We start from the raw sequence: 57,671 nt of genomic DNA on the forward strand, positions 1-57,671 counted from the left end.
GTTGGCGTTCCCTGCTGCCGAAAGTGTCGCGCAGCTAGTGCCGCCTCCGGCAGCTCGCCGAGCGTAGTGACATGGCGGTCGAACTCGGCCTAGGCGACCAGCATTCGACTGCGTTCGACGGAACCCCGGGCCCAGCGATACGGCTGAAGCTATCTGGACACAACACCAGAGGAAGCGCTGGGCGCCAAGGTTCGGCCGGGGCAGTCGGATCGGTCGCCCGCACCCGACGTGGATTCCGGCAGACATGCTGGCCCATGACGGATGGCATAGTGCAGCAATCGGATCGACGAGAGCAGCATGATGTACGAAGCACAGATGGTGGCCAATGATGCCGCCTATTACTACTTGGCCCGCTCGGGGCGGGGCACTGACTGGCCGATGTGGTGGGTATTCGACGACAGCGATGCACCGCTGACCGCTGCCGATATCGCCGACCACTTCGGTGCGCGGGCCGAACTGCTCGAACCGCTGCGCCGTCGGGTCCAGGAGGTGCCCGGCGGGCTCGGGCATCCGCTCTGGGTGGCCGACGACAGCCCGATCGATGCCCACATTGTCACTCATGCCGCGGCGCAACTGGATTGGGCGCAGTGTCAGGACGAGATGGGGCGCATTCTCGAGCAACCGCTGGACGCGCGGGTCAGTGCCTGGCAGCTGCACGTATTTCCGAATGTCACGGGTATCGCGACGCTCAGCGGTGTTGGCACCGTTGTGCTGATCCATGTGAGTCATGCGCTGATCGCGGGTCCGGCGATGACGTCGCTGTCGGAGGCGTTGTTCGCCTCGGTGCCGTTGCGGATCGAGGGGCAGGGCCCCGCCGCGCGGCGTCCGCGCCCGGCGCTCGCCGCCGTGGTCGGCGCGCTGCGCTGGCCGTCGCAGGCCTTGCGTTTCAATGTGCGCGTCCGGCGTGAGATGCGCCGGATCGCCCGCGAAAACGACGACAGCGGGCCGAACACGCCACCGGTCACCGCCACCCGGCTCAATCGCCGGATCGGGCCGGGACGCGCCATGCGGACGATTCCGTTGGAACTGAGCGTCGTGCGCGCGCCGGGGATCACGGTGACGGCCGTCGGGCTGACGGCGATATCCCGCGCCATGCAGCGCTATCTCGAAAAGCGGGATGGGTCGTGCCCTGACGATCTCGCGGTACTGGTGACCGTCGCGGTGCCCGACGCGCCGGTGATGGGTGTCAATTATGTCGGGGCCGCCGCGGTCGAGCTGGCCGCTGCGGAACCCGACCTCGCCGCTCGTGCACGGGCGGTCGACGCCACACTTCGCGTGCGCCGAGATTCGCCGTCGGGTCGCCGGGAACTCAACCGACTCGGACTCATCGACCTGTTGCCCAGTCGCACCTACCGAACGCGATTCGGTACGCTCGCGCCCGCCGACCCGGACGCCCCGGCCTATGCACACACCATCCTCACCAGCATTCGCTGTGAGCCGACCGTCGAATGGTCGCTAGCGGGCAAGCCGTTTCGCTGTGCGGGCATGCTGCCGCCGGTGTATCCGGAAATCGGTTTGGCGCATTCGTTCGTCGGCGCGGGCGACGCCTTCACCGTATCGGTGGCGTGTGATCCCGAGATCGTCCCGGATCTCGACGACTACTGCGACCTCCTCCGGGAGTCGTGCCACGAAGTCGCGGCCGCCCTCGGTAACTAGTGCCGTGTCCAGATAGCTTCTGCCCGGGGTTCCGTCGAACGTAGTCGAATGGTGGTCGCCCACGGCGAATTCGACCGCCATATCACTACGCTCGACGAGCTGCCGGAGGCTATAGCGCAGCAAGCAATCCGGGGCTACCAGGCCACCGGGAGGGCTTTCGGTCCGCGCACCAGCAGACCGGACTTCCACGGCACCTCGTCGACCGGTACGGCGAGGTGCAGGGTCGGGAACCGTTGCAGCAGTGACCTGAGCGCCACTTGCAGCTCAACCCTGGCCAGTTGCGCGCCGAGGCAGTGGTGTGCGCCGTGTCCGAAGGCCATGTGCGGGTTGCGTTCTCGGGTCAGGTCCAAGCCTTCGGGGTCGTCGAAGACGGTCTCGTCACGATTGGCGGCCTGGGTATTGACGAATACCGACTCACCGGACCGGATTCCGACCCCACCCAGCTCGAGGTCCTCGGTGGCGATTCTGGGAAATGAACCGCCCGCACCCAATTGGACGTAGCGCAGTAGTTCCTCCACCGCGCTTGGGACGAGTTCTGGTCTGCCGCAAAGCAATTCCCAGTGTTCGCGCTCGGTCAGCAGCACATAGGTGAAGTTGGCGATCTGATTGGCCGTGGTCTCGTGGCCCGCGATGAGCAAGCCGATACCCAGGTTGACCAACTCCGCCTCGCTGAGCCGGTCCTCGTCATCGCGCGCGGCGACCAAAGCGCCGAGCAGATCGTCGGTCGGCTGCTCGCGGCGCTGGGCCACGAGCTCGGTGAGATACGCCTCCAGGCCCGCGCGTGCGGTACTGATCTGTTCGCGAGTGTATGCGGTGGTGGACAGCACCGTATCGGAGAAATTCCGGAAGCGGTGCTGGTCTTGCGGTGGGACGCCGAGCATTTCGCAGATCACTGTGACCGGCAGCGGCAAGGCGAGCAGTTGCACCAGATCGGCGGGTGGGCCGGATCGCTCGATTTCGTCGAGCCGCTCGTCCACGATCTGCTGGGCGCGCGGGCGCAACGCCTGGACCCGGCGGCCGGTGAACGCCTTGACCACGAGTTTGCGTAGTCGCGTGTGCTCCGGCGGATCCATGGTCAGCAGCGAATTGCGGCGCGCGGGTTCGGGCGTGGTGCGCGGAATATCCTCGCGTTCGACCGCTGCGGCGCGGCTGAATCTCGGGTCGGCGAGTACCTGTTTGACGTCCTCGTAGCGGGTGACCAGCCAGCCTTCGCCGCCGTAGGGGAGTCGCACGCGGCTGATCGGTTCCTCTCGGCGCAACCGCGCGTAGAGCGGATCCATATCCAGGCGGACCGGGGTACCGAAGGGGAAGCTCCGTACCTCGTGGTCGACGGGCCCACCCGTCGCCCGACCGCCACCCCCCATCGAATCGCTGCGCGATGCTGTCCGCATCAGATCTCCCTTCCGCTACGCGACAGTGGGGTGCCCGAGCGATGTAAGCGAGTGCTTACAACTGATGGTAGGAAGGGCACGTCGGCCCGTCAACGGATGAATCCTGTTATGTAGGTGGAAATTTCACATCCACCCGCTCCAGTAGCACCCGCGCGGCGCGCAGCACATGCTCGGCAACCGCGGCCGGATCGGCGCTCGCCAGTGGATCCCGGCGATGTACCGAACGAACCAAACCGATGCCGAGCAACCAGGCGAGCAGGAGATCGGCGCGCAACTCGGCATCGGCTCCATCGGTGAGTGCGGAAAGCGCGCCCACGTACTCGTCGCCCAGTTCTCGCCGCACCGCGGCCGCACCCTCGTCATGTCCGCTGGAGCGCAGTGCGGCCTGCAGCCAATGTGCCTGTGCCGCAGAGCCGGTCGGCTCCAGCGCGCGTGCCAGTAGGCGGCCGAGCAATGCCTCGGCAGGTCCCTCCTCGAGCACGCGCCGACCACGGTCCGCGATCGACGCACGGAACAGTTCGTCCTTATTGCCGAAGTACCGGAACAGCAGCGCCTGATTCACCCCGGCCCGTGCGGCTATCTCGCGCACCGTGGCGCGCTCGTAGCCCCGTTCGGCGAACAGTTGTTGTGCCGCCGCCAAAATGGCGAGTCGCGTTGCGGCCGCATCTCTTTTGCGGCCGACGGGCTCGTACTGATCAGACATGCACCCTCCGGTTGATCCCAGACAGTGCAGCGTAAGTCGCGTTCCCAAAATTGGGAACGAGGATTGTGCGGGCGGCTGCGTTGTGGCGGTACTGTTCTGCCCTGGCACCGCTAAGAATTGGACCTCGATGTGGTGCCGGATGCGTCACGATGCGGAAAGGCGTTGGTCGCGCGGCCCTTCGGGTTCCATTGCTCACCTCTTGTTCCCCCTTGCCGGGAGGTGCCGGGGAAAGCTGCCGCGACCTGCGATGGGTGCCGTTCGTGACCCCACTCCCGATTGCGGAATCTCGAATTCCGCAACGGGAGTGGGACACCACCCGCGCCATCGGAAGGACAATTGATGGATGTCCGCGATCGGCCGTTTCTGGTTTCCGCCGATGCCCATCCGCTCTTATCATTCGGTCAGCTGGAGGCGTGGGCCGAGACCGTCGCACGGAGTTTGAAGAAGAATGGCGTCGGTGTGGGTGACGTGGTGGTCGCCGAACTACCGAATTCGCCTGCCTTCGCCGCCGTAATGTCGGCCGCCTGGAATATCGGTGCGGTATTCGCGCCGGTTGATCCGCGGCTGAGTGCGCGGGAGAAACAGCAGATTTTTACACTGGCCCGCCCCCGAGTGGTGGTCGCGCCGACTCTCGCTTCGATCGAGTCGCCGACGCTACTGTGGCGCAACCCGTTCGAGCCCCCGGCGCAGCTGGAGTGGATCCAGGCTCCGCCTGCGCGCCACGGCGGCTGGATGCCGACGGTGCCCGCACCCACGGTGCACGAGGACGACCGGCTGATCCTGTTCACCTCCGGCTCCACCGGAGCGCCGAAGGCCGTGGCACTGTCGGAGGCCAATATCGCGGCCGGAATCGCCGCTGTCGCAGACCATTTCGCACTCACACCGGACGACCGCACCATCGCCCTGCTGCCGTGGGCACAGAGCCACGGCCTGTTCGCGAACCTGATGGCGACACTGCGCAGCCGGTGCATCATGGTGCTGCCCGCCGCGGGCGAGGCGCGACAAACGCACCGACTGCTGGATGCGGCGGCGCCGACCTGGCTCACGGTGATGCCGATGCAGCTGGCCGGTATCACCGCGGATCTGGTGGCATCGCGAAAGCGCGCACGCGGCATGCGTTTCCTGCGCACTGCCTCGGCCCCACTGTCCCGCCTCGCGGCCGAGCGCGCGGAACGGCTGCTCGACTGCCCGGTCGTGGAGGCACTGGAACTCGCCGAAACCAGCCACCAGGCGGCGGCCGATCCGCCGTCGTGGGAACGGGTGCCCGGGACGGTCGGTACCCCGACCGGTGTCGAATTCCGTTTGGCCGGTGACGAAATCGCGGGCGGGCGCGAACTGGAAGTCCGCGGTACGGCACTGTTCAGCAGGTATGTCGGCAATCCTGCCGCCACTGCTGCCGCCTTCACTGCCGACGGCTGGCTGCGGACGCGTGACGTGGCGCGCCGGGAAGAAGACGGGCGCCTGCGAATCCTGGGTCGGCTCAGCGAAATCGCGCACCGCGGCGACCACGCGGTGGCGCCGGTCGATGTAGAGGCCGCGCTGGACGAACATCCGGACGTCGTCTCATCGCTCGCGACGCGGGTGCCGCATCCGCATCTCGGCGACGACGTCGCGGCCGTCGTCCATTTGCGCGAGGGTTCGCAGACCACCAAGCGCGACATCATGCGCCACTGCCACTCCCACTTGGCCGAGCACCAGATTCCGGGCCAGCTCCGTCTGGTGAACCGGCTCCCGCAACTGGCGAACGGAAAACCCAGCCGTCGCATGGCGGCACAGTTGTTCGAAGTAGGCTGAAAAAACCGACCGGACGGATGAATCACCCTGTCCTGCACGGCTTTACCGCAGCGAATTCCGACTGAAGCATGCCTTCCCGGCAGGTTGGGTCGAGCTCGGAAGCTCGTCGAAGCGGACATCATCTTCGCCATAGCGATGGCCGTCGGTGGGCAGCCCGCACACGGATCGGCTTCCTCGGGCTTCGGGGCGCCGCAGCGCCACATCTACCGGACAGTGGGCCACGATCAAACTGCGGCCGCGGTTATTGCGAGGGGTTAGAACGTTGGTATGGCCTTCGATGGGGTTAGGGTGCTGCTGCCGGTCCAGTATTCGGGCAGTGCCATCTTCTGCAGGATTCCCGATGCCGCCGCGAAGTCTTCCGCCTCGGCGGCCGCCAGGTACTCCCGGCTCAGGTGCACATTGATGAACCTGTTCATGAGCGCGGCGCGCTCCCGGGTTACGGTGCCGGTCAGGGTGGGCAACGTATTCCCGGTGCCCGACACGACATCCCGAATGGCGTGGATGACCGGCTCGGTGGGGTTGTCGAAGTAATCGCGCAGGAACTGCTGCTCCGGCGCTGTGAAGCTGCTGAACTGCAGATCGGGATCGGCGAAGCGCCGCTGCGCGAGCCGGTGCGCGGTCCGCTTGAACAACGCGACATTGGCGGGCGTCTCGCCCAGTTTGAGCACACCGAGTGAGGCGATGGCCTGCCCGATGTGCTTGTCGCCATCCCACATATTCGGCCCCCAACTCGTGCGGTAGTTGTAGGCCTTGATGGCGTTGGTCCGCATCTCCTTGTCTTTGAATCCTGCACTGAACAAGGCCGCTTCGGCATCGCCGAGGCTTGCGCCGCGGTCGATCACCCGGTCCACCGCCACGGCGGCGCCCATGGGGGTGTGGCCATACGTCGCCGCGGCGGATCGCGCGGAGTCGATGATCTGCTCGCGCGTCCGGTAGTAATTGCGGATCCAGCCGAAGCGCCCCGCCTCCGCAGCCTGCACCATATTGGCGACCTCCGCTTCCTGGCGCAGCCGCGAGCGCGAACTCAACGGCGCGCGCCTGCGGCCCATCAGATATTCGGTCACCGGCGAGGCGTTCACCGTGTTGAGCGCCGCGAGTCCGGTTACGAGGCGCTGGGTTCCGGACATGCCGCCCGCTCCCACCATGGATCCACCGCCGACACCGGCCGGGGCAGCATGTCCGGTCGCGAGCACACCACTGATCCGACCAGCTACCCGGGCGGGTGCGGCGGCGAGGCCGCGGCTCATCCGGCGTAGCAAGACGATTCCGATGATCATGAACGATCCACCGATGAAGATCACCGCGATGCCGTGGCCCTGCGCCTGTTTGAATACATCGCCGAGGACCAGGGCGTAGATGCCGAGATATACGGTGAACGCGATCATCTTCCCTGCCGACACAAAGGCATCGACCAGATTACGTAGCAGGAAGGTCTGGCTCGGTCCATAGACGTATCCGCCCGCCGCGAAGCCGAAGATGGCCATGAACGCGTGATAGATCGCCTCCGCCGCGGCTACCACTATTTTTCCGGACAGATACACGCCGAACATCAGCAGGACGGCGGCGAAAACCAGCAGCAGCAGGCCGGTGCAGATCTGGCCCGCATTGGGATTCTGACTCTTGGTGTAGGCGGCGACATCGCCGCAACGTCTCAGACCGCTGGTGACCTTGTCATCGCTACCGGCCAATACCCCGTCCGACCACGCGGCTCGGCACGCCGGTGAGTCGTCGACGACATGGCCGAAGTTCCACACCTGCAAGGGATAACGCACGAAGTTATCGGCGAGCGTGCCCTCTATCGAATCGACGACCACATTCGGGCTCGGGTTCGATTGGCCGTTGAGGCCCGCGGCTACCGCCACACCGACGTCGCGTCCCTGTGCGAGCAATCCGTCCGACGAAAGGACATCGGCCATCGGATGCGCCAGGTAGGGCACGCTGAACAAGGCGACACCGATCATCGTCACAACCTGAAGGGTGGCCTTGGAGAAGTATCCGCGAACGATGAACCAACCCACGGGTACTCCACCGATCGTCACCGCGAGAACAAGGATGAGGGGCGTGCCGACCTGTCCGGCTAGTGTGTCGGCGACCCGGGTCAACGGCTCCGCGATCAGGTCGAGCCAGCGAAAGCTCACCACATAGCGGATCACCCAGATGCCGGTGACCTCGGTGGCCATGAACCCCGCGAATTCCAAATCGAGCGCGGAGGATAACGCGGCATCTCCGGGATGGAGGATGCTGCCGTGATTTGTGGCGAAGACATAATTGGCCAGCGGAACTCCGTGCGAATCCCGGACATTCATCCAGCCGACGCCATCGATCGTCGATGATCCCGCGGTGTCGGTCCCGGTCTGCGCCGTGGCCACCGCGCCGACGGTCATCGGAATAACGAAGAACAAAGTTGTGCCGAGCAACAGCCGCGCCGTTATTCGGCGCAGCCGAGTAGCGCTGACCCACCGTCCGATGCTGCAAATCACCGCACGCGGCCGCCAACGGACCGGATCCCAGAATTCAAAGTCCGACAACGCATTTGGGTGACCTGCATTGCCCGACATGAGCCGTGTGCCAACGAGATTATCTGATCGTCCGACCACGCATCAAACATAACGCGTGGTCGGGCACCGAAAACCCATTGGACTCAGAGTGATTCGTATAGAATTCGTATGGAATACGGCAATAGTTACCGACGACACATCGAATTGTTCTGTGTGGAAATCCGTATCAGCTCGGCGGCAGTTCGGAATGTCTGGCGAAGGCCTGATCGATCAGCTCCGATGTGGCGCGCGTGGCGATCAGCCGAGCGATGGCCAAATCCGATTCGAGTTTGGCGCGGTCCTTCGGTGTGCGCCCGGACTGTTCGTAGGTCTGGCCCGCCAGGAAGTAGAACAGTTGGGTCGCATACTGATCGGCGATCTGATTGCAATCGGCTCTGAGCCGCTCGACCAGTTCGAAGGCGTCGCGCGCGGAAATACCCGCATCGACGAGTCGGGTGGTCAGGTCGCCGCAGCGCGGATTGGTCACCCGGTAGGCCTCGTGCGGATCGCCGCTGGCGGCGAGCGCCTGCTGAACGTACTCCGGAAGTTCCGGGGGCGCCTGTCTGCGCTGCGGCCGGGGAGAGCCCGGCGCGGCGACCGTCGTCGGCTCGGAGACGGGCTGGTCGTTGACGCCGAGCACCTCCGCCAATCCGTCACCGCGATCCCAGGCCTCGAGCAGTTCCCGAATCCCGTTCAACTTCATGCCTCGACTGAGCAGACGACTGATCGTCTGCAGTCTGTTGAGGTGATCCGACCCGTAATAGCCGATGCGCCCCCGGACATCGGGGGATGGGAGGAGTCCTCGTTCGTGGTACACGCGGACGCTTCGCACGGTGGTATCTGCCGCCCGCGCTAGTTCGTCGATCGTGTACTCGGACCCAACAGCCATATCCATAGGAAACCACAATTCGCCCCAAGCGGATGGCCCGCGAACAAATGTACCGTTAACTAACGATACGCCAAGATCACATGTTGGTCAACGTGCCGTTAAGTAGCGGCAGAAGCGATTGCTCGCTGACGAATCGTGAGTTAACGTTCGTGGACCAGCAATCATCGCTGGCCCTTCCGGGGACTGTCGAGCAGCCCTGATGACCGCCCGACCAATGGGCCCGCACAACGGAGTTGGCGCGCCCTCGGCATCCCCGGAGACGGCTATGAGCATCACGCAATCTTCTTCCTTCGTCGTGGAAACCGTTGTGACAGCGAAGGTTTCGACGCTTCCGAGTGGGTCGGCCCATCGGCCGCCCTGTGCGGACGGTCCCGACGACTGGGATCTGGACGTCGGCACTCCGGACTCGTGGCGCGCGGCGATGCGAATCTGCGAGAGCTGCCCGGTCTTCGCGAAATGTGAACAGTTGGCGCAGACGCTCATCGAGCGCGGCACCGGCCCCCGCGCGATGATCTGGGCCGGAGTTCCCTATGACAGCGCAGGCAAGGTCGTCTCTGACCTGGACCGCCATCGCATCACCCCGATCGACCACAAGCGGCCGCTGCGGATCATCCGAACAGGTTCGCGTCCGGCACCCGCAGAGCTCGCTCCGGCGGCGCCGCGCCGTCACATCGTGCTCGGTCGCAGACTCGAACCGACCGGAACCGGCGCACACTGACCTATGCTTCGTCCACTGTTCACTACGGACTTCATTCTGGCGGTGTGTAACTCATGACGATGTTGGCTCTGGAGATCGGGCCGGGCGGTTTCGCGGCGAGTCGGGTGGCCGACAATGTCGGTGAGGACGAGATCCGACGCGTCCCCATCCCGGCCCGCGCGGCCTGGGATGGCTGCCGTGACCTGTTGCTCGAGGCCGCCGGTGGCGAAGATGTCACCGGCGTCGGAATCGGCTCCGTCGGCCCGCTCGATATGGCCGCCGGTGTGGTCGCACCGCCCGGTATCGCCGAGTGGGGGACGGGTTTCGGGATTGTGGCGGCAGTGGAAAAGCTGTTTCCGAACGCCATCGTCCAGTTGGCGCTCGACGGCGTCTGCCTCGGCCTGGCCGAGCGTAACTTCGGCGCGACGAACGACGTACTAGACGCCCTCGCGGTCATGGTCTCGGACCGGATCGGCGCCGGCGTCATGGTCGGTGGCTTCGTGGTGGTCGGCCGGACCGGAAATGCGGGAAACCTCGGCCATGTGCTGGTGCCGGGCTTCGATGAGCTCTGCGAATGCGGCGGCCGTGGCTGTGTGGAGGCGGTCGCCGGTGGAATCTCCGCGGTGAAATGGGCACGCGCGCAAGGGTGGCAGGGCACCTCGGTCGACGACCTGGTCGGTCAGGCGCGTGCGGGTGACGAACTCGCCGATGCAGCGCTCACCCGCGCCGGGACGGCATTGGGCTGTGCGATCGCCTCGGTGGCCGCACTGCTCGACCTGGACCGGGTGGTCATCGGCGGCACGCTGGCGGTGCCGGGTACCTCGCTGTGGAAAGCGCTCGGCGCTGCGATCGCGACGCATGCCCGGCTCGGTTACCTGACCGGATTGCGAGTCGTGCCATCGGAACTCGGCGCGGTGGGCGTGCTGGCGGGTGCCGGTGTACTGGCCTTGACGGCGGGAGAGGGCTAGCCCGTCGCGGTTGCGGGCGGGGATTTACGGCCTGGGACCACTGCGTTCGCCGCTGGTCCCAGGCCTTGTGCTGCGATTTGCCGCATTCTCGCGCGAACTGTGCTGAGCTGCGGTAATTCTGACGTCTATACACGCGTTCTTAAGCGGACGTTAAGAAAAGACCGCTCGGTGAACGTCGAGTGGCCACGTGTTGCAGACTGCATCTGATGTCGACATCTGTAAACCCGTTGAACGAGCCGTTATATAGCGGTACATTATCCGTGTCACACACAGGTGGCGGCTTCCGACGAACGGTTGGTACGGGCAGTGCGATGACAAGTGGCGCAGTAAATCCTTGGATAACGATCGAGACGTTGACGCCCGAGGCGATGTCGGTGGCGTCGGTGGGGGACGCACCGCGTGGATTCGCCGACTGGCAGCGAGTACTGCAGCGGCTGATGGCGCGGACCCCGGCGCTCTACGACAGCCTCAAAACCCGGAGCCTGATCGATGCGATCCGGGCGGCGCGCGACGAGGCCGAGGACGTGGATCTGACGCTCGGGACCGGTTCGGGTCCGCACGCGCTGCGGATACGACCGGTATTCGGGCCAGGTGGCGATGTGCACGCTGTGCGTTTGTGGATGGGTTCCGCCGCGGCGACCTGTCCGGAACTACCGCCCGCGGTGGGGGCGATCTGGGACCTCGATACGCAGACCATTCAGCAGCCGATCGGTGCGACCCGGCTGACCGGGAACTCGGCCGAGCAACATGTGCCGGTGATGTCGATCGCCGAGTTGTTCCATCGGATCTCGGCCTTCAATCGACATGCCGAGGTCCTGGATCTGCTCTACAGTCCGAAGGCCGGTGACAAGCTCCAGTTCGAGGTCACGGTGACCGATGGGCCCGAGCGGCCGGGACGGTGGCGTATCAGTATCCGGGCCCGCGACGACGCTCGCACGCACGGCGCGTGGTTGTTGATCGAGGATGTCACCTCGGACAATGAGCTGTCGGAGTGGCCGACCCTGGAGCGGGTCGGATTGCGCGAGGCCCACCGCCGGGCCGGAACCCATCTCGCGATCGTCCAGACCGAGCGCGCCAGCATCTCGCACTGGCTCACGGATCCGGCGCCCTGGATTCGATGGGACTATCTGTTCCGGCCGGTGGATGTCTTCCATCCGGATGACCGCGTCCGATTGATGGCGCTCAGCGATCGGCTGCAGTCCGGTGATACGGCGGGTGTCACGGTGCGAGCGCTCAACTACGGCGGCGGTTACACGCCGACGTCGCTGCTGCTTTATCCGTATCCGGGCTATCCGAGTCGGCAACTCGCGATCGCCCAGTTGGTGCGTGTCGCCGATGACATGCCGATGCTGGAATCCGGGCGCAACGCGCTGGAAACCCCGCAGGGGCAGGCGCCGATCGGGTACGACGATCAGCTGCAGTATCGGCTCGCACATCGCTTGAAACGTAGCCCTGTGTACTGACCTGCTGTCCCCAATGTTGGGAACGATGGCGGCGGCTGGAAATGATGGTGCTCTCTACCATTTCGGGAGTGCGGACAATGGTTGGCAGATCGACGGATTCGGGCGATGAATTACTTCGCCGAATGGTCGCACGCCGCCGCCGCGACAATGTGATCGTCGCGGTGCTCGCGGTGCTGGCAGTACTCGGTGGCGGGCACGCGATCCTCGATTTCTTCGCCTCGGACCCGCCGCCCCCATCCGACAGTGCGACGCCCGCGACCATCGGCCGCGCGCAATTGGCCGGCTCCTTCGCCCAGCAGTTCATTGTGACCTACTTGAGTTCTGTTGCCGGACAACAGGATCGGCTCGGTGAATATGTCGGAGCCAGTGCGCAGCAGATCACCTTGCCCTCGACGGCCCGGCAGGTATCCGATCCTGCCGTGGTGTACGTATCGCGCGTGGGGAGCTTCGACACACTCGAGGTCTGGTCGGTGACCGTATCGGTCAAAGTCGGCAAATCCGCTCCGACCGCCAGCAGTGCTTCCGGCACCGCCACCGCCAACAACAGCACCGGCGCTGACACCCGCCAGTTCTATCGGGTCGGGGTATCGGTTCTCAACGGTCGACTGCGGGCGCTCGCGCTGCCAGCCTTGGTCGAGCCGCCCAGCCGAGGTGCCGACCTGGCGCAGGCATACTCCTCGCCGTGTACGGCGGATACGCCGCTCGCGCAAGTGGCTTCGGGCTTTCTGGCCACCTATCTGACGGGTAATGGCGATGTAGGCCGGTACGTCACTCTGGACGCCGGCATCGCCGCGCTGCGCCCGGCTCCGTTCACCGCCGTGGAGACCGTCGCGGTCACCTCGGACGACAACAGTTGTGGCACAGCGCGTACGCACGCGCAGGTGCTCGTCACCGTCAATCCCAAGGCCGACGGCGGGGCGGTCGCGACGCTCGCCTATCCGCTGACCATGGTCCGCGACGGTGGCCAGTGGCAGGTGCAGTCGGTCGATGCCGTACCCGCGATGACCAACCCGCCTGCCGTGATCGCCGACCAGCAGAACTCGCGCGCAAGTGCGCCAAGCTCGACGACCTCGCTGCCGTCGACGACGGTGCAGATTCCGCGGGCTACCCAGAACTGATACGAAAGAGGCACGGCCATGGGTAATTTGAGCGCCATCCTGTACAACATCCTGATCTTCGTCCGCTGGGCGGGCCTGATCCTGATCACCATCCTGAGCATGGGTGTGCTGATATCCGAGGCGGCCAAATCCAAGCTGTCGCCCGCGAAAATCCTCGCCGTCGCCGGATCGGCGCTGCTGGCCGCGGTCCTGTTCTGGATACTCCCGACACTGGTCAACTACGCGCGCACCGACTCCAACATCGTGGTCCCCGATCACCCCATCGGTGGCTATCGATGAGTCAACAGGTGATCAAGGTCTTCACGCCGATCAAGCGGGTTCCCACCATGATCGGCAAGGCCCAGAACGGGCAGAAGCTGCCCTTCGGGCCGTACACGCTGCCGCAGGTCGCGGGAGCAGTGGTGTTGATGGTGATCACCTCGGTATGCGCGATGGTATTTCCGGTCAATCCGGCGGTCACCTTCCTGGTCGGGTTGGTGCTGACGATCGGGGTCGTCTTCGCCATCGGACTGGTGCCGTATACCGGTGTACGAATGACTTCGCGGGCGCTGTGGGCGGGGCGGCTCATCGTATTTCGCAAGCCGGTGTCCGCATCAGGTATGCCGGTCAACGCCGATTCGGCGCGTCACACCATGTTCATCGAAGAGTCCGTCGTCCTGGTCCTGCCGGATAGTCCGACAAAGGCGGTGGAGAGCGCGAAACCCGATATCCGGTTGGTCGATGTGATCGGTGTCGGCGGCAGCGGGACGGATCTGCGCAACTGGATCAACGGCAACGGTGGCCCAGCATCGGAAGGGAGCCGCTGAATGGCGTTCGGACGAGATCTACAGCCCACCGCCGCGATTCGCGGAAATCTGCAATTCACGCACTCGGGTCTGGTCACCGCGACCTACTTCATCAATCCGCTCGGCTACGGATTGCGCAAGGCGAGTGACAAATATGACGTGAAGATGGCCCACCATGCGCTGATCAACAGCTTGCCGAGCGGTTCTTTGCTGCTCGGTATCCAGGCGCGGCTGAATACGATCGATGTGTTGACCAAAATGGTGGAGGGCGTCGATCTCGACGAATGTGAGGATTACGCCGACGAGGTGGTCGCCTCGTATGAACGAGTCCGTGCGATCGCGCCGCAGACCCGGATATTCCTGCTGACAATTCCGGTCGGCACGGCCAATTCGGGTATTTCGGCGCTGTCGCGGATGTGGCGTGGCAGCACCACAACGATCGACGCGACCGCCATCTCACGCGCGGACCTGGATGCCTACGACGATAAGGCGAACGAGATCCTGTCCCGGATCGGCGGCGATTTCGATCCGGTTCCGGTGCCCGCGGCGCTTTTCCAGTGGCTGTGGGAGCACTACCTGTCGCGCGGCGCGGCGGGCGATCCGGTGGCACCGACCCGGGTGGGTGCGCTGGACGACGCGACGGCGGCGGTGTTTTCCTCCGCGGCGCTGGACGAGGGCGCCCAAGCCGACAGTAACCGGCGGATTCGGCCATCGTTTGTTCCGGTGATCAAGATCGTTCAACCGGATTACGAGTATCGCCCGTCCTATCAGGCGATGCTCACTCCGCATTCCTTCCCGTACGCGGGCATGCGATTTCCCGGTGGCAGCGAATTCTTGAATGTGTTGGAGGGCCTCGGCGACGTCACGGTCGACTGGGGGATGCGGGTGTCGACCAAGCCCGCGGACCAGGTGCTGAAGAACAATGAGCTGAGCCTGCGCCGGCTCGGTGAGCAGATGGACCAGCGCGACCAGGAAGTGTCGTTCGCGCAGAACACGCTGACCTCGAAGGCACAGATGCTGGGCGAATACAACCAGCATTTCGAGGTCAACGGCGGTGAATCGGAGGTGTCCTTCACGACCGTCATCGCCATCGGTGGCCCTTCGCGTGAGATCACGATGGATGCGGTCAATAACCTCAAACGCCGCTACAAGCGATTCCAGGTCGATATGACGGCCCCGCTCGGCACCCAGGTCGATCTGTGGTCGATGCTGGTCCCGGGCAGTCCGCAGCGGCGCGCGTTCGACGATTTCGCGCATATCGTGCCCTCGGATATGTGGTCGGGTTTCGTCCCGTTCATCACCAGTCAGATCGGCGACGACAGTGGCCCGGTGATCGGGATCAACCTTTTATCCGGTCAATACGAGCCGATCCACTTCGGCATCATGGAGGCCGCACTGCACGATCTGTCCGCTTCGTTCGCGGTCACCGGTGAACTCGGGTCGGGCAAATCCTATTTCCTGAAGCTCATGGCGGCGCTCGTACACGATATGGGCGGGCAATTCCTGGCCATCGACCGCAGTCAGGTCGGGGAATGGGCGCATTTCGCCGCGGCGATCGATAACGCCGTCGTCATCGATTTGGCGAATCCAACGGTGTCACTGGACCCGCTGCGCATGTTCGAACCCAGAATCGCCGGCGAGCGTGCGCTCGACTCGATCCTGCCGCTGCTGGATCTGTCGCCGACCTCGGGTGCGGGCGCCGCCGCGAGCAATCTGCTGACCGCCCGCGGCATTGCCGAACATGGCATCCGCAGTTTGCTGGATTTGTTCCATGTCGTGCGGCGACTGCGTGATCAGCCCGGCCATCAGGAGGAGTACGCCGACTTGGCCGCGCGCCTCGGCACGGTTGTCGAGCGCGTGCCGGTGCTGTTCGACCCATCGCTGAAACCATTGCGACTCAATGCCGCCGCCACGGTCATCCGCAGCCACCAACTCGCGCTGCCGACCGCGGAAGAGCTCACCACCCCGCATCTGTACAACCGCTTGCCGCTGACGAAACGACTCGGAACCGCACTCTACGAACTCGTCGGTGTAGCTGCCCGAGAGGCATTCCTCACCGATAACGGCAGGTTCGGGCTGCTGGTGGGTGATGAGGCGCACCACTTCACGCAGACCCAGGTCGGATCCGCGGTCACGTCGGACTTCAGCCGTGACGGCCGTAAACATCTGGCTGCGATAGGGCTGGCCTCGCATGATCCGGCAACCGATTTCCAGGGCGCTGCGCACAATCTCATCCCGAACCGGTTCGTTTTCCGCCAGCGCGACGAGACCTTGGCGCGCAACAGTTTGGAATGGCTCGGCGTCGATTTGGAGGAAGCGCCGTTTTTGCTGCAGGTCTTGCGCGAGGAGACCTCCCCGCCGGTCGGTACCGGCCGTCAGGTGCCCGAGGAACGCCGCGGTGAGATGTTCATGCGTGACGCGCTCAACCGGATCGGCCGCGGCAAGGTGCTCGGACCGGCTCGGATCGATCGAGCCACCGCGATTACCAGCACGCCGACTTCCGGAGTGGCCGCGCGTACCGCTGCTGCTGAGAGACAGGCAGTCCGGTGAGATTCGGTACCGGTCGCGATGATCGACGAGGATTGTCCGACTTCGGAATGGCGGAAGAATCGGAGCTATTCGATCCGGTTCGATGGCGCCCGTCAGCGATATTCCGGCGATGTCGCAAGTGGATCGGCGCGACGCGCCGTCGGCGCTGGACCACATGGACGATTATCGCTCTTGTCGTGCTATTCCTCTGTCCGGGCATCATGGCGGTGCTGGCCACGGCGCAAACCGGCACCGGGACAGTATCCGCGCCTAATAGTGCGCTGAGCTGGATGCGCGTCAAAGATTCCTCGGGTGTGGAACTTTCGAGTTACCTGTTCGCCACCAATCGCGGCGGTGTGCTGAACCCGGGAAATCTCGTAATGTCGTTCCTGATCATCGTGCTGTTCGCCATCTGGCTTGTCATAACGGTCACCGCGATCTGGCTGCCCACCGATACCCTGGACTTCGGGTGGCTGACCGTCGTCAGCAAGCCGCTGGAGGGTGTGGCCCACAGCCTGTCGGGGCAGATCGCGACACCGATCATGCTGCTGACTTTCGTGGCGATCGGCGCGATTCCGGTTGGCGTATTCATTGTGCGCGGCTATTTTTCCAAGGCCTCGATGCAGGTCGTGATGATGGTGGGGGTAGCGATACTCGGGCCGCTCTTCTTGGCCGAGCCGCTTGCGGAGGTACTGGCGCCGGACGGACTGCTGGCGCAGGGGCGGAATCTGGGTATTTCGGTGGCGGCCGGTTTGAACGGCAATAGCAATCCGAATCCGAATCAATTGATCCAGACGATGCAGGCCGATATGGCGGACAACTTCGCGCGAAGTCCGTTGCAGGTGTGGAACTTCGGGCATGTAGTCGACGACCGGGCGTCGTGCCGGGCGGCGTGGTCGGCCGGTGTCATGGCCGGTGACGAGGACCGGGTCAAGAACGGGATGAAGTCGTGCGGGGACAGCGCCGCCTATTCGGCGGCCGATAACCCGAGCGTCGGTCAAATCGGCGCCGGAATTCTACTGCTGCTGTCCGGTACGGTGCTATTGCTTTTCGGCGCATACCTGGCCATCAAGGTCATCTGGGCCGCGCTCGATTCGATCTATTACGGCTTCATGACGATATTCGGATTCGCCGCCGGCGGATTCGTATATGGGCCGACGCAGACGTTCACCATTCGATGTGTTGTGCACGGATTCGTTTCGGCCGGGCGCATGGCTGTGTTCGTCATATTCCTCGGCGTCTATGAGCTGTTTCTCGGCGATCTGTTCCGTCAGGCGCGCGGCCAGGTCATGTCTGTATTCGTCATCATGGCGATTGTGGAAATCGTCGCCATCTTCCAGTTGAAGCGACTCAACGCGGGTCTGGAGAAGGGTAACGACTGGATTGCGAACCGGTTCGCGCTGGCCATTCAGAATGGCGGAGCCAGAGCCGGGGCGGGTGGCGGTGGTGGTGGCGGGACCGCTCTCGGTATGGGGCAATTCGGCACGAGCCACAAGATGGGGGGTATGGGGTTGATGGCGCTGATGGGTGGCGCGAGCACGCTTGCCAACTCGCCATTGACCGAATGGATGATGATGGGGCTGCCCGGATCGTTCCACCCGCAATCCAGGCTGAAGAAGGCAATTACGGAAGCACAGGGAGGTGTGTGGGCCGAGGACGGGCGTTTCGGTGGGCGTTTCGGCTGGTATTCGCAGTCCTACATGAACCGCGAACTCTTTGCGGCTAATGCTGGCGCGGAAGCTGGAGCATACGGCGGTTTGGACTCGTTCCTGGGCAATGCCGCAGCAGTGCAAGGCGTTATCGACGTCGGTGGCACTGCGGCCGATGCGTACGGGGCCATGATCGGTTCCGGTGCGCGAAATGAGGAAAGGGCGCGACTCGCGGCACGTTCGCGTGCGACCATCGCCGGGGCTGCTGCCAACGAACCACTTCAGGATCGCGACCTGGCGTTCTTGGCTGCCGCATTGCGGCACACCCAGAATTCGGCACGCCTGCTGATCAATGGCAACGGCACTGCCGAGGAGGTCGCGGCCAATATGGGGACCCTGCAGCAGGCGGCCCGGGAGTTCCGCCGAGTCAGGGCGGGCGGCGTTACTCTGGCCGATAACGTCGATCCATATTTTTCGCACGTGAATTACGTCGAGGAGTACATGAATAATGGCCGTGCCCGTCATGCCAACTATGATCCTGATGCGGCGCGAGCGAAGATGGAGGCGCTCAATGATGTGATAAACAACGGTGCCTCCGGATATGTCCGTGGCAGCGGGACCGCCGAAAGGGATAGGCTGTTCGATGCCGGTGTCGATGAGACAACGGCGGATCGTATGAAGCAGTGGGTTATGAACGAGCATGCGAAGGACGCGCAGAGGGACACCCAACGGCTGATTGATAACGTGGCTGATCCAGAGGCAATTCGTGATCTCCGGGATACGGTCTACCAGGCTGTTCGAACAGAACATTTGGCCGCGGGTCGTACCGGCGATCTGTCGAATACAGTGACGCCACGCGGAACAAATCCGAATCATCCCAGCTGGGCAAGGACACTGAGTCAGGTCGATCGGCTGCTGCGGAATTAGGTCTACACCTCGGAAAGGTAAAATCGCCCGTCCTTTGCGGAGAGGTATTCGATGATCGGTCGGCTCATGTTCCTCGCTATGGTTCCCGCCTGGGCGTGGTTGTTGCTGGCGGTGGTATCCGGACTCGGCTCGCTTCTCGTCATCATGGTGCTCGTGGTCGGCGGAACGACATCGGCCATCTCAGCCGACCTGCACTACCAGTGCGACAGTGCGGTCGGTCCCGATCCGTCGCAGACCGAGACCTCCACCCCCCGCACGACCGCTGCTTCCAGTTCGGGGGCAGGCGCTGCGCCCTCGACCGCACCTACCGCCAACCCCTACGCGGAATTGACTGTGGCACCGGATGATACGACCGCCTCCGACTGGCAGCGCGCCTGCGCGAGTGCGATCCACACCGCGCCGTATCAGTTGCCGCCGCTGCAGACGACCATGAGCGGATTGCTCGGAGACTGTGCTCGCGAATTGGCCATCAATCACGCGCTGAAAGCGTCGGCGGGAAGTGCCGACGGTGCGCCGAGTGGTGCCTCGAGTGCGGCAGGGCTGACGCGGGATGTGATCTATCAGGCCTCGGCCGCCGCGGTGACCGGGCATTGCGATCCGACGGCGCAACCACCGGACGACACCGAGCCGGTGGCACCGCCCGTGAGGGGTACGTCGGCGCAGCCGGGATCGGCGGCGGTCGCATGTGGGCAATCGTCGAGTATCGGGAAAGCGGTGATCGTGCTTCCGAAGACCATCGCGGCCCAGGCCGCATGCGGGCAGCGGGTCGATCCCGCCGCCGTGTCGGAGGGTGATCTGGTCTTCTGGGATTACCGCAGCAACGCGCCTACTCGGACCGGAATCGCCCTCGGCGCAACACAAGTCATGACTTATGATCCATACTCCGGACGGTTCGTCGAGCAGTCGATGCCGACCGGCCGCGACGTCCGCGTCAAGCGAGTGCTAGGGGGTGGGTCGTGACTAGCGCCGAGGTCTGGCCTGCGGATTATCAGGTCGAAGTTGTCGATGAGCAGACCGAAGGTGCTGGCGACGAGGGGGATTCACCATCCGGTCCGGTAACGCCGTGGTCGGGAAAGCAAGAGCAAAAGACCAAACCGCGCACCGGCACCGGCCCGGCGAATCCCGGAACCGGTACGTCGCCTGGGCAGAACGGTTCTTCACCGGCACCAGCGCAGAATGGCGCACCCGCTACACCGCAGGGGCAGGCGGGGCAGGGCGGGTCCAGTCCGGGTTCGGGTGCGGTGCCGCAGGGGAATGTTGTGGCGCCGCCGGGTCAGGCGGCGGGTCAGCCGAGTCAGCCGCCTGCTGCGCAACCACCGCCGCAGGCACAGGCGGCGCCTGCCGAGGCTGAGCCGTTGGTGGATCCTGATGCGGTGGCGGCGTTGGCGCCGGCGGCGCTTTCGGCCGGGACGATGGCGTTGGGTATGTTGCCGATGCTGGCCTCAGCGTTGGCGGGGTTGGGTTCCGGTGGTGGAAACGGTGGCGGTGGCACCGGTACCAGCACCGGTACCGGTACCGGTTCTGGTGGTGCGGACGCCGATGGGTCCGGGGGTGGGTTGTCGCCGGAGGCGCAGAAGGCGTTGCAGGCGTTGAAGTTACTCGCCGCTGTCTACGGTGACGGCAAAACCGATGACCCGGAGGTCAAACAACTGCGGCAGCAGTTGGGGATCAACGGGACCGGTTCGGGGGCGACCGCGATCAAAGCGCGGCAGTTGTTCCAGCGCAACGCCGCGACCGCGTTCAACAACCTCGACAACCAATTGGGCTCCTACATCACAGGTTTGGCCGGTAACCACAAGGTCGACAAGAAAGCGGTCACCGCGCTCATCCGTGAGGTCAACGTCGCCCTGGCCGAACTCGGCCCCCAGGCCTACACCAAGGCCGGACGCGAGAAGGTCCACCAAATCCTCACCAACGCACTACAAAAAGCCAGCCAAATCGTCACCGGCAGCAACGCCAGCGCCAGCGACACGGCAAATGCCATCAACCGGCTCACCAATCAGTACCTCTACAACATCGCCGGAAAGAAATACGCGGGCGCGGCAGCTGGTACGTCAGCGGCCGCTCAGAAGGCGATCCAGGTCGCCTTGGCTCAACTGGGTGATCCATATGTGTGGGGTGCCGAAGGTCCGAACTCGTTCGACTGCTCCGGGCTGATGCAATATGCCGCGGCTCAGGCGGGTGTGAATATCCCGCGCGTGGCCTCCGCCCAGTACCAACAGCTGCCGAAGGTCAACCCGGCCGATATCCGACCAGGTGACTTGATCTTCCCCGATTCAGAGTTCAATAACGGAAGTCCTGGCCACGTCATGATGTACATCGGGAACGGTCAATGTGTCGAAGCGCCGCATACCGGAGATGTGGTGAAGGTGATCAATCTGCCGCGCAGCTATCACGCCAGCCGATGGTCGTAGCGGCCAGCTGCTGAAGCCGGCCTCTCCAGCTCAGTAGCCGACGTAGTGCCCGCCACCGTGCATCGACTGGATACCGGGCACATTGCTGACCGAACCGTAGCGGTCGATGGCGTACCGCACGCCCGCGATGATGTTGTCGACCGGATTCCAGATATCGCGATGGCCCGGTAGCGCGTAGGCGTTGAAGGTGGGGTCGATGGTCTGCATCAGCCCCTTGGATGGAGTTCCCTTGGCCGCGTTGCTGTCCCAGAGATTGATCGCATTCGGATCGCCCGCGGATTCGTGCTGGATGATCGCGGCGATATCGGCGGGATTGATGTGCCGAGTGTCGTAGCCATTGGCGGCCAGGATGCGCAGGGCGTCATTGATCCACTGACCCTGCCGACCAGACGGGCGGGTGCGCGGCGGACGGGCAGTGGATCCCCCGGTGCTCGGCTGGGCTCGCCGTGGCGGTTGCCGGGTCGGGCGAGCGTTCTGCAGGAACCGGTCGGCAAGTGCGGCAACCTTATCCGCGGTGATCGCGGCTGCGGACTGCCCCTGTCCGAGGACAGCGCCTGCACGCTGTAGCGCATTGCTGAGTGTGGTGATCAGCATCTGACGGCCCGCGGTGGTGTCGGCGACACCGCCGAGTGCGGTCATTGCCGTATTCACTTCGGCGACGATGCCATCGATGGCCGCTCGGCCTTGGATCGTGCTATCCGCGGCACCGCCGAGCAGACGGCCGAGCTCGGCGTTCAATGATTGTGTCGATTGTCCGCGTTGTGTGGTCTCGTGATTATTCGCCGCGTACCGGTCGCCCGATTCGCCGGGCCATGAGGTCGATTGTCCGGACCCGAGCCCGGGCGGTGCATACGGCTGGCCGGTATCGGCGGTGGGGTTGGCATTGCCGTACTGCGCGGCCATGGATGCCAGCGCACCGAGCGCCGCTGCGGCATACGGCGCGCTCGAACCGAATCCGGCGAGTGCGTCGGGGCGAGCGACGGCGGGCGATCCGGCTGCGGTGGTACCGGATTCGGCGATAGGCGCTCCGGTCGGCCCGCGCGTGGCCGCGGTTGCGGCGGGCGGCTGTGCGATCGCGGCGGGAGTTCCGGTCGGTGCCCGGGTCTGACTGCGCCGTGCCGCGTTCCGACGCGGCGCGGAGGTCGTTGTGCCGGGCCGGGCCTCGTGTGCGTTGTCGAGGCTCGGATCCGGTGTATCCCGCTGCGGCGGCGGCATCAGTAGGGCTCATACGATCGGCCGCTGCGTACCGCCTTGACGCCCGGCACATTACTGACCGAACCGTATCGGCTTATCGCGTAGCGGACCCCGGCGACGATATTGTCGACCGGGTTGTAGATATTCTTATGTCCGGCTGCGGCGTACTGGTTGAAGGTCGGGCCGATGGTCTGCATGAGCCCGATCGAGGGGGTACCCGCGGCAGCATTGCTGTCGTAGTTGTTGGTGGCACTGGGATTGCCGCCCGATTCGTACTGGATGATGATCGCGATGGCCTGCGGATCGATCGTGCTGATGTCGTAGCCCAACTGCTGTAGTACCTGCAGTGCCTGCTTGATCCAGTCACCGACGGTGCCGCCGGGCATCTGGCCGCTGGTGCCGCCCGAATATTTCTTTCCGGCGATGTTGTAGAGGTACTGGTTGGTGAGCCGATTGATGGCACTGGCGGTACTTTTCGCGCTGGCGTTGCTGCCGGTGACGATTTGGCTGGCTTTTTGTAGTGCGGTGGTGAGGATTTGGTGGACCTTCTCGCGTCCGGCCTTGGTGTAGGCCTGGGGGCCGAGTTCGGCCAGGGCGACGTTGACCTCACGGATGAGCGCGGTGACCGCTTTCTTGTCGACCTTGTGGTTACCGGCCAAACCGGTGATGTAGGAACCCAATTGGTTGTCGAGGTTGTTGAACGCGGTCGCGGCGTTTTTCTGGAACAACTGCCGCGCCTTGATCGCGGTCGCTCCCGAACCGGTCCCGTTGATCCCCAACTGCTGCCGCAGTTGTTTGACCTCCGGATCATCGGTCTTCCCGTCACCATAAACAGCAGCAAGCAACTTCAACGCCTGCAACGCCTTCTGCGCCTCCGGCGACAACCCACCCCCAGACCCATCCGTATCGGCACCATCAGAACCCGACCTGGTCCCGGCACCGCTGCCCCCGCCACCGTTTCCGCCACCGGAACCCAACCCCGCCAACGCTGAGGCCAGCATCGGCAACATACCCAACGCCATCGTCCCGGCCGAGAGCGCCGCAGGCGCCAACGCCGCCACCGCATTCGGATCCACCAAAGGCGGTGCAGGCTCAGCAGGCGCAGCCTGGACCTGACTCGGCGCCGACTGTCCCGCCGGAGCGGGCTGTGCCGTGCCAGCCGGAGGGGCCTGAGTTGTGCCTGCCGGAGTCGTCACCGTGCCTGCGGGACCGGAGTGACCGGTGCCCGAACCGGCAGGCGAGGCGCCGGAATTCGCCCCCTGGGCAGCTGTTCCCGGCGGTGCCGCATTGGTCCCCTGGTTCGCCGGTGCCGATCCGTTCTGGCTCGGTGTCGCCGGTTGGCCGGATGCGGACGGGTTCGTGCGTCGTCGCCGGTTCGACCAGGGAGTTACCGGCGTGGACGGTCCCGGCTCGGCATTGTCACCATCGGGCGGCTGCTCGACGGCGATCTCCGCCTCGGCGCTCGTCACCACGCACCGCCGAGTGCCCGACACACTCGTACTCGAGTGACCGGCGATGCCGAAAGCCCGAGCGCCAGGCCGTGGAGGTGCATCCGGTGTTTCCTCCTGTGTCGATCGCCCGGCAGACCGGAACACGGCAATGGCCACGGCAATTCGCGCATGTCAGTGCACGACCTACTGGCATCAATCCTGACTCGTTCGGTGCACCCCTCAGGTTCCCACTGTTGGGAATCCTCAACAATGAGGAGGTCGATAGACCGTCCACGCATGGTCGTCAACGATCTATTGCGGGTAGGTGCGCGCGACATCGGATAGGTGATCACATGGGTTTCAGTTTGTTCGGCCTCAGCGGGAAAGACCTGGCTATCGGCGGGGTCACCGCCGCATTCTCCATGATTCCTGGCGCTGGTGTGGTCCTCGGTCCGCTCGCTGGTGCTGCGACGAGCGCGATTTGGAGCAAGGCGGAGGGTAAGGATTGGGACGAGGCGATCGAGGGGGGACTGGTCGACGGCCTCTTGGGTGCGCTTCCCGGCGGTAAACTCGCGGGCGGTGCCCTCAGGACACTGGCGAAGGGAGGGGCCGGGAAGGTGGCCAAGTTGGGCCTACAGAAAGGCGCTGCGAAGATTCTGTACGGTGGTGCGAAGGGGTCGGCCAAAGCAGCAATCACGAAGGGTGCCGCGACGACTTGGGGGGAACGAAGTGTCAAGGCATTAGGGCGTGGCTTGGGCGCTGCGTATATGAACAAACTGTACGATTCGATGACGGCATCCTCCACGCCCGGTATTGACGAGCTACCCATCAGGCTCATCTCGTAACGGATCCGGCTGAGGAGCAGCTCCTTGACAATTCATATTCACCCAATGTGGATGCCTGATCGCTCTCAGATGACGGATCCAAAGTATGCGCAGTATAGGCCGCTGGACCCAACGATAGATTGGTACCTGAATCTGCCCAAGACGTTCCAGGGTTATTTCGACAGTTGCGGCAACGGCGACGAGAATAAGGGCAGCCCCCCGGAGATGCCGCCGCCCCCCCAGGTGAAAAACCATGCGGAGTTGGCCGGAATCCCGAACTACGGGAAAACAGCAGCAAGCCTGAGTCAAACGGCCGCTCTGATCGATGACTCGGCCAAGGCGATTGCGCCGCTGGCCAAGAAGACCGAGGCCATCTCCATTGCCGCGCAGAAGGCCGTCAATGCCGGAATCGACATGATCACCAACGCTGCCCCGACTTTGCCTAAACCGGGGATGAAGGAAGATCAGCACATCTACGAGTTCTGCAATGAGGCGATCCAGTCTGTCGCTAATGCTTTCGACGAGGCCTCCAACGCGAACAAGGATGTCAAAGATGGTGCCGACAAGGAGACCGAGAAGCTCAAAGAGCTGGAAGACGAGATCAAGAAGCTCCAGCAGGAGAACGCGGATCTGAAGAAGAAGCTCTTGGACCCGCCGACCGTCCCCCAAGTGCCGACGACTCCGACGACGCCTGGTACCGACCCTGGCCAGGTCACTCCCATCGACGACGGTTCCCAGGTCCCCGGGTTGAACGATCTCAATCCGACCACTCCCGGCGTCGATACCGGAACCACCCCGACCGGTTCCTCGCTCGATGACAAGGTGCAGAAGGCGCTCGACGACCTGAACAACAGCGCGGCGAATCCGAGTACCGCCACACCGGCTTCGGTGCCGGATGCGGCCGCCGCATCACCGGCGAACTCCGGTATGGACATGATGAGCTCGATGCTGCCGATGTTGATGGCGCAGATGATGAACCGCGGCCAGGCCGACACCGATCTGAACAGTCGGCGCGCCGAATACGACCCGTACGAGGACGAACTCCGCGCTGTCCCCGCGGCCGTCGCACCTGCCCAACCTGCCGTGCAGCAGCCCGCGACCAGCACGCCGGCACCCGCGACGAATACCGCGCCACCGGCGAATTCGTCGTCCACGCAGCCGACGACCGGTATGCCGGGCCGCACACCGAACTCCGACGGAACTGTCGTGTACACCTTCCCGGACGGTCGGACTCAGAAGGTATCCGCCACTGTCGCACAGGCTTTGGATGCGGCGTTCGGCAACGCCAGCGGCACCGATGCCCAGGCGGCATACGCGAAGACCCCGGCGAAGTGGTCGGACAAGAAGCAGATCGGCACCGCAGTCGATCCGTATCAGTTGATGACCGGCGATGTCGCGGTCTGGGACGGGCGCACCGCGATCGTGGTGGCCTTCCCCGCCGACGACGGCGGCACACTGGAGGTCGTGGTCAACGGTCAGCTCAAACAGTTCACTCCGACGCAAATGTCCGATAATGCTGGGGAATTCGGCCAATTCGTCGGATTCAGCCATCCGAACGGTATCGACGCGACCGCGCCGGAGGACCACGATCAAGGCAAGATGTCGGGTATGCCCGTCACCGGCGATCCATCGGCGGGTGCGGCCATGCCCGCGGTGGCCGCTCCGGCGTGATCGTGAGCCGGATGGTGAGAGGAGGAGGCGATGCCGCTGAATGTCGACCCGGCGCAACTCGTCGATGTGGCCGCGAAGCTGGCCGCGCTGGCGCGTGACACCGGCGCCGGATTGCCGAACGGCTGGGTGCAGCCCGCAGGTGCCGACCCGATCTCCGGGACACATGTACCACGGCTCAACGCCCAGGCCGCGTCGCTGTTCAATGGTGTGCTCGGCGTGCTCAACGAGGTCCAGCGCCACGCGCACCACATCGGCGGCGCGGCAACCGATTACACCACCACCGATGACGAGGGTGCGCGCATTATCAATGGCAGCGGCGCCGAGATCCTCGCCAATCCGGTTGGTGATGTGCAGGAATTCGGTCTCCGGCAACCACCGACCTTCACCTTGCCTGCGGCTACAGGATCGGTCGACCCGCTCACTTTCGCAAAGCAGTTGCACACCGGTCCGGGGCCTGGTCCGGCGACCAGTTTCGCGGCCGATATCCGCAAGTACACCGGTGGTTTCCACGTCGCCGCCACCGAAGGCGTCGACGGTGCGGCCACGCTGATGCAGAACTGGACGCCGGTCGGCACCACGGTGGCCGAGCACCTCACCGAGCATCGGAATTGGCTGGGGCAACTCGGCGCCGGATTGGGCGCGCTGGCCGACAATGTCGATGCCTATAGCAACGCGTTCACCATCGCGAAGGCCAAACATCCGACACCCGAGGAGATCATCGCGGCCCGCAAACGGTTACTGGCCGCGATGAAGTCGAAAAACGAGTTGGCGATCTCGGAGGCGCTCGCCGAATTCCAGGAGCAGAACGCCCGCTCGGCTGAGGCGATCACCGGCTACACCACGACCGTCAACTCGAAGCTTCCCACCGAGGGCGGAACGAGTGGCACCGGCGGCAGCGGCAAGAGCAGCAATGGCAATGGCAGTGGCAGCGACAGCAGCATGCTGTCCCAGATGCTGCCGGCCATGATGAGCGCCATGTCCTCCGCTGCCGGCATGGCCCAGAACCAGGACACCTCTGGCACCGGCCTCGATGACGAGTACAGCGACTATGGATACGACGACCTCGGCGTCCCCAGCAGCCTAGGGTCGCTCGGTTCCGGGGGTGCGGGCAGCGCGATCTCCGGCGCCGGAATACCGGACATCTCCGGCGCGACAACCTCGGTCTCGGTGGGCGCGATGCCGATCGTCGCGACCGCGGGTGGGGCATCGAGCACCGCGGTCGGAATGCCGAGAACACCGGTTATCGAGGGATTGTCGTCCGGGGCCTCGGGCGCGGCGGCCGCCGCGCGCGGTGCCGGTGCCGGGTCCGGGATGATGCCGTACATGCCGATGTCCCCTGGTATGGGCGGTGCCGGTGGCAATGGCAACGAACGCAATCGGGTGGTCGCCTGGCATCCAGACCGATTGATGTACGTCGACGACACCCCCCATACCGAACAGGTCATCGGGGAACGGCCGACAATCGCGCCGACCGTGACACCGCCGACACCGTCGCCCGGCCAAGGCCCGACTCAATCCGGAGGTTCCGTGTGAGTGATATCCACCCCGATGTACAGGCCGCCCTCGACGCCGCCCGCGAGTTGCGGCATCGAATCGCCGACATGCGTGAGCGGATCGACGGTATCCGAGCACGTCGGCCCTCGCCCAGCGGTGCGATCATCCCCGAGGTCGATGCGATGGGCCGGCTGACCGATCTGTTTCTGGCGCCGGGCACCGTGGACCGCCTCACCAATCAGGAACTGGTCACAGAAATCATGGCGGCCATTCGAGAGAGCAGCGCTGACGCGGCACGGCAGTACCAGAGCGTGATGGAATCTGTGCCGCCGCCCGAGCCGTTCCAGTCGACCGCTTACGGACCGAAAGGGCCCTCCGGCCCGTCCGGGTCGCCCTCGGCGACAGCAGGTGCGGTGCCGTCATGACCGAACCCGGCGCGGTCACCGTTGCCGATACCGTGCGGTGGCTGCACGACGAGGGCCTGGTTCGGCTGGCCGGGGTCGCCGAACGGATGCCGAGTCTGGTCGCCGCGTACACCATCGACGTCGCGACCGGAACCGTCGTCGCCCATCCTTCGACCGGTGCGGGCGCCGGCTCGGATGTGGTGACCCTCGGCGCCGACGATCTGCCCTACCCGGTCGGCAGCGCGAAGCGGTTGGTCATCGTGGGTGTCACCACCGCCGAGGCATTACTGGTCGTCGACCTGGCGACCGCATTGACCATTGCCATCAATGCCGATCGACCAGAGCTCGCGGCTCGGGCCTGGGCGGTGCAATTGCTGCTCAACTCCGAGATCACGGTGACCACCAATAGTGCCGATGTCGCGATCGGAAACAGTCCGCGCTGCCGCCAGAGCTTCATCCCCGGCGGCGGCGCGACGATCATGAATATCGACGACGGGCGCCCGCCTATCACGACGGTTACGCTCAATCCGACCAACGAGGGTCCCGATCATCTCGATGTCGCCCCGGATGGAACCGCCGAGATGTATCTCGGCGCTCGATTCTGGCAGCTCCGCCAGATCATGAGCATCGACGATGCCGCGTGGAGCGCGCTCGCCGCGCGATTGGACGCATCCGATGAGGATCTGTCCGTGCGTAGCGCAGCGTCGAATCGTCAACCTGCCGAAAGACTTTAGGAGGGATCCCGTTGACCGAGACAGATCCGGACGAATTCGATGTGGACGAAGGGGCACCGGCTCCCGACTGGCGGAGCATGGTCTATGAAGTGTTCAATCCCGACCACACCTGCGGCGTCGCCTGCGATCGCGACGGTGAGATCGTCGGGCTGCACATCACCGACGACGCTCGTGACAACGGCGATGCCTGGTTGGCCGCGGAGATTCTGAAGCTCGCGCGCCTGGCACATCTGAAGTCCCGGGTCGGGCTGCGTGCCGAAATGGAGTACAAGGGCACGCGTCCCTACACGATCGACTCGTTCGATCTGCCCACCGAGGCCTCCTTCCGCGCCATGGTGAATGCCGAATTCGGCACCACCAGCTGATCCGAAACAACCTCTCGCAGACGGGATGCCGACATGCTGGATATAGACGAACCGCACGAAGTGAACGCTGCGGCAGGCAGATTCGCCGGAGCCATCGAAACGGTCTCGGGTCAGGTTTCCGGGACTGTCTCGGATCTGGTCCTGCACCATCGGCCCGAATCGGCACTCGACCGTTCGCTCGACGCGCACCGGCAGGAGATTGTGACGGCGTTCGATCAGGCTGTCGCGGCCAGTAACCATGGTGCGCGGATTACCCACGCCGGGACGGTGAGCACGACGAATGTCCTCGCCGACGCGGATGTGGCGGGCGGGACGGACGTCCGCCACTACGACTCGTTCTGATCATCGGATGGCGCCGGAGCACGAAAGTCCGTATTGGGAGCAGATAGTCCGGGACAAATGGCCGGAGGTGCCGCCCGGCGACTGGAGCGCGTTGGAAACCACTTCGCGTGACGGCGCCGCGGCGCTGGATACGCTCGGCGCCGAACAAGCCCGCCATGACTTCGAGAATCGAGTCCGTGCCAGCGAGGGGCTCGAACCAATAAAACAAAATATGCTGAAGCAGCGGGGTAACCCGCAAGCCTTCGCTGACGCGCTGGACGCCGCTGCCGAAATCTTCGGGTTTTTTTCCGATCTGGTCTATCGCACCCGAAACCGGATCCTCGATATCGTCGAGGATGCCACCGCCAAAATTCGTCGTGCGCAGCAGGCCGCCCAAAGCGACGAATCCGATACTGAGGCCGAACGTGAGGCCAAGTTGGCTGCCTTGGACCGCCGCGTCAAACGGATCATCGCCGAGGCTCAGGAGGAGGTCGACGATGTGGCACGGGCCGCGCAGACTTCGATCGGACCGACGATCTTGCCGAGTCTGGAGCGCCTTAAGGGTCTGCTATGGCATCCTGGGCCAACGAACTCCGGGGGGCACCATCTACCGGACGGACAGCCGGAACATCGGCCCGCGCACCAGCACCTGCCCGGCCAGCAGCACGAGGTCGGCCACCCTCCGGCCGGACCGAATCACCAGTTCCCGGCCCCGCTAGGCCACGGCCCGAAATTTGATGTGCCGGTGGGGGATCCGGTCGAGCATCATGGCTTGCCTGGGAATGGGCCGACGGATCTTCCCGTCGATTCGCCATCGCAGGGAACCCCGACGGACGCGCCGACCGCCCCGGGGATGCCGCCCGCGGTTTCGGCCCCGACCTCGACTCCGGGTGTCACCACAGGCTATGCGCCGACGATGCAGCCAGACGGTGGCGATTCAGGTGCTTCTACAACCGGCGTACCGTCGCGTGCGCCGTCGACGACCGGCTCCAGTGAATTGCAGGGGCAAGCCGACTCCGGTGCGCATGGCGAGACGGCAGGCGATACCACCGATTCCCAGCAGCATCAGGAAACCCATACAGCCGCAACCGATTCCGGTCACGGCACCGACCGAGCCGATATCACACGGGAGGCGGCGTCGACCAACTCGCCCGGGCAGATGCCGCCGATGATGCCGACGATCCTGCCACCTGCGGCGGGTTCGACTGGCATATCCGGGCCGCCATCATCGGCGCCGCCGCTGTCAGCGCAGTCCACGCCTCAAACCTCGACGCAGTCTCCGGCAGCGCAGTCGCGACCGGGGATGGAACCAAAAGTCCCACAGGTCGATTCGCGCGGGCCGGGGTCCCCGGTCCCGAAGGTATCCGCCGGCCCTACCGCGCCGGTGCCGAGCGCTGCCACCCCCGCCGCGAAATCCGGTTCGCCGCAACGCGGTCCGCAGGCCGGAGACGGGCAGCCGGACACCGGCGGCAGCGACGAACTGATTCGCGATGTCGTCGGTGGTGCGATCGTGGCCGCCGCCGCTCCGACCTTCATACTCGGCGAGCGCGTCGACGGTGATCTCGTTCTGGCGCGGACATTGCTGGGCGGTGTACTGGCCGTGGTGGATTCGTCGGTGATCGGGCTGGAGTGGGCGGTGTCGATAATGCGGCATTCCGGCGGAATCAACGCGTTCGTCGTCTCGAATGAGGGCCGCAGCTGGCTACCTGCGGGTCTGTACCTTCCGCGTGAGATTTCCACGCCTTGGATGTGGGAGGTAGCGGACCCCGCATGGGAAGGTGTGTCCGATCCAGCGCGGGTGCTTGCCGAGTTCGGCGCGGCATGGGGACGCCGGACGGGTGCCAAGGTGACTGCGATCGTATCGTCGCAGGCCATCGATCCGGGTATGCGCGCTCAACTGCGTGAGGTACCCATGGAGGGGCCGGTATCCGCCTCGTCGGCAATGGATATGAGCGCCGCGGCGGCGGGCTTGGCTGATCGGCTCGCTCTGGTAGCCGCGCCGCAGTTACTGGAGCGGGTTGGAAAGGTGCCGGCGCAGGGGATCGGATCGCGCTGCATCGACCTCGCCTGGGATGCGCATCGGCGCGTCGGACAGGCGGGTGCGCCCGACTCACTGGGGCTGCCGCACCTGCGCCAGCGGATCCTGGAGGCGATCCGGCAGCGCCGAGAGGTGCCCGGCGACTGGTGGGAGGAACTGCGTGACGCCGACGATCTGCTCGCCGCATCCATGCTGTCGCGCCGAGCCGACGTCTCCCGAGTGGCGTTGGGGGAGTTGCGATCCGACACCGACGGACGGTCGGCAACGGAGGCGATGCTGCTGCGGGCGATGGTATTCGAGCGGCGCTGTGACGAACTGGTGCTGATGCTCATCGACGAGCCGAATCGACAGCGCTTGCGCGATGCGACCTACGCTCACGGACAGATCTTCGATCATCCATTGTTCGTGGACGCGCCACGCGCACCCGCTCCGACCACGACGGCTCGGCGACCGACGATCAGTACGGGACCTACGCGTCAGTCGTAATAGTCGTCGTACTCATCGTCTTCGTAAGCGACCGGAGTTGGCTGCTCGACAGTCGTCGCTTCCGGTTCCCGCAGGCTGGGTGCGCCCGGCAGCAGATCTTCCGGATCGGGCATCCGGCCGACGATATCTTCGATCGGGCTGATGGTCTCGCTGACCTTCTGGTGCGCCAGTCGCGCTGCCTCTCTGGCAGCTTCAGTAACGGCACGGCCCAGGTCCGCCGCGGCACCACGCAGCGCGCGCGGCTCCAAGCGCACATCGGTGAGGATGCCAGACTGATCGACGGTCACCTCGACCAAACCATCCCGCGAACTAGCCGAGACGCTCATGGCGGATAACTCATCCCGCACATCGGCAAGCTGAGCTCGTTGCATTTCGTATTGCCAGTGATCCATTGGTTGCCGTCTACCTCGAGTGCCGCCTCGCCCCCAGCGCCTCTGCGCATGGTCCTCACCATATCGGTTCGCACCTCGATCGGTCATTTCCTCCGAAGAAGCACTGTTGACCAGGGCCAACGCGTAGCGGGTGTTCGCCAGCCAGTACATCATCGAGCGCAAGATCGGCTATATCCGAGTGGGTGACGGCCGAAATGCTACGGGTGACACCTTGACGGTTGCCGCGAATGCATTCGAGACGACAGACAGCGATAGCGGCGCGCAGGTGCAGCGGACGAGCCCGGACGCATGAGGCCGCGGCATCAATCCCCGAGTGCCGCTTGGCCTTCGGCGTAGTGCCCGGGCATCATCGCCGCGATATCGGCCCGAATTTTCTGCGGCCATTGCGGATTCGCGAGCTGAGCCAACAACCAGTCGACGTCGTAGCGGTCGAGGCGGGCCACCGCGAAGTACACGATATCGTCGTCGAACATGTCCGGATTTCGGACCGGATCAATGTACCCGCGCAGGTAGTCGGTGACGATGTCGCGGGCGGTGTCGATCCGCTGCTGATCGGTCATATAAACCTCCTCCGTGTGCGACACATTCGATCATGAAGTGGTGTTCTGGTGCGGAAGCATGTGATCCACCCCGTACCTGTCGAGCTCGGCCAGGACTGCAGCGCGGAAGTCCATGTAGTCGCCGCCGTTCACGCGGACCGACTGCAATGCCTCGAAGATCGCGTCTGCTCGGATACCGCCGAAGCTGCTGCGTGGTTGCGATGGTTCGGCACCGATGCTTACGCCCTCCATGACCTGCTGCGTCATGGCGGGTACATCCCAAAGGAAAGTCTCAGGGTGCTGCGTCTGATATTGCCGCAGCCAGTCGGCAACCCGATAGGCGTGCGATATGTCCTGCACATAAACGACGATACTGTCCGTGCTCAGTCTTCGGGGGCCACCAACCTTCGCGGCGTAGACGCCGGGGAATTGATCAGGGCGGTCCACCACTTCGTGCACGATGCCGCGCAGGAGAGCTGGGGTCGAATCGCCCTGTGCATTTATGTACACGCGATAGCCGACGTCAGGATCTGCGTCCATGCGGTGGTAAAAAAGAAATCCGATGTCCCACGGATTCACCTCGCGTGCATTCTCGGGTGTAAGGACCTTCTCGGGTCCCCGGCCGTGTTGTATGACAGCTTGCTGACTGCCCGGTGCGCGGTTGCCGAGAATATCTCCCAATTCTCCGACGAAGGCGACCGGATCGGCTATGGTATTGTACTCGGGCGATTGGTGATATTTGACGTACACATCATTTCGAACCCCAATTAAATCCTGTTCCGCCCAAATTTTCTGCATAAACTGTTCCAGGTTCTCGCGGGACAGCGGCGGAGCTTCCAATCCCTGCTGCTGATACGAGAAATCACGCACCGCCATCAGCTCGTCGAAGGTCATGCCCGGCTGCACGATCTCGAGGAACTCGTCGAAAGACAGGTCGGGCCGTGCAGCCCTACGTACGGCTTCCATCGTCATATCCGGGGGCGCTATTCGCGCGAACTCCTCGAGCGACAGATCAGGACGTAGTGCCTGGTGGACTTCCTCGAATGTCATTCGCGGAACCATGGCCTGGTGCAATTCCTGCAGCGTGCGGGGGCGGTCGAATACCTCCGGGAATCTTTCGACAGCACGATCGAAGATGGCCGAATCCGGATGCCCCGCTGGCCACAACTCACGGGACGATTCGCCCGCAGGGGGCGGTATTTCCTCGTCGAGTGGCTGCGTGCGCTGCGGCTCCCCGTCGCCTTGGGTGTGGTGGTCCGGTGGCGGTGTTGTCGCTTCGTCATGTGCGCGCTGGGACCCGGCCTCCGAGTCGTGCTCGGGCGGCACGAATTCTTCTGTATGCGGCGGGGTCTTTCCGGTGTGCGACGGCTCGCCAGGATCCCGTGCGCCCGGTGTGTGTTCGGGCGGCGGTGGAGTTGCTTCGTGGTCGGGTGCACGCGGAGGCCAGACCAGCTTGTCGCCGTTTGGGGAAGCGGGCTCGTCGGGATGCCGTGGGGCTGGGGGACCCGGCGGTGTCTCCTCCTCGCCATGCGGCCGTTGCGGCTTGACCTGTGGCTCCTCGCTCGGTGGATGCTGAGAATACGGCTCAGGTTGATCGGAGTTCTCGCCCGGGGAGCGTTTGAGGTAATCGGGCAGTTCGTCCGGCTCGTACATTTTGTAGGGCTCGCGTGAGGGCACGGCCCCCGCGGGCTCGGGCGGATCTGTTTTGCCCCGAGTGGGGTCGGGTGGCGTGGTCCCGTCTTCCGGTTGCTGTGGCGGGACACCTCCGTCGGACCCGCCCGGGTCTGGACGCGCGATCGGCGGTTCGCCGGTGCGTGGGGGAAGTGCCTCGGGTTCGTCGGTCGCCGGTTTGGCGGGTTTGCCGCCCGTCGGGTCACCCGGTCCGGGCGCAGTGGAGTCTGGGCGTGATCCTGTTGGGCCGGGTGGCGTGGTGCCGGGCGGCGGGGTGCTGGTGCCGGGAGGCGTGCCTGTGCCCGGCGGTGTTGTCGTGGGGGGTGGGGTTCCCTGCGGTGGTGGCGTAACGCGTCGGGTTCCGTCGGGCGCTGTGGGGTGTGGTGGCGTGCCTGGTGTCGTGGGCGGCGTGCCCGTCGTCGGCGGTGGTGTAGTGCCCCCTGGTGGTGTAGTGCCGGCTGGTGGTGTAGTGCCGGCTGGTGGTGTAGTGCCGCCTGGTGGTGGGGTGCGGGGTGGTGGTGTAACCCCCGGGGGCGACGCTGGTGGTGTGGTGCCTGGAGGTGTGACAGGTGGTGTGGTGCCCGGGGGAGTGGCCGGTGGTGTGGTCCCAGGGGGTGTGGCCGGTGGTGTCGTGCCGGGTGGCGTCGTGCCCGGGTGCGGTCCACTACCGCCGGGCGGTGTGCTGGCCGGAGTTGTGGTCGAGGTCGAGTTCGACGACGTCGATGTCCTACTACTGGTCCGCACCACCCGGGGCGGCAGGGGCCGGGCGAAGATGGTCGCCGAACCGACGAAGCCGCCGACGAAACCCTGGAGTACCGCGGTGCGCATTTCCTTGGCATCCGGGATATGTCCGGTGACGAGTATCCCGGCGCCCGCACCGGCGACCGCGCCCGCGACACCGCCGACCCCGCCGATCAGCACTCCCGCGGTGACATGCGCGCCGTAGCGGACGAGATTGGACTCGGACTTCCCGGCGACCTTGCCGAGGAACTTGTTGATTCGGGGAGCCACCCGCGAGGCGAAGCGCGCTCCGATGCCACCGCCGACGCCGCCGATGATCGCGGCATCTCCGACCATGCCCAAATCTATTTCGTCCCGGTGGTGTAATACTTCTTTCTGGTAGAGCTGGGCCCCGGCATTGACGGCGGCGGCAGTACCGGCACCGAGTCCGGCCCCGATGGCGGTGGCCTTGGCCAGCGGAATACCGCTGCGCTTGGCGGCACAGTCCAGCCCGACCTTCTTGACCCTCCCGAAGTACCGTCGGGCGCTCGCGGCCCACGACGCTTCGGCGGCCGCCCTGTCCTCGGCCGCCTTCACGACACCCGGGGCGGACAGCATGGCATCCACCACCAGCTGGGTCAGCAGCGCGATTCCGGTTCCGATCACCTGCAGCTTGGTGAATTCGCAGTCGTTGGCCTTCTGGTAGCACTGTTCAGCCATGTAGTCGCAGTAATCGGCCTGGTTGCGCAGATCGTCGCCGAGCTGCACATTCCTGGTCGCCTTTGTGTCGGCGCTGAAGCCGTGGAGGGCCGTCTTTTCCGTAGCGGACGCCGTATCGTGCCGTGTGGCGAGCTTGCGGCAGCCGTCGCCGCCCGCCGCCCAGTGGTCACCCTCGCGGCGCAACGCATCCTCGTCGCAATCCGGCCAGTACCCCGCCAGGGCTTCGACCAGCCACTTCGGAAAGAACGCTGGCAGCGTCAGTGTCACAGCGCCGCACCCGGTATCGCGGTTGGTTCCGCTGGCGGTCCCGGAACTTCTGTGACAACGTCGGCGACAACCGACTCAGCCACGAATGCCCGACGCGCCGTTGCGATCATGTCGTCGGTGATATCCGGATGAGCCAGAGCGATAGTGATCAACGCGGAGTCCGTATCCGGTCCCAACCCCACGTGCATCCGCATCGGCCGACCGCCGACTGCCGAGGACAGTTCGGTCTCGAAGGTGCTGTTCCGCGCTTCGGCGGTGTGTCCACCGCCGAAGCTCATGGCGTCGCCGACTTCCGTGCAGTGTCGATCAGTAAGTGGTGCAACACCTTTGCGGGCGCTGCTGCCTCGGAACCGTTGATCTGCACCTCGGTGAACGCGTCCGCCACCGCCATCCCGGCGTCGAAACGGCCGTTGTGGAATCCATAGCCGCTCAGCTGGGCGCGCCACTGCTCGTACTCCGAACTCGACGCGGTGTCCACATTCTCGCGCAGTATGGTGCCTCGGGTGCGCGTGAACTCCGCGATCAGCGCATCCTGAGCCGCCTGTCTGGCACGGAAGCTACCGGCGACATCGAGTGCGTGTCCGAGTTCGCGGACCATTGTCGAGTACACCGGCCGCCGGTCCGACCCGCGCGCGAGTTTTCCAGAATGCGTTGCGCTACGGATGTATTCGGCGAATACCGCGGGATTGCGGGCGACCACGGTGTCGAGCACGATGCGACGGGTGAACGGCTCCGGACCGGTGGCTCCCGCGACCCAGTCCCATTCCAGGCGCGTGGCGGATTCGGCGGATTCGGCGATCACTATCTGTCGCAGATCGACATACGGGTACTGGGTGAGCACGTCGTCCAGTGCCGCCGCGATCTCCCGGATCGTGTATCCATCGACAGTCGGATCGTCGAAACCGACGAGCTCGAGATCATGTCGATCGGACAATTTGCGTGCTAGCAAGGCATTTTCACCGAGCGACGCACCATCGGCCGCCCATGGATGACGCGCGCCGGATTTCCCTTCGGCGCCGAAGGCCTTGCCCGCCGCCTTCGCCGCCGGACGGGCTTGCTGCTGGTGTTGCTCGGGCAGGTGCGGCGCGGACATCCGCGGCGGCGTACTCGACGGCGCCGATACCTGCGGCGCGGTGTTGGTCGGTGCAGGGGTCTGGGCAGGTGCGGCGGCCGCGCCCTTCGGCGCGGGGGTGTCCGATGTGGAACCGGTCCTGGACGCAGTTTTCGACCACGGTGTATTCGGCTGCTGGCGGTCGGCCGCAGGCGCATCGACGGCTGGTCCGGCAGTGGCCGGTGGCGCTGAATCATCTGCGGCGGTCGCCGATTCCGGGCGGGAACCGGAGGTGTGAGGAGTATCCGGCAAGCTGGCACCCTGACCGAACGGACTGTTCAGATCGGGTAGGCCGTTTCCGTATCCGCCCCCCGGTGCCGTCCCTGCGGTGGATGCGGGAGGCGGCTGTGCACTGACTGAGGTATCGGGCGTGGCGGTCGACGACGGCGTGGACCGATCGCTGGTTGCGGGTGGCGATTCGGTCGGCGACCGCGTGGCGACGGGTGTGGAGTTCGTCTCGACCGGCTTCTGCCAGCCCTGTCCGTATTGATCGATCGGCATGTTCGAGTCAACGCTCGGATTATTGGAGGGTAATTGCTGCTCGGTGTCACCGATCGCCCGAGCGGCCTCGCGATCCTCGCGGTCGAAGCTGTCTACGAGGTCGCTGACTACCTTGCCCTCTTCGCGCAGGCTCGCGACCGTCTTCGCCAGGCTCGCGATGCCTTTGTCCCTATCCGGCACATAGGTCTCGGCGAATGCCTGGCCGGGAGCATCCTTGCCCCAAGGTTCGCCTTCGCGCGCGAGCGCGGCCTTCAACTGGTCGAGTACGCGCTGCGCTTCGGCGCCTATATCCTCGAATTCCGGAACCAGCGCACGAAGTCGCTCCTCATCGACTTCTAACGAGTGCGCCACATCGACTCCTCACGCCTACTGCGGTCAATTCTCCCGCGCTCGACATAGTCTTCCCAGGAATGGGAGTACTCAATCGGCGCGCACACCGTCGTTCTCGGCGGAGTTGCGGGCATCGCGCCAGCTCGGCGCCCCTGGCACAAGATCGGGCAGATCTGGCATCAGCTCGGCGGTGTCGACGATCGGCGCGATCAGTGCGTCATGTTGCGAGCGCGCCGACCGCGCCGCGGCCTGCGCGGCCTCGACAATCGCTCGCCCGACATTCTCCGGCTTCGCGCGCATCGCCTGCGCGGTCAATCGCACGTCGGTGACCACCCCGGCACCGTCCACGGTCACCTCGACCAACCGATCGGATGAACTCGCCTGTACCCGCAGTGCGTCCAGTTGCTGCTGGATCTCGGCTAGCTGAGCCTGCTGTTTCTCGTAGACATCCATGGTGTAGTCGATCTGATTTCGCATACCGTTGTTCGCCGATCGCAGGCTTTCGAGCTCCCATTGGTCCATTACGGCTCCCACCTCGTTCATCGCTGTCGGCCGACCGGGCTCGGCATCCGTTCGGGGGGATTCGTCGGTCCGCCATCGATCGCGCGGGTCCAGCTTCCCGCAGCGGGAGTTCAGTCGGTATTTCCCGTCAGTGGGAAGGATTGACAATGTTGAGAACGGCGGCAGGAAAGGGTCTGATCGAAGAATGCCGGAACCCAGCACGAATATCGACCCCGCGGTGCTGCGTCAGTTGGCGCAGCAACATGAGCAGGTCGGGCGCGATACTCTTGCGTGGGCGGAGCCTCCGCACGCGTGGCTGGCGAGCTTCCAGTCGACCTATGGAACGATCGCGGATCCCGTTCGCCAAGCGCTGGTGAAGTATTACAACGCCCGCGAACGCGCTGGTAAGGCGCTGGCACAGGAGCACTTCAACACCGCGAAGTCGCTTCGGGACTCGGCCGATTCCTATGAAAACGCCGACCATGAAATGGCGTCGAACCTCCGAACAATCGGACAAGGCCTCGGGGGTCCGCACAGCGAGCCGACGTCCAACGGCTTGGACCCGAATACTCAGCACACCCCGCCACCCGCCGGCCCCGGGGGTGGGCCCGGCGGCGGACCGGGTGGCGGACCGGGCGGAGGCCCTACGTCGACCGACAACCCGATGGCCCCCGCGGCATCGAATGGTTCGACGCCGACGAGCGCGGCACCGGGCGGGCCCGGCGGCCCATCCAGTTCGCCGGGCGCGATTTCGCACCCGGATCAGACGACTACAACCGGTACATCCGACGTGACAGCGGGAACCACATCACCGTCGGTATCAGGCGGGCCACTCGGCTCCGGACCGGGTGTGGGACCGCTGTACGCCGGTTCGGCGGACGATCGCGGTTCAAGTCAGCCACCGACCGGTGCCAGCGCGGCCGGCGATGCCAGCCCGATGCCGGTGTCGGTGTCGGTGCCGGTTGGCACACCGTTCGCCTCCGCCGTCGCCGCCGCGAAGGATAAGGAGGCCGAACCGGCCTACGTGGTGAGCAATGCAGTGAACGACGATTTGGTACTGGCCAGGACCCTGCTCAGCAGTGTGCTCGCCGCTGTCGACTCGCCGGTGGGTATGGCCTGGGCGGTCGCGGTGATGCGCGGTCCGGCCGGCGCCGGTGTATTCATCACCTCGAACGAGGGCCGCGGCTGGCTGCCCGCCAAGCTCTACTTGCCACGCGAAGTCTCGACGCCCTGGTCGTGGGATGAACTACTCGGGGCCGATGCGAGCACCTCATCCTGGGAAAGTGTGTCGGATCCCGCGCGGGTACTGGTCGAGTTCGGCCTGGCCTGGGGTCCAAAGGCGAATGCGAGCCTGTCGGCGCTGGTCTCCTCCGGCCCGATCGATCCCGGTCTGCGCACTCAGCTGAGCGAAGTGGCGATGGAAGGACTCGTCGGCCCGACCTATGACGTCGACTTGCGCGAGTTCACCCCTGATACCGCGGACCGGCTCGGTCTGGTCGGTTCCCCGACCGCGCTGCAATCCGTTGCGAGCGTGTCGGATCAGCAGGTGCGCGAGCGCTGTGTCCAGTTGGCGACGGATGCGCACACCCGGGTCGGCCGATCGGTGGCCGCCAGCGCCGATGCCGCAGGTGCGCGGCAACTGCGTGACCGGATTCTCTCGGCCGTGCGGGCCGGGCAGAGCGTATCCCGGCAGCTGTGGGACGAGCTGCGCGATGCTGACGATCTGCTGGCCGCGTCGATGCTGTCGCGCCGGGTAGACGTGGGCCGCGTCGGACTCGGTGACCTGCGGGTCGACACTGAATCTTCCGCTTTGCGTGACATGATCTTCGAGCGCCGATGCAACGAATTGGTGTTGTTGCTGGCCGAGGAGTCGGAGCGGCAGAACCTGCGCGACGCGATCTACGCACACGAGCAGATCGTGGGTCATCCGCAGTTCGTGGAGGTTCCGGCCGCGGTGTCGGTTGGCGAGGACGAGCGCGTCTCCCGTCCGGCGGGAGCCGCGGTCAGTGCCCCTGCCGTCAGTGCTCCCTCGGTCAGTGCCCCGGTTACGGCCGGACCGCCGGCCGGGGCGGTGGTCGCGCCAGCCGCTCCGCCGCCTGTTGTGGCACCGGATCGGCAGTAGGGTCACAGGTGTCTGCCGCTGAAGTTCGGCGGCGGCAGTCGGGTGTCGTAGGCGATCAGCCAGCGCGCGCTATACGGCACTCCAGGTGGGGGTGCCATAGACATTGAGTTTGTCGATGCCGCGCGCGGCTGAGTAGCCCAGTCCGACTGCAGCGTAACGCCAGGTTGCTCCGCTCGATTCAGCTACCCAAGCGAGGGCCTCGACGGCCTCGGTGGTGTCGGGATGCGAGTTCGTATACGAGTCCGGTCAGGTCTTGATGTCGCCTCGCATCATGGTGAGCCCGAGGCAGGGCCATTTGCGCAATGTGTACAGCAGACGAAGAAGTTGTGGTGGGGAAGCTTCCCACTTCGACACCACAGCGGACGAACTCGGACAGCACTTCCCGTGCCGGATCGCCGAAGTTGCGGACCACCTTCATCGGCACGGGGACATCGTTGTACCGGGGCCTTCAGATCACCTCGTGGCTCGGTGGGGTCGGGCGGGTCTCCATCGTCTTCTCAGAAGTGGGAAGGCGGCACGAAAAGTATGAAGAACGGGAACCTATCATTCACAGGAGGAGGTGGCATGCGAAAAGAACTGGGCGTCAACCCCGCTGTGCGTATGACCGTACGGTCCGGTATGCCCGTTCGAGCGGTGTCAGGCCCATGCCCTGTCGCCGAGGGGATGGCTCGTCGTATGCCGGGCGCCTGGCGGGAAAGTGGGCCCGAGTGATGCATCCGTATACGGTGTCGGCGCTGGAATCCAGTCGGGCGCTGGTGCATGCCGCCGATGACATGCTGGAGCGGATCGACCGGATTCGCGCCCGACGCCCGTCCCCCACCGGCCGGGTTATTCCAGAACTGGACGCGATGGGCAAACTCACCGATCTGTACATCGCCCCCGGAACGATCGCGCACGCCGCGGGCATGCAGGAGTTGGTGGCCGACATCATGGCAGCGATTCGGGACAGCACGACCGACGCCGCGCGGCAGCACGAAATTGCCGTCAAGGAGACGACCTGGCCCGAGGCGCCGCGGCCGCAGCCGTAACTTGTCGGTGCGATCGACGATCCCAGGAGTGATGCGGTGACGGATCAGGATATCTCGGACGACGTTGGGGCCGAATCCCCGCCCGATTGGCGCAACCTTGTGTACGAGGCGTTCAACCCCGGCTATTCGGTTGGTGTGGCCTGCAACCGCAGTGGCACGATCGTTGGTCTACATCTCGGCGATGAGGTGGGGGAGCACACGGACGACTGGCTAGCCAGTGAGATTTTGCGAGTCGCTCGCCTCGCCTACCTGAAGTCCCGGGTCGGTCGCCGTGCGGAGCTGCTGCACAACGGTGGGTTACCGCGTCTGGCCGACTCATTGGGATTCCCCACCGAAGCCGAGTACAACATTATCGAGAAGGCCGAGTTCGGTGACGGTTTCTGATTCCGGCCGCCCGAGACCGGCACGGGCCTGAGCAGCTTGTTCTAACTCCTCCAGCCGCCTCTCCGCTCTCCCCAGGGGTGGGGATGTGCGAGAATGGCGACATCGCTCGGAGTGGAAAGAGTTCGTCTATATGGACAATTTGAATCAAGATCCGCAAAATCTGCGCAGCCGGGGCAGCGTCCACGGCGGCGCTGTAGGCTCCTTTCTCGAGCGGGCGAAAAACGATCCTGATTATGAGGCCAATTTTCATTCGAATCTCGGTTACGCGGCCGACGCGTTTCTGGTGAAGCTCGGTCGGCGATACCTCGAGGCTCGTGGCGCCGGTTGGACGTCGGTGGCGGATGGCCATCAATATATGGACGACACTGCGCATTCGGCCGCAGGTGCACTAGAGGGCGCCGATGGCGAGGGTGGTGCGACCGTCCGCGGGTCGGCGCCGGAGGTGTGAAGCCCTAGTGGTCCGACGGGTGTTCGGATAGGAGGATTCGGTATGGCTGTTACCGGCTCGCGAACAGTTCGGTGGCCTCATGTGATCGAGGATTGTGCTGATGGGTGGGGCATCCGGGATGGCTGCCGAATGGTCACCGAGCGCGTAGATTCGGAAACTATCGTCTCGTCAGGCAATCAAACCAATGGCACCGGGATAGGGTTTGCAAGCGCTGCGGCAATTTTTCCTGTCGGGGGTGAGGCATGACCAATTACTACGTGGACACCAGTGACGGTCAAGAAAAAAAGGACTCGAAACCGCCCGCGTCGGGTTTCTACACCGCGCAGGAGGGGACCGGCCCGGTAACCCTGTATGAGGTGAACCCTGATGGGGGGGATCCGAAAAAAATAAAGACCTGGGACCGTCCCAGTGACATCGATTACCTTGTTACCCCGGATGGCCACGCATATGGGGTAAGGAATGTCAATGGCACCATCGTTATCAACCCCGACGATAGGAAGACCGACCACGATCAAACACCGACCAAAAGTAAAGCCGAGCTGGCGGCGGAAAAGGAAAAGAAAGACTTCTTAGGGGCCGACAAAAAAGACTTCAAATCGGGCGACGATATCAGTGAGTTCCCGCTGAAGATTCGAGTTCCCCCGGGTAGTGCTTCGGACGACCTTAAGACATTCATCGATTTGGCGAACTTTCGTCTCGCCTATTTGATGTTCCAAATGGGTAAGGGCAAGAAGCCGATCGCCTTCGACTCCCCCAAGAACGGCAAGGATACTAACCACTTCGATGACGACCTGAGCGGCAACTTCTACGACAAAATTGGAGACGGCGCAGAAGTTGAAGCAAAAGGGGCGTCGGGCGCGACCGAAGATGGATATCAAAAGGCTTCGGATTTTCTCCACGAACTGACCGGTGAGTGGCAGCGAATGGATGATAAATTCGAGCTGGAGAACAAGGAACTCACTTACGATAATTACCGTACATACCAGCGGATGTACGACAAGATTCAGCAGACCCACGACGATATCTGGGCGGTACTCCTAAAACCTCATGCCGGATACTACGGCGGGAGTACTTTCAGCGAAGACAACTTCACAGCGCCTGGTATACAGAACAGAGTCGAGGAAAAGCCCATTTACGGCCTCGTCAATCAGGCGATCGAGTACTGCAGGGGGCAGGTCTCCGACTACGCGGACCGAGCCGAGGAACGCGCAGACAAGTTCGGGGATTTCCCTGGGTTTGCCAGTCCCGCTCCTGCTCCTGCTCCTGCTCCCGCTCCCGCTCCCGCTCCCGCTCCCGCTCCCGCTCCTACCCCGACGCCGACGCCGACGCCGACGCCTACTCCGACTCCTACCCCGACGCCCTCTCCCAGCGACGCCGACTACAGCAATACCTACAAGGATCTTCTCGGCGACGGTTCGGATGCGACCACTGCCGGCGGCACGACCGACGGCACCAGCACCGATACCAGCGGCGCGAACAGTGGCGTCGCGGCCGCGATCAATTCGGCGATAAGCAAGCTCGAGGACAGCGCGAAGGGATCCAGCGGCAGCAACCAGGCGACCCAGGCCGGATACAACACCGGTAGCGGCGGTTCTTCGGGGTCCGGCGGCATGGATATGAGCTCGATGATGCTGCCGATGATGATGTCGCAGATGATGCAGCAGATGGCGGGGAACAACGGCCAGGACGACCACAACCAGCGCGAGGAACAGGACCGCGAGGAGCGGCGCCGGCGGCGCAGGGAGGAAGAGCAGCAGCAGGCCGCGGCGCAGGCCCAGGCTCAGCCGGCCGTCGCCTCGAACACGCCGACCAATGTTGTTCAAGCGGACGCCAGTGCCACACCGCCGCCGGTGGGCGCCGATGGTCGGTCGATGGTCGATATGAAGCTGCCCGACGGCACGACGCAGAAGGTGTCCTCGGCGGTCTCGCAGGCCGTGAACAAGGAACTCAACAATCCGAACGGCAGCGATGCCAGGTCGGCCTACGCGGGCACGACCGGGCAGCCCTCGGCGGGCAGTCCATGGGTTTCGGTCGATAGTGCCCACCTACAGACCGGTGACGTCGTGCAGTGGGCGAATCGGAGTGCGATCGTCGTGGTGGAACCTTCGGGGCTGGAGGTCATCGTCAACGGCCAGCTCGTGCCGTTGGACCCGAACAATCCACCCGACGGCGGCACCGGCGGCTACGGCGAGTTCCAAGGATTCTTCCACCCGAGTGGCGCCGATCTGGACAAGTCCGCACAGCAGCCGCAAACGCCCGCGACGCCGAGCGCGCCCGGTGTCACCGCGGCACCGGCAGCACCGACAGCTCCGCCTGCGGTTACCGCGCCGACGATCTGATACGCCGCCGTGGTCCCCTGAACCAAAGGGGACCACGGCTGGTTGGGGCGCAGGGCGGTCTTGCTGTGGAAACAGCTCGCGTGGCGGTTCCCCGCTAGCGGTCTGATGCGGGCGTCGTGGTCGCCTCGAGTCATTGGAGATCGCAGCTGTTCGGGGCGAAGTCGGCTCTGCTGTGCGAGCTGCTCGCGCGGCGGGTTTCGCGCTATCGGTCCGACGCGGCATCGTGTTGCCCTCGAGTCATAGCGGACCACGGCTGTTCGGGTGCAAGTCGCCCTGCTATGTGATAGCTCACGTTGCGCCTTCCGCGTGGGCGATCTGACATGGCACAGCGGTCGCTCTTATAAAATTCTGCGGGCTATGCACGTCGGCCCGAAGCGGAAGCTGATCCGGCGCCGATCGGTATTGGACGCGACACCCTGCCGAAGCGTGCGCCCCTGCAGATGGGATCCGTTTCGTGCCAGCTCAATTCGGCCCTTGCCGCGACTCGGCAGGCGATGTCGTCTGGCGATGCGGAAGGAATAAACCTTCGATTACGCCTGTACCACAGGCGAATCCACGGTGACCTCGTCCTCGGGATCGTTCTCGTGCGTTTCGTCGGTATCGGTATCGGTATCGGTCGCAGCCGTTCCGTTCCGATTCACCGCGCGTCGGACATTGGCGCGAGCCGACACCGGGGACATATTCGCCACCGGCGTGGCCGATCCAGGCGTACTCGCGCTTGCCGTCGCGGCCGGTGCGGGTTGGCCTGCACTGGGTGCTGCCGCAGGCGCGGGGGCAGGACTGCCCGGCGCGGCGCCGGGTGCTGCCGCCTGCGGCTGGGCCTGGCCCGTCTGCGCGGCGTCCTCGGCCGCGTCTTTGTCCTTGTCTTTGTCCTTGTCTTGCTGCTTCAGCAATTGCGGCAACTGCGCCACCAGTGGCATTGCCATCATGGGCAGCATGCCGAGCATCGACACCAATTGCCCGAGCCCGCCGTCGCCGGAGCCCCCACCACCGGCACTGCCGGATCCGGACTGGCCACTGCCGCCGGAGCCACTGCTGCCGGAGCCGTTGTTACCGTCTCCGGCCATATCGTTGTTGAGCTGGTAGACCGCTTCGACCTTTTCGTAGACGAGGTCGATCGCCTCGGCGACCAGCTTCATGAGGGCCACCTCTCGAGCGGGTTTGAGCTTCCCACTCCCAGCGGCCTTCAGTTTTGTCTGGAGTTCGGCAACGATCTCCTTGATCGCGCGCAGCGTCTCGTCACTGCCCGCGGCCACCACGATCGAGGTCTTCATGACCTTGGTGTCGTAGGTCAGCAATGCGGTCTGCCTGGACTGGACCTTGGCCAGGGCTTCCTCGTACTGCTTCTTCATCAGGCTGTCGCCGATGCTCTCGTAGATCACCGGTCGCAGTAGGTCGTCGACTTTGGGCGGCAGGTCGGGGGTACCGCGTCCTAGCAAATCGACGGCGGTTTGGATGGCCTCTTCGGCCATGGCGATGAATGCCTTCAAACCCGCCGACGCGCCCGGCGGCGGTGTCAGCTCCACCGTCCAGTAGTGGCCGGTTTTGGCCTTGCTCGACGTGGCGGTAGCGGTATTGGTTGCTCCGGGCGGTGCGCCGAGCAATGCGGTGGCCGAGGGGGAACCAGGGGCGCCCGGGGGATGGCCCGAACCGTCAGGGGGAAGCTGGCCGGACGGATCACGGGGCGGCGGACCGGCCGCACCGGACCCCTCAGCGGGTGGCTGGCTCCCCGGGGGACCGGGCGGTGGGCCGGCTGGAGCACCAGGCGACCAACCCAAAGGACCACCGGGGCCCGCGGCATTGCCAGTGGTGGGAGAACCGAAGAGCGTTTGCCAGGTCTCGGCCGCGGTACCCGCCAGTTCTGCCGCCATATCGTCGCCACCGCCTCCCAGAAGTTGTTCCCATTGTCGTGTCTTCCCGCGGCTGGGAAGATGAATCATTCGCGCAATTGCCTCATAGTCGTTGTCACTACCCGAAATTCGGGGGCGACCGGTGCCAACCGGGAAACATTGGCGAGCAGTTCCGGAGAGGCGGTCGGTGATGAGCGAGAGCGAGTCGGTCGAATGTCGCCTGCACTGACGGGTGACCTCCAGGAGGTCCTGCGCGCCCTGCTCGGGCTGTACGGAAACGGGCAACCCGATCCGGCCGCCACCGCGAGCATCGTTCGAACAGTCGCCAGCGATATGAGTGCTCATGCCGGATCCGGCGTGGCGACCTACACCGATGCCCGCGGCATCCAATCGACGATCGCGGAATCGCATGCGGGCAAAGACGGTGTCGTGCACAAGACCGTCGGCGAGGCCGGGGACGGCACCGTCGTCGGCCGGAATCGGTTGACCAATCAGATCGCCGACCTGCAGTCGCGCATCCAGGCGATCGCATCGGTCGGCGATACCCGGTTCAGCGGACCCGCCTTGCTGGAAGCGGCCCATACGACCATCGCCAAAGCGGCCAAACAGGTCGATACCGATGTCGCGGCGGCCCGTCAGCGGGCAGCGCAGATAGTGCCGGCCGGCGTGCCCGAACTGTCCCGGCGAAAGGCCGCCGGGACGACACCGCGCCGGCGTCGGCGGGCTCGTTCCCGATCCGCGGTGCTGTCGAATGGTCGGCGCGGCCGACCTCGGGTGCCATCGGACGGTACTGCGGGCAGCAAAGCCGTCGGCGCTGCCAGCGAATGGCTCGGCACCCCCTACATCTGGGGCGGGGGTGGCGCAGGTGGACCCAGTGGCGGCGGTTTCGACTGTTCCGGTCTGACCCAGTACGCGATCGCACAGGCCTCCGACGGCCATGTGGTGCTGCCGCGGACCACCTACGAGCAGATCTACAGCGGAGTGCGAGTCTCTCCGGCGGATGTGCGCCCGGGCGATCTGGTATTTCCCGCGAGCTCGTTCAGCGCGCGGGGGCCGGAGCATGTCCAGTTGGCCGCGGGCAACGGCATGGTGATCGAGGCGCCGTATTCCGGTTCGACCGTGAAGTGGTCGCGCATGTCCGGCGACGCCGTTGTGGTGCGGGTGCTGTAGTGGCGGTGGAGATTCCGCCGGAGGTCGCGGATTTCCTCGACTGCTGTGGGGTTCGGTACCCGGATATCGACGAAGGCGATGTGCGTGGACTCGCGGTCAAGGTGCGCACCTTTGCCGCGAATACGCGCGGGCCCGGTGTCGACGAGAGCGCGGATACTCTCGCTGCGTACCAGCGCCTGGTCGCGACATGGACCGGTGCCGACGGCGACCATCAGGCCGAACTCGATCGGGTCTGCGCCATCATCGCGAAGGCTCTCGATGCGGTGGCCTACGTGATCACCGTGACGAAGGCGGTGGTCCTGACCGAACTCGCCGCGCTGGCAACGACTTACGCGGCCATGACCGCCACACCCGCCGCCCGCATCGCTGGACCGCTCGTCGCGGCGGCGGCACGTCGACTGTGCACTCAGATGGAGCGGGCGCTGATCGGCTACCTGGTTATCGACGTGATCGGCAAGGCAGTCGAACCGCTCGGACGCAACGCCGACAGGTTGTTCACCGGTACGGCGTCGGTCAGCATGTCGCCCGGCGAACGGGTTCGCGAACCGCGAATGCCCGTGCCCCCTGCCGAACCGCAGATTCCTGGCGCACCCATTGTCGAACCGCAGATTCCTGGCGACTTGGGCGTTTCTGGTGCGGTTCTTGTCGACTCGGGCGTTTCTGGTGCGGTTCTTGTCGACTCGGATGTTTCTGGCGCGGCTGTTGCCGACTCGCAGATTCCTGGCGCGGCTCCTGGCGACCCGCACATTCCCGGCGTGCCCCTCGACGACCCGCAGCTGCCTGGCGCGCCGGTCATCGAACCGCGGACGCCTGACACGCCCTCGGCCGAGGACGCGCCGGCAACCGACTCCGGTGTATTCCAAGTCGGTCGAGTCGGCCCCCGCATGCAACCACCGGCCGGACCGAGCCGTTCGCGCGGTTTCGTGACACCGTGGGCGCATGCGGTCCGGGCCTCGGCGCAGCGCGCGGCCGTATCGAAAGCGGTGCCCGCCAAGGCTTTCCAATCGCTGGACCGGCGCGCGACCACGGCGCGCAAGCCGCGGGAAACGCCGTGGTCGAAGCTTGCTCGGCAATCGGAGCAGACATCGAGGGAATTGGCAGCCACCGTACCCACGGTTCGGCGTCGCGAAGATGGCGGTCGGTGAACGGGCCGCCGAAACAGAAGCGGCGGCCGACGGTGTGGGGTACCGACGGCCGCCGCATGACAGATCGCCGGGGTTTTGGGGTGACGATCCGCCGCTTGCCAGTCGATGGCCGGCGGCCGGATCACGGCCACCGACCACCACTGGACGGGGCTGGGTCTTCGGGATGAGGGACCGTCGACCCACCTTCAATATACCGCTAAATAACGGCACATTCAATATCGAGCCAATAAATCATGGACAAATAGATCCGGACGTCGGGTAACGATGCCGTCTTCCCAACCTTGGGAATAACTTGGCAGTCGTAACCGGGCTCGAAATGGCTATCTTCGGTCCACGAGGATCGTCGGAAGGGAAGCCCGAGTTGTCTGCGGCCGAGGACGCGTTCTACACAGGTGTGCAAAGTCTGGCGCTCGTCGCCGGGGGCGTGCGAAATGAACAGCAGGCGGCGGCTGCCTTCCGCGCCGCCACGGACCTGGATCCGGATATGTGCGATGCCTGGTTGGGCCGCGCCATGGCCGGTGAGGTCACCTCCGAGGTTATCTACGGTGCGTACCGATCGGTGCACAACCTGTACCGGGATCAGCAACGCGCCGGTCTGGTCGATCGTGCGCTGTGGTGTCAGGTCGAGATCGGCGTCTTCGGACTGCGCGTCGCCATGGCGGATCGGGATCAGATCGCCATCGCCCAGGCATGTTCCTATGCCGACGGTGGCGAATGGCAGGAAGCCGCGGCCATTCTCGCCGAAGTGCCACGCGACGATGTCGCCGACTTCGTGCGGATGTCGCTGTATTTCCGCACCAAACAGTGGCTGGATGTGCTCTCCGCTCGCAATGCCAAGCCCGCGCTCGACGATGGGCTGCTGGATATCGCCGCCGAGTTGATGACGGCACAGGCGCTGGCGCATCTGGGTCGATTCGGCGAGGCCCTGCCGCGCGCGCAGCGCATCGTCGAGGACAGTCAGTCCGGCAACCTGTCCTACATCTGGGCGGATGCGCATTTCCTGCTCGGCATGCTGCTGCGCCACGACGGCGAACACGATGCCGCCGACAAGATCCTCAAGGGCCTGCAGGGGTCCGCATTGTGGTCGGACCGTCCCGAATGGCAGCGTGCGGTGCGGGACAAGTCTTATCGACTCGAGGTCACCACGGCCGAGGTCATCGCCTCGCGCACGAATCAGTGGGATCCGAAGTCCGGTGACGACCCGTCCGAGGTTGCCGCATCCGCCGCGCGACTCGCACGCGAGTCGCTGCTGGAGGAGGCCTCCGATCTGTTGCGGGCGCAGATCGGCATGGACTCGGTCAAGGAGCAGGTCGACCGGCTCAAGTCGGGTGTGCTGATGGATCAGGTGCGGGCCAAGCGAGGTCTTGCCGTGGATTCCCGATCGCAGCATCTGATCTTCTCCGGTCCGCCCGGTACCGGTAAGACGACCATCGCCCGTGTTATCGCCAAGATCTTCGCCGGGCTCGGCGTCGTAGAGAACGCCGACGTCATCGAGGTATCGCGCAACGATATGGTCGGCACCCACCTCGGCCACACCGCGCCGAAGACCAACGCGCTGATCGATTCCGCGCTCGGTGGCGTGCTGTTCATCGATGAGGCATACACCCTGATCCAGGAAGGGCTGTCCGGCGGTGACGCATTCGGTAAGGAAGCCGTCGACACCCTGCTGGCTCGCATGGAGAACGACCGCGACAAATTAGTCGTGATCATCGCGGGGTACGAGGACCAGATCGATCGATTCCTGGCCTCCAACGACGGTCTCGCCTCACGCTTCACCAAACGCATTCGCTTCTCCAGCTATGATGCCGAGGAACTGGTGCGGATCGCCGATCATATTGCCCGCAACAAGGATTCGATCCTCTCCTCGGAGGCCAAAGAAGTGCTGCGGGAACGGTGCGAGCAGCTGGCAGGGCAGAGCCGCAATGGTCGGCGATTGATCGACCTGGCGGGTAACGGTCGTTTCGTCCGCAATGTGGTCGAGGCCGCCGAAGCCGAGCGAGACTACCGATTCACCCGGGATAACGCCGATGTCGCTGCGATGACCAACGAGGAGTTGATGACTATCAACGCCTTCGATATCCACGCCGCGCTCACGGGCTTGGCGCCCGCCGCGACGGGCTGATCCGCATGGCGCGCTTCCGGGTGGTGACCAAGCACCAGATATCGGGTTGGCGGTTTCTGCTGCGCCGGATCGAGCATGCACTGGTTCGCCGGGACGCCTCGATGATCGATGATCCGCAGCGTGGTAGATCCACCGCGCTGTCGATCGGGATCGCGTTGGCCTGCCTGGTGATCGCCGGCGCGGCCGTCCTGGGGTTCTTCAAACCCGCCAAGAAGGTGGGGGACTCGAAGATTATCGCGGAGAAGGACAGCGGGGCGCTGTATGTGAAGGTCGGCGGTCGACTGTATCCGGCGCTGAATCTGACCTCGGCGCGACTCATCGCCGGTTCGCCGGACAATCCGGTCCCGGTCTCGCGCGATGAGTTGGCCAAGTATCCGCGCGGGCCGTGGGTCGGTATTCCCGGCGCGCCCGGGGTGATCGCGGACAATGGGGACCGGAATTCGTCGTGGACGGTATGCGATACCGCGAGGGTCGGTGCGGCGGCGCCGGTCAATCCGCAGACCGGATTGCCGACCGTCGCTTTGTCGCCGGTGTTGACGACCGCGATCGGCGGTCCGCTGACCGTCGATGGCGATGCGATCCGCGGTTTGGGCGCTGACGAGGCGCGGCTATTGCGCGATGACACCACCACCTGGTTGGTGTACGCCGATCCACAGCAGGGCATTGTTCGCGCGTCGATAGATCTGAGTAATTCGGCCGTGATCCTGGCCCTTGGCATCGACTCGACCTCGACTGTCGTCTCAGCATCCAAGGGGTTCATCTCCGCCATACCCGAGGTCCCGCCGCTGCGTGTGCCCGATGTGCCCGGTGCGGGGAATGCCGTGACATTGTCCTCGGGTCTGAGCGTGCCGGTCGGTTCGGTGCTCACGGTGTCGGCGCCGGATCGCGGCGCATTCTACTATCTTGTTTCGGAATCCGGTGTGGTGCAGATCAATTCGGTGTTGGCGTCGATCATCCGCAATGCCGACTCGCACGGTTCGGTATCGACAAGGACGGTCGGACCGGATGTCATCGCGGCGAATCTGCGTCCGGGTGCGTGGCCGGGGACGGCTGCCTATCCGATTCGGCCGGTGCATGTCATCGATCCGATGCGGCTGGGGGTGACCTGCTATCACTGGTGGCGCGCGGGCACCGATCAGAATGCCTCGACCGAGTTGCTGGTGGGACGGCAACTGCCATTGCAGGTCGACGAGCAGACCCGAACCGTGGGCCTGGTGACGGCGACCGGTTCACGCGGCACCACCGCCGACGCCGCGTATCTGCCGCGGACCACCGGACGCTTCGTCCAGGTGACCGGCGCGGATCCGGGATCGCCTCGGCGGGAGTCGTTGTTCTGGATCTCCGACAGCGGCGTTCGCTACGGCATCGCTGCCGTTGTGGAGTCCAACTCTGCCCCGGATTCGACCTTGACGTCACTGGGACTGCGGACCCCGGTGCCCGCACCGTGGTCCATTGTGTCGCTGTTCGCGGTCGGTCCCACCTTGTCGAAGAATGATGCCCGGCTCCAGCACGACGGCATCCCGACGAATAAGGCCGTCATCGGTCTTCCGGGCGGCACCTCGTGACAGCTACCCGCCGATTCGTTCGGCCCGCTCGGATGGTGCGTGGACCGAAAGCCCCCGCGGTAACCGAATTGCGGTTGCAGCCGCCGACCGAACTGCCCAAGCCGGTGCCGCCGTCGCGGATGAAGATGATCATGCCGGTGGTCATGGTGTCGGCCATGGCCGGGATGATGGTGATGATGTTCCGCAGCGGCGGGCAGATGTCGCCGATGATGTTGATGTTCCCCATCATGATGCTGGTTTCCATGGGCGGGATGATGGGCGGTGCGTTCTCCGGCGGCGGCGCCGGAGGTGCGGCGAGTCTGAACGAGGAACGCAAGGATTATCTGCGCAGCGTCACCGATAACCGCAAGACCGTGCACGCCGCGGAGACCGAACTACATAACTATTTGCGCTACACCCATCCCGGCCCGGCCGAAATCGCCGCGTTGATCGGTGGCAAGCGGATGTGGGAAGTCCAAGTTGCCAGTCCGCAGTTCCTGCGGGTACGCGTTGGGCGGGGCCGGATCGCCAACCAGGTGCGGGTCATAGTGCCGGAAGCCGCGCCCACCTCCGATCTGGATCCGGTCGGTGTCGTCGAGGTGACCCGATTCGCGAAGGCCTATTCGACGGTCGGGGGTATGCCGGTCGCGATCAATCTGCTCTCGGCCCCGCAGATCAGTGTCGATGGCGATCACGACGCGGTGGCCGCGCTGGTGCGGGCTATGGTTGCCGAGGTCGTCGTACTGCACGGCCCGGATCAGGTCGCGGTCGCCGCGGTGCTGTCGAATCCGGACGCACCGGAATGGTCGTGGCTGAAATGGCTGCCGCACACCCAACATCCCAGCGATACAGATGCGATCGGGCCGAGTCGGATGGTGTATCGGAGCGTTTCGGAGTTGCGTGCCAAGGCGCTGGCTGGACTCAATCGTGGCCCGTTCTCCGCGAATTCCGAGCCGACGCTGGATCGAAAGCATTATCTGCTGATCGTCGATGACAGCGCTCCTGCCACCGATCGGGACATCTCCGGTATCGATGGTTGCACCTGGCTGCGGCTGGGTAGGACCGAGCAGACCTTGCCGCGAGCCCTGAAGTTCTCGGTGGGGCCCGATCGGGCGCTGCACGAGGTGACCCCGCGCGGCCTGCGGCGGGTCGGGGTCGCCGACGCGATGTCGGTGGCGACGGCGAAGGCGTTGGCCCGCAATATCTCCCCCTATCGGCTGTCCACCGTCGTCGAGGCCGTGGTCGCGGATCAGGCCAGCGGCGGCACGTCATGGGAGGAACTGGTCGGCGTAACCGATCCGGGTGCCATCCGGGTCGAGCAGCAGTGGCCGCACCGCCGTGACTCGGACCGATCCCGACTGAATATTCCCTTCGGCCACGATCCGGCCGGTGGCGCGGTCTATCTCGATATCAAGGAATCGGCCGAGGAGGGCATGGGCCCGCACGGTATGTGCATCGGTGCCACCGGTTCCGGAAAGTCGGAATTCCTTCGCACCCTGGTGCTTTCGGCAGTGGCGACGCACACCCCGGATCAGCTGAACCTGCTGCTGGTCGACTTCAAGGGTGGTGCGACCTTCCTCGGGTTCGACCGGCTGCACCATGTAACGGCCGTGGTCACCAACATGGAAGAAGAGGCGGATCTCGTCACTCGTATGGAAGACGTGATCAACGGCGAAATGGGCCGGCGGCAAAGGATTTTGCGCGATGCGGGCAACTTCGCCAGCGTCGCCGATTACGAGCGGGCCCGTGAACAGGGCGCGCAGCTCGCACCGCTGCCCACGCTGTTGATCATTCTCGACGAGTTCGCCGAACTGCTCGAACAGCATCCGAACTTCTCCAAACTGTTTGTCGCGATCGGCCGGTTGGGTCGTTCGTTGCGCATCCACCTGTTGCTGGCCTCACAGAAGGTGCCCGCCAACCGGATGGGTGAGCTGGAGGCGCACTTGTCCTACCGAATCGCGTTGCGCACCAACCAGACCGCTGATTCCCGCGACGCCATCGGTACCGCGGACGCCTATCACCTGCCGAAGAAGCCGGGTTCGGGTTATCTGCGAGTCGGCTCGGGTGATTTGCAGCGATTCCAAGCCGCATATGTCGGCGCACCGTATGTCGCCCCAGCGCAGGTATCGGCATCCAGTGCCCAACGTGCCAGGCGACCCGGCGGTGGCTATCGGCCGCCACAGCAATTCACCACGGCCCATATCATCGATGTGCGCCCTGCGGCCATCGAGCCCGAACCTGTTGTGCAGCAGTCGCAGACAACGGACAGTGAGCCGGTGACCGTGATGGAGACGGTGCTGCAACAGCTGGGCGGTTTCGGCACACCGGCGCACAAGATGTGGCTGCCGCCGCTGACGGTGCCGCCGACCCTGGACAAGCTGCTTCCCGCTGTCACAGCGGGCGCACTGCAGCTGCCGCTGGCGATCGTGGACAAGCCGCGCCTGCAACGCCAGGACGTGTGGTCTGTCGATCTGTCCGCGGCCGGGGGGCATGTTGCCGTCGTCGGTGGTCCCCAGTCCGGTAAGTCGACCGCGTTGCAGACCCTGATCATGGCCGCCGCACTGACCCACACCCCGGAACAGGTGCAGTTCTACTGCCTCGACTTCTCCGGTGGCCTGTCGGGTGTGCGCAATGTGCCGCATGTCGGCTCGGTGGCCTCGGGCCGAGACGGTGACCGGATCCGCCGAACCTTCGCTTTGGTCACCAATCTCATCGCGAGTCGGCAGGCGCTGTTCGCCGAACTCGGCATCGACTCCATGCGTGAGTTCCGTCGGCGCCGCGGCCTACCTCGGGAGTCGGCGGAACTCACCGCGCGGGGTGACGAGCACGGTGATGTCTTCCTGGTCGTCGATGGCTGGGATGTCGGGTTCGCCGTCACCGGACCGTATTTCGACGAGTACCTACCGGTCATGGAGTCGATCGCGCTGCAGGGTTTGAACTATGGAATCCATTTGGTGGTCAGCAGCTCCAGGTGGGCGGCGATTCGTCCGGCCATCAAGGATCTGTTGCAGACCCGGCTGGAGATGCGCCTGGGTGACTTGACCGACACGGTATTCCTAGGGCAGCGCAATGTCGTCGCCGCGATCCCGCCGGATCGCCCCGGCCGCTGTATATCCAACGACGCGCTGCACATGCTGACCGCACTGCCGCGCATCGATGGCAATGGTGCGGCGGACTCGGCGGGTGCGGGTCTGGCCGCCGCGATCGAGCAGCTGCACCAGACCTACCAAGGCCGCCGGGCGCCAGGAGTGAAGCTGCTGCCTCCGCAGATCACCTTGGACGAGATCATGGCCGGCCGTCCGGGTCCGGCGAGCCCGGCCCAGCGACTTGTAGTGCCGTTCGGTATTCGCGAATCCGATTTGCAGCCCGCCGCAGTCGATTTCGGCGTTTCAACGCACTTCATCGTCCTGGGGGCATCCGGCTCGGGCAAGTCGACGGTGTTGGCCGCACTGCTCGAGTCGATCCGCAGGCAGTTCACCAAGGATCAAGCCCGGGTACTGCTCATCGACTACCGCCGTCAGCATATGGATGCCATCCCGGAGGAGCAGTCGATCGGCTTCCTGACCAGCGAGCGCGACCTGCTCGAGGGGCTGCCGCCGTTCGCGGAAAAGATGCGTGGCCGCCGTCCGCCGGACGGGGTTACTTCCCAGCAGCTCAAGGAACGCTCATGGTGGAGCGGTCCGGAGATCTTCGTGGTGATCGACGACTATCACATGGTTGCCCAGCGTGGTCTGCGCAATCCGCTGGAACCGTTGAAGGACATCATCATCGATGGTCGCGACACTGGCTTGCACGTGATCGTCGCGCGCAACATCGCTCAGGCCGATACCGCGATGTATGACAACGTGCTCGGTCAGATGAAGAACCTCAACTCGTCGGGCCTCATCATGGACGGCTCCAAGCTGGACGGAATTCTCATCGGGGATGTGAAGCCGATGAAGCAGCCGGTCGGTCGCGGCATCTTTGTCGAGCCTCTGCACTCACGCAAGGATCTTGTTCAGTCCGCTTGGGTACCACCGGAGGAGTAGATCCGTGGCGGTTTGTCCGAGCTCAGCAAGGGGTAGACATGCTCGGTCGACTGCGATTCCCATAGTTGGGAATGGCATAGCGTTCTCTATGACGGAACGTTCTTGATGTGCCATTTGTCGGCAACTGGCACCAGTCGTTAGGAGACTGCCATGAACCTCGATCTTGTTCCGGGGGAACTCCCGGTCATTGCCGCACGACTTGGTATCAGCGCTGACGATCTGATGCTGATGCTCCACTCGGCCGCCCCGGCTTCCGTG

General features: G+C 64.7%; 46 protein-coding genes (2 of these 46 cut by a window edge). 33 read left to right on the forward strand and 13 right to left on the reverse strand.

Translation table 11 applies throughout. From position 1 onward, the window contains the following. Both ACFYOW_RS42750 and ACFYOW_RS42755 read left to right on the forward strand, forming a co-directional pair. Positions 1-38: the final stretch of an aldo/keto reductase gene (locus ACFYOW_RS42750; protein ID WP_387296672.1), read on the forward strand. The gene continues 892 nt to the left of window position 1, outside the view; the window shows 38 of its 930 coding nt (coding positions 893-930); its start codon lies beyond the left edge, outside the window; the stop codon is at positions 36-38. 259 nt (positions 39-297) lie between these two features. Continuing rightward, the gene (locus ACFYOW_RS42755) at positions 298-1,656 is read left to right on the forward strand and encodes a wax ester/triacylglycerol synthase domain-containing protein (protein ID WP_387296674.1); all 1,359 of its coding nucleotides are present in this window, start codon (positions 298-300) and stop codon (positions 1,654-1,656) included. Positions 1,657-1,790: 134 nt separating this feature from the next. Here the strand turns inward: ACFYOW_RS42755 and ACFYOW_RS42760 are convergent, their stop codons facing one another. Together ACFYOW_RS42760 and ACFYOW_RS42765 are read right to left on the reverse strand one after the other, a co-directional pair. After that, positions 1,791-3,047, reverse strand: a complete 1,257-nt coding sequence (locus ACFYOW_RS42760) for a cytochrome P450 (RefSeq protein ID WP_387296676.1) — start codon at positions 3,045-3,047, stop codon at positions 1,791-1,793. Positions 3,048-3,153: 106 nt separating this feature from the next. Next, positions 3,154-3,750 (reverse strand): TetR family transcriptional regulator, encoded by a 597-nt coding sequence (locus ACFYOW_RS42765; RefSeq protein WP_387296678.1) that lies wholly within the window; start codon positions 3,748-3,750, stop codon positions 3,154-3,156. A gap of 339 nt (positions 3,751-4,089) precedes the next feature. Here ACFYOW_RS42765 and ACFYOW_RS42770 point away from each other — a divergent pair, with 339 nt between their 5' ends. Next, positions 4,090-5,544 (forward strand): AMP-binding protein, encoded by a 1,455-nt coding sequence (locus tag ACFYOW_RS42770; RefSeq protein WP_387296680.1) that lies wholly within the window; start codon positions 4,090-4,092, stop codon positions 5,542-5,544. A gap of 254 nt (positions 5,545-5,798) precedes the next feature. Here the strand turns inward: ACFYOW_RS42770 and ACFYOW_RS42775 are convergent, their stop codons facing one another. After that, on the reverse strand, positions 5,799-8,072 hold the full coding sequence (locus tag ACFYOW_RS42775) for a hypothetical protein (RefSeq protein ID WP_387296682.1): 2,274 nt from the start codon (positions 8,070-8,072) through the stop codon (positions 5,799-5,801). A gap of 196 nt (positions 8,073-8,268) precedes the next feature. After that, positions 8,269-8,970: a MerR family transcriptional regulator gene (locus tag ACFYOW_RS42780; RefSeq protein WP_387296684.1), complete on the reverse strand. Its 702-nt coding sequence runs from the start codon at positions 8,968-8,970 to the stop codon at positions 8,269-8,271. Positions 8,971-9,235: 265 nt separating this feature from the next. On the opposite strand from ACFYOW_RS42780, the gene ACFYOW_RS42785 reads away from it, so the two are divergent. From ACFYOW_RS42785 to ACFYOW_RS42830, 10 genes are all read left to right on the forward strand, one after another. Further along, on the forward strand, positions 9,236-9,688 hold the full coding sequence (locus ACFYOW_RS42785; RefSeq protein WP_387296686.1) for a hypothetical protein: 453 nt from the start codon (positions 9,236-9,238) through the stop codon (positions 9,686-9,688). Positions 9,689-9,741: 53 nt separating this feature from the next. Next, on the forward strand, positions 9,742-10,635 hold the full coding sequence (locus ACFYOW_RS42790; RefSeq protein WP_387296688.1) for an ROK family protein: 894 nt from the start codon (positions 9,742-9,744) through the stop codon (positions 10,633-10,635). A gap of 311 nt (positions 10,636-10,946) precedes the next feature. Next, the gene (locus tag ACFYOW_RS42795; protein WP_387296690.1) at positions 10,947-12,098 is read left to right on the forward strand and encodes a GAF domain-containing protein; all 1,152 of its coding nucleotides are present in this window, start codon (positions 10,947-10,949) and stop codon (positions 12,096-12,098) included. A gap of 122 nt (positions 12,099-12,220) precedes the next feature. Beyond that, on the forward strand, positions 12,221-13,216 hold the full coding sequence (locus ACFYOW_RS42800) for a conjugal transfer protein (protein WP_387296692.1): 996 nt from the start codon (positions 12,221-12,223) through the stop codon (positions 13,214-13,216). 18 nt (positions 13,217-13,234) lie between these two features. Then, positions 13,235-13,495 carry a hypothetical protein gene (locus ACFYOW_RS42805; RefSeq protein WP_062991015.1) on the forward strand — a complete coding sequence of 87 codons (261 nt, stop codon included), beginning with the start codon at positions 13,235-13,237 and terminating at the stop codon, positions 13,493-13,495. Continuing rightward, positions 13,492-14,022 carry a hypothetical protein gene (locus ACFYOW_RS42810; protein ID WP_387296694.1) on the forward strand — a complete coding sequence of 177 codons (531 nt, stop codon included), beginning with the start codon at positions 13,492-13,494 and terminating at the stop codon, positions 14,020-14,022. Before ACFYOW_RS42805 ends, ACFYOW_RS42810 begins: the two co-directional genes overlap by 4 nt. Further along, positions 14,023-16,551: an ATP-binding protein gene (locus ACFYOW_RS42815; protein WP_387296696.1), complete on the forward strand. Its 2,529-nt coding sequence runs from the start codon at positions 14,023-14,025 to the stop codon at positions 16,549-16,551. A gap of 200 nt (positions 16,552-16,751) precedes the next feature. Continuing rightward, positions 16,752-19,106 (forward strand): hypothetical protein, encoded by a 2,355-nt coding sequence (locus ACFYOW_RS42820; protein ID WP_387296698.1) that lies wholly within the window; start codon positions 16,752-16,754, stop codon positions 19,104-19,106. 51 nt (positions 19,107-19,157) lie between these two features. Continuing rightward, positions 19,158-20,066, forward strand: a complete 909-nt coding sequence (locus tag ACFYOW_RS42825) for a hypothetical protein (protein WP_387296700.1) — start codon at positions 19,158-19,160, stop codon at positions 20,064-20,066. Further along, entirely contained in the window at positions 20,063-21,520 is a 1,458-nt protein-coding gene (locus tag ACFYOW_RS42830) for a C40 family peptidase (RefSeq protein ID WP_387296702.1), read from the forward strand. The genes ACFYOW_RS42825 and ACFYOW_RS42830 overlap by 4 nt, the downstream gene beginning before the upstream one ends. A 30-nt stretch (positions 21,521-21,550) precedes the next feature. On the opposite strand, the gene ACFYOW_RS42835 is transcribed toward ACFYOW_RS42830, so the two are convergent. Next, entirely contained in the window at positions 21,551-22,735 is a 1,185-nt protein-coding gene (locus ACFYOW_RS42835) for a transglycosylase SLT domain-containing protein (protein WP_387296704.1), read from the reverse strand. After that, positions 22,735-23,790: a DUF4226 domain-containing protein gene (locus tag ACFYOW_RS42840; RefSeq protein ID WP_387296706.1), complete on the reverse strand. Its 1,056-nt coding sequence runs from the start codon at positions 23,788-23,790 to the stop codon at positions 22,735-22,737. Before ACFYOW_RS42840 ends, ACFYOW_RS42835 begins: the two co-directional genes overlap by 1 nt. A 145-nt stretch (positions 23,791-23,935) precedes the next feature. Here ACFYOW_RS42840 and ACFYOW_RS42845 point away from each other — a divergent pair, with 145 nt between their 5' ends. The 9 genes from ACFYOW_RS42845 (at position 23,936) to ACFYOW_RS42885 (ending at position 32,481) form a co-directional block, all read left to right on the forward strand. Continuing rightward, the gene (locus ACFYOW_RS42845; RefSeq protein WP_387296708.1) at positions 23,936-24,223 is read left to right on the forward strand and encodes a hypothetical protein; all 288 of its coding nucleotides are present in this window, start codon (positions 23,936-23,938) and stop codon (positions 24,221-24,223) included. Positions 24,224-24,497: 274 nt separating this feature from the next. After that, positions 24,498-24,989 carry a hypothetical protein gene (locus ACFYOW_RS42850; protein ID WP_387296710.1) on the forward strand — a complete coding sequence of 164 codons (492 nt, stop codon included), beginning with the start codon at positions 24,498-24,500 and terminating at the stop codon, positions 24,987-24,989. Between the two features lie 69 nt (positions 24,990-25,058). Continuing rightward, on the forward strand, positions 25,059-26,639 hold the full coding sequence (locus ACFYOW_RS42855; RefSeq protein ID WP_387296712.1) for a hypothetical protein: 1,581 nt from the start codon (positions 25,059-25,061) through the stop codon (positions 26,637-26,639). A 30-nt stretch (positions 26,640-26,669) separates the two neighbouring features. Next, a complete protein-coding gene (locus ACFYOW_RS42860; protein ID WP_387296714.1) occupies positions 26,670-28,172 on the forward strand; it encodes a PPE domain-containing protein in 1,503 nt (500 codons plus the stop codon). Continuing rightward, on the forward strand, positions 28,169-28,558 hold the full coding sequence (locus ACFYOW_RS42865; RefSeq protein WP_387296716.1) for a YbaB/EbfC family nucleoid-associated protein: 390 nt from the start codon (positions 28,169-28,171) through the stop codon (positions 28,556-28,558). The genes ACFYOW_RS42860 and ACFYOW_RS42865 overlap by 4 nt, the downstream gene beginning before the upstream one ends. Beyond that, on the forward strand, positions 28,555-29,271 hold the full coding sequence (locus ACFYOW_RS42870; RefSeq protein ID WP_387296718.1) for a hypothetical protein: 717 nt from the start codon (positions 28,555-28,557) through the stop codon (positions 29,269-29,271). The genes ACFYOW_RS42865 and ACFYOW_RS42870 overlap by 4 nt, the downstream gene beginning before the upstream one ends. Before the next feature lie 11 nt (positions 29,272-29,282). Next, entirely contained in the window at positions 29,283-29,636 is a 354-nt protein-coding gene (locus ACFYOW_RS42875) for a hypothetical protein (RefSeq protein WP_387296720.1), read from the forward strand. 33 nt (positions 29,637-29,669) lie between these two features. Continuing rightward, the gene (locus ACFYOW_RS42880; RefSeq protein ID WP_387296722.1) at positions 29,670-29,978 is read left to right on the forward strand and encodes a hypothetical protein; all 309 of its coding nucleotides are present in this window, start codon (positions 29,670-29,672) and stop codon (positions 29,976-29,978) included. A gap of 7 nt (positions 29,979-29,985) precedes the next feature. Then, complete coding sequence (locus tag ACFYOW_RS42885) at positions 29,986-32,481, forward strand: hypothetical protein (protein WP_387296724.1); 2,496 nt, start codon at positions 29,986-29,988, stop codon at positions 32,479-32,481. On the opposite strand, the gene ACFYOW_RS42890 is transcribed toward ACFYOW_RS42885, so the two are convergent. The 6 genes from ACFYOW_RS42890 to ACFYOW_RS42915 form a co-directional block, all read right to left on the reverse strand. Continuing rightward, entirely contained in the window at positions 32,472-32,873 is a 402-nt protein-coding gene (locus tag ACFYOW_RS42890; RefSeq protein WP_387296726.1) for a YbaB/EbfC family nucleoid-associated protein, read from the reverse strand. The genes ACFYOW_RS42885 and ACFYOW_RS42890 overlap by 10 nt on opposite strands. Positions 32,874-33,175: 302 nt before the next feature. Next, on the reverse strand, positions 33,176-33,433 hold the full coding sequence (locus ACFYOW_RS42895; protein WP_387296728.1) for a hypothetical protein: 258 nt from the start codon (positions 33,431-33,433) through the stop codon (positions 33,176-33,178). Positions 33,434-33,463: 30 nt separating this feature from the next. Then, the gene (locus tag ACFYOW_RS42900) at positions 33,464-36,790 is read right to left on the reverse strand and encodes a T3SS effector HopA1 family protein (RefSeq protein ID WP_387296730.1); all 3,327 of its coding nucleotides are present in this window, start codon (positions 36,788-36,790) and stop codon (positions 33,464-33,466) included. Continuing rightward, positions 36,787-37,068 (reverse strand): hypothetical protein, encoded by a 282-nt coding sequence (locus ACFYOW_RS42905; RefSeq protein WP_387296731.1) that lies wholly within the window; start codon positions 37,066-37,068, stop codon positions 36,787-36,789. The genes ACFYOW_RS42900 and ACFYOW_RS42905 overlap by 4 nt, the downstream gene beginning before the upstream one ends. Then, on the reverse strand, positions 37,065-38,753 hold the full coding sequence (locus ACFYOW_RS42910; RefSeq protein ID WP_387296733.1) for a hypothetical protein: 1,689 nt from the start codon (positions 38,751-38,753) through the stop codon (positions 37,065-37,067). The genes ACFYOW_RS42905 and ACFYOW_RS42910 overlap by 4 nt, the downstream gene beginning before the upstream one ends. A 69-nt stretch (positions 38,754-38,822) precedes the next feature. Then, positions 38,823-39,254 carry a YbaB/EbfC family nucleoid-associated protein gene (locus ACFYOW_RS42915; protein ID WP_387296735.1) on the reverse strand — a complete coding sequence of 144 codons (432 nt, stop codon included), beginning with the start codon at positions 39,252-39,254 and terminating at the stop codon, positions 38,823-38,825. Positions 39,255-39,438: 184 nt separating this feature from the next. Here ACFYOW_RS42915 and ACFYOW_RS42920 point away from each other — a divergent pair, with 184 nt between their 5' ends. The 5 genes from ACFYOW_RS42920 (at position 39,439) to ACFYOW_RS42940 (ending at position 45,554) form a co-directional block, all read left to right on the forward strand. After that, positions 39,439-41,355, forward strand: a complete 1,917-nt coding sequence (locus ACFYOW_RS42920; RefSeq protein ID WP_387296737.1) for a type VII secretion target — start codon at positions 39,439-39,441, stop codon at positions 41,353-41,355. Positions 41,356-42,065: 710 nt separating this feature from the next. Beyond that, entirely contained in the window at positions 42,066-42,383 is a 318-nt protein-coding gene (locus ACFYOW_RS42925; protein WP_387296829.1) for a hypothetical protein, read from the forward strand. Between the two features lie 36 nt (positions 42,384-42,419). Further along, a complete protein-coding gene (locus ACFYOW_RS42930; RefSeq protein ID WP_387296739.1) occupies positions 42,420-42,767 on the forward strand; it encodes a hypothetical protein in 348 nt (115 codons plus the stop codon). An 85-nt stretch (positions 42,768-42,852) separates the two neighbouring features. Then, positions 42,853-43,215 (forward strand): hypothetical protein, encoded by a 363-nt coding sequence (locus ACFYOW_RS42935; RefSeq protein ID WP_387296741.1) that lies wholly within the window; start codon positions 42,853-42,855, stop codon positions 43,213-43,215. A 242-nt stretch (positions 43,216-43,457) separates the two neighbouring features. Continuing rightward, positions 43,458-45,554, forward strand: a complete 2,097-nt coding sequence (locus ACFYOW_RS42940) for a hypothetical protein (RefSeq protein ID WP_387296743.1) — start codon at positions 43,458-43,460, stop codon at positions 45,552-45,554. Positions 45,555-46,084: 530 nt separating this feature from the next. On the opposite strand, the gene ACFYOW_RS42945 is transcribed toward ACFYOW_RS42940, so the two are convergent. Beyond that, on the reverse strand, positions 46,085-47,425 hold the full coding sequence (locus tag ACFYOW_RS42945; protein WP_387296745.1) for a hypothetical protein: 1,341 nt from the start codon (positions 47,423-47,425) through the stop codon (positions 46,085-46,087). A gap of 192 nt (positions 47,426-47,617) precedes the next feature. On the opposite strand from ACFYOW_RS42945, the gene ACFYOW_RS42950 reads away from it, so the two are divergent. From ACFYOW_RS42950 to ACFYOW_RS42975, 6 genes are all read left to right on the forward strand, one after another. Beyond that, positions 47,618-48,574 carry a C40 family peptidase gene (locus ACFYOW_RS42950; RefSeq protein ID WP_387296747.1) on the forward strand — a complete coding sequence of 319 codons (957 nt, stop codon included), beginning with the start codon at positions 47,618-47,620 and terminating at the stop codon, positions 48,572-48,574. Further along, a complete protein-coding gene (locus ACFYOW_RS42955; RefSeq protein ID WP_387296749.1) occupies positions 48,574-49,719 on the forward strand; it encodes a hypothetical protein in 1,146 nt (381 codons plus the stop codon). Before ACFYOW_RS42950 ends, ACFYOW_RS42955 begins: the two co-directional genes overlap by 1 nt. A 361-nt stretch (positions 49,720-50,080) precedes the next feature. Beyond that, positions 50,081-51,841, forward strand: coding sequence for a type VII secretion AAA-ATPase EccA (gene eccA, locus ACFYOW_RS42960; protein WP_387296751.1), 1,761 nt, complete (start codon positions 50,081-50,083; stop codon positions 51,839-51,841). A 5-nt stretch (positions 51,842-51,846) separates the two neighbouring features. Beyond that, a complete protein-coding gene (gene eccB / locus ACFYOW_RS42965; protein WP_387296753.1) occupies positions 51,847-53,406 on the forward strand; it encodes a type VII secretion protein EccB in 1,560 nt (519 codons plus the stop codon). Then, complete coding sequence (gene eccCa, locus ACFYOW_RS42970) at positions 53,403-57,413, forward strand: type VII secretion protein EccCa (protein ID WP_387296755.1); 4,011 nt, start codon at positions 53,403-53,405, stop codon at positions 57,411-57,413. Before eccB ends, eccCa begins: the two co-directional genes overlap by 4 nt. Before the next feature lie 150 nt (positions 57,414-57,563). Next, a protein-coding gene (locus ACFYOW_RS42975) for a hypothetical protein (RefSeq protein ID WP_387296757.1) crosses the window boundary here: on the forward strand, positions 57,564-57,671 show its 5' portion. 210 nt of this gene lie beyond the right edge of the window; the window shows 108 of its 318 coding nt (coding positions 1-108); it begins with the start codon at positions 57,564-57,566; its stop codon lies beyond the right edge, outside the window.

The organism is Nocardia sp. NPDC006982, assembly GCF_042869435.1.
In the GTDB taxonomy this organism is placed as follows: Bacteria; Actinomycetota; Actinomycetes; order Mycobacteriales; family Mycobacteriaceae; genus Nocardia.

Coding starts and splice junctions, on each gene's coding strand:
- ACFYOW_RS42765 (WP_387296678.1), bottom strand. CDS start 3,750: ATGTCTGATCAGTACGAGCCCGTCGGCCGCAAAAGAGATGCGGCCGCA.
- ACFYOW_RS42915 (WP_387296735.1), bottom strand. CDS start 39,254: ATGGACCAATGGGAGCTCGAAAGCCTGCGATCGGCGAACAACGGTATG.
- ACFYOW_RS42945 (WP_387296745.1), bottom strand. CDS start 47,425: ATGGCGGCAGAACTGGCGGGTACCGCGGCCGAGACCTGGCAAACGCTC.
- ACFYOW_RS42860 (WP_387296714.1), top strand. CDS start 26,670: ATGCCGCTGAATGTCGACCCGGCGCAACTCGTCGATGTGGCCGCGAAG.
- ACFYOW_RS42760 (WP_387296676.1), bottom strand. CDS start 3,047: ATGCGGACAGCATCGCGCAGCGATTCGATGGGGGGTGGCGGTCGGGCG.
- ACFYOW_RS42925 (WP_387296829.1), top strand. CDS start 42,066: ATGCATCCGTATACGGTGTCGGCGCTGGAATCCAGTCGGGCGCTGGTG.
- ACFYOW_RS42920 (WP_387296737.1), top strand. CDS start 39,439: ATGCCGGAACCCAGCACGAATATCGACCCCGCGGTGCTGCGTCAGTTG.
- ACFYOW_RS42855 (WP_387296712.1), top strand. CDS start 25,059: ATGACGGATCCAAAGTATGCGCAGTATAGGCCGCTGGACCCAACGATA.
- ACFYOW_RS42880 (WP_387296722.1), top strand. CDS start 29,670: ATGCTGGATATAGACGAACCGCACGAAGTGAACGCTGCGGCAGGCAGA.
- ACFYOW_RS42810 (WP_387296694.1), top strand. CDS start 13,492: ATGAGTCAACAGGTGATCAAGGTCTTCACGCCGATCAAGCGGGTTCCC.
- ACFYOW_RS42780 (WP_387296684.1), bottom strand. CDS start 8,970: ATGGCTGTTGGGTCCGAGTACACGATCGACGAACTAGCGCGGGCGGCA.
- ACFYOW_RS42800 (WP_387296692.1), top strand. CDS start 12,221: ATGGTCGCACGCCGCCGCCGCGACAATGTGATCGTCGCGGTGCTCGCG.
- ACFYOW_RS42805 (WP_062991015.1), top strand. CDS start 13,235: ATGGGTAATTTGAGCGCCATCCTGTACAACATCCTGATCTTCGTCCGC.
- ACFYOW_RS42785 (WP_387296686.1), top strand. CDS start 9,236: ATGAGCATCACGCAATCTTCTTCCTTCGTCGTGGAAACCGTTGTGACA.
- ACFYOW_RS42940 (WP_387296743.1), top strand. CDS start 43,458: ATGACCAATTACTACGTGGACACCAGTGACGGTCAAGAAAAAAAGGAC.
- ACFYOW_RS42835 (WP_387296704.1), bottom strand. CDS start 22,735: ATGCCGCCGCCGCAGCGGGATACACCGGATCCGAGCCTCGACAACGCA.
- ACFYOW_RS42770 (WP_387296680.1), top strand. CDS start 4,090: ATGGATGTCCGCGATCGGCCGTTTCTGGTTTCCGCCGATGCCCATCCG.
- ACFYOW_RS42820 (WP_387296698.1), top strand. CDS start 16,752: ATGGCGGTGCTGGCCACGGCGCAAACCGGCACCGGGACAGTATCCGCG.
- ACFYOW_RS42755 (WP_387296674.1), top strand. CDS start 298: ATGATGTACGAAGCACAGATGGTGGCCAATGATGCCGCCTATTACTAC.
- ACFYOW_RS42815 (WP_387296696.1), top strand. CDS start 14,023: ATGGCGTTCGGACGAGATCTACAGCCCACCGCCGCGATTCGCGGAAAT.
- ACFYOW_RS42790 (WP_387296688.1), top strand. CDS start 9,742: ATGACGATGTTGGCTCTGGAGATCGGGCCGGGCGGTTTCGCGGCGAGT.
- ACFYOW_RS42905 (WP_387296731.1), bottom strand. CDS start 37,068: ATGAGCTTCGGCGGTGGACACACCGCCGAAGCGCGGAACAGCACCTTC.
- ACFYOW_RS42850 (WP_387296710.1), top strand. CDS start 24,498: ATGGGTTTCAGTTTGTTCGGCCTCAGCGGGAAAGACCTGGCTATCGGC.
- ACFYOW_RS42890 (WP_387296726.1), bottom strand. CDS start 32,873: ATGGATCACTGGCAATACGAAATGCAACGAGCTCAGCTTGCCGATGTG.
- ACFYOW_RS42895 (WP_387296728.1), bottom strand. CDS start 33,433: ATGACCGATCAGCAGCGGATCGACACCGCCCGCGACATCGTCACCGAC.
- ACFYOW_RS42825 (WP_387296700.1), top strand. CDS start 19,158: ATGATCGGTCGGCTCATGTTCCTCGCTATGGTTCCCGCCTGGGCGTGG.
- ACFYOW_RS42950 (WP_387296747.1), top strand. CDS start 47,618: ATGTCGCCTGCACTGACGGGTGACCTCCAGGAGGTCCTGCGCGCCCTG.
- ACFYOW_RS42885 (WP_387296724.1), top strand. CDS start 29,986: ATGGCGCCGGAGCACGAAAGTCCGTATTGGGAGCAGATAGTCCGGGAC.
- ACFYOW_RS42795 (WP_387296690.1), top strand. CDS start 10,947: ATGACAAGTGGCGCAGTAAATCCTTGGATAACGATCGAGACGTTGACG.
- ACFYOW_RS42870 (WP_387296718.1), top strand. CDS start 28,555: ATGACCGAACCCGGCGCGGTCACCGTTGCCGATACCGTGCGGTGGCTG.
- eccB (WP_387296753.1), top strand. CDS start 51,847: ATGGCGCGCTTCCGGGTGGTGACCAAGCACCAGATATCGGGTTGGCGG.